Consider the following 56,445-nt stretch of genomic DNA (forward strand, 5'->3'; position numbering starts at 1 on the left):
GGCCCGCGACATCAACCACGTCGCGGCACACTGGAAGAAGGCGCTGAACCAGTTCTCACTCTTCTTCGAGGACCGGCTCAACACCAACTGAAGCCCAAGGACTTACACAAAGACACTGACACGTCCCGGGGGGCCGGTCACTGGCACTTTGTGCCGTTGACCGGGGGTTTTCCGTGCAGAAGGTAGGTGTTGACTGCTTTCTGGATGCAGGGGTTGCCGGTCATGTAGGAGCTGTGGCCTTCGCCGTTCAGGGTCAGGAGGACGCCGGAGCCCAGTTGTTCGGCCAGGGCGGGGGCCCAGGTATAGGGGGTGGCGGGGTCGCCCGTGTTGCCGATGACCACGATGGGCGGGGCGCCGGGGGCGTTGATGTGGTGGGCGGGAGTGCCCTTGACCGGCCAGCCGGTGCAGTCCATCGGGCGCCAGGCCAGGGTCGGGCCGAAGACCGGGGAGGCCTTGGTGAACGCGGGCAGTGCTTTCGCCACGTCCCGCTCGGTGTAGCGCTGGGGAGTGCTGGCGCAGTAGATGCTGCTCGAGGCGTCGAGGTAGTTGGTGTAGTGCCCGTCGGGACTGCGCTGGAAGAGGGCGTCGGACAGGGCCAGCAGGATGGTGCCGTCACCGGACTCCGCCTGCTGGATCGCCTGCCAAAGCGCCGGCCAGATGGCCTTGGAGTAGAGCCCTGTGAGGACCCCCGCTTCGCCGAGGCTCTGGGTGAGTTCGCGGCCGGTGTCGGTGGGGATGGGTTTGGTGTCCAGGCCGTGCAGCAAGGTGGCGACCCGGGTGACCACCGCGTCCTCGGCGGAGCCCTTGGCCTTCGCGTTCGCTTGCGGCTGCTGGGCCGCCCAGCTGCCGAAGTGGCCGAGCGCCCGCTGGAAGCCCGCCGCCTGCTCGCGGAAGAACCGTATGGGGTCCAGTTCGGTGTTCACGGCACCGTCAAGGATTGTGCGGCCGACCTTCTCGGGGAACCGGTGGGCGTATTCGGCGCCCAGCCAGGTGCCGTACGAGAAGCCGAAGTAGTTCAGCTTCCGCTCGCCCAGCGCGATCCGGATTATGTCCAGGTCCCGGGCGGCGGCGACCGTGCCGACGTGCGGCAGGGTCTCACCGGACCGGTTTGCGCACCCCTTGACGAGGGCCGTTCCTCTGGAGAGGAGGGCGGCCTTCTCACGGGCGTTGTCGGGGCTGGCGTCCATCGCCAGCCACTCGTCCTTCCGCTTGTCGCCCACGCAGTGCACCGGGCGGCTCCGGCCGACCCCGCGGGGGTCGAAGCTGACCAGGTCGTAGCGGGTGCCCAGCTTCTTGAACTGGGCCGCGGAGCCCCCGGCGAAGGCGTCGATCCCGGATCCGCCGGGGCCGCCGTAGTTGAACACGAGTGAGCCAATGCGGTGGGCCCGGTCGGTCGCCCTGAGGCGGATCAGGGCCACCTTCATGGTCTTCCCGCGAGGCTTGGAGTAGTCGAGCGGCACCGTCAGCTCGGCGCACTCGAGGCTTCGCGGGGCCGGTCCGCCGGGCGGGGCGGGCGGGAGGTCGTGGCACTCGCCCCAGGCGAGAGGCGCTGGGCGATAGGGCTCGCCCGCCCGGGCGCCCGGCGCGGCCGCGGCTTCGTCGGCCGGTCCGTACTGCCCGATCACACCGACCGCGAGGAGGGCCGCTCCGGCCACGAGAAGGGGCTTGCCGCCCCTCCCGCCGAGCACGGATGGTCCGCGGCCGCTGATCGATTTGCCGGTGAACAGCATGAGCTGTTCTCCTTTCCCATGGAGGCACGTACATGTAAGGACACGCCCGTGGGCGTGGTGGTGCGTGTTTCCGTCCGTGGGCTGCCGAGTGACCGCTCGGCAGCCCACTTCATGACGACGGTGAAGTGTGCGAGGCCCTATTCCTGGTCGGGTTCCTGGAGGGATTCCTCGGAGAAGTTCCTCAAGCGCTCCAGCTGGTCCCAGTGATGGGCGATGCGCTCTCTCCCGACTGCAGTCAGCGTGACGCTCGTCTTGGGCTTCTTGTGCACGAAGGTCTTCTCGATCTCGACCAGGCCCGCCTCCTCCAGCTTCGACAGGTGGCTGGAGAGATTCCCCTTGGTAAGCCGTGTCGCGCGCTGAAGGAAGACGAAGTCGGCGGCTTTCACGGAGGACAGCACCGTCAGGATCGCCAACCGGCCTGGTTCGTGGATCAGGCGGTCGAGGATCAGCTCCTCGTTTCCAGACTCCGGCATGACAGACCTGGAGGTTTCAGACTCCGAGATTCCGGACCCTGACGTTTCAGGCCCGGGCATTGCTGTTCCCGATGGTCGGTTCCTCGCAGGGCCTGAAGGCGCGATTGAGGGCGCGATGGTCGAAGATCCCCGTCGCGATGGTGGCCGCTCCCGCCAGGATCAGACCCAGATTGATCTTGCTGTCCGCTCCCGCACCACCCCAGCCGGGTACGAGGCCTGCTGCCAGGAGAGCGCCGCAGATGATCGCGTGGTGCGCCCTCAGTCCTACGCCGACGGCGTAGTAGACCACCATGATCAGGGCGAACGAGGCCGCGGTGAGGCTGAGCGGCAGATCGAGGGACCAGTCCGTCTGCACTCCTGCGGCGACCAGCACCGCGCTGACGGCGGTGGCGATGGCGCCTTTGGTCTGGGCCCTTGTGGACAGGGTGACCCGCCCGTAGTTCTCGTTGTAGTAGCGGGTGATGAGCAGGTATGCCGCCGCGGCCGCCAGCAGGCAGCCCATGAAGACCCAGGCGTGGCGCAGCGGGCCCCAGGCCAGGTTGCCGAGCCCCGCCAAGATGATCACGGCGCCTACCGGGATCGAGAGAAGGCCTCTCAGGTAGTAGTAGAGCGCCGCCGCTGACTCCAGACTTCTGCGTTCCATTGCCACCCCTCCCAAACTAGTCTGTGTCGCAAACCATATGTTCGAGGCAGTGTCTCGTCAACTGGTTTGCACGGCAAACTACTACGGCGAAACCAGCAGCGGCACCGCGCACAGCAACGTGCTCAACGTGAAGTGTCTGTAGCGACAGCCGTCGTGTGGGCGGGCGTCGGCGCCCGCCCCCACGCGTGCCCGGTCACGGAAGGCGGGACCCGCAAGGCCATGGACGATGTGATAGCAGCAAGTGCGCGACTCGCCCGACGGGTCATGGACGGTCGCTTGAGTGACGAGACGTTCGCGGTGTGGGTTGATGGGCGCTGCTCCGTTTGGGGAGTAGACCGCGACGACCTCGTCGCCCAGGTCGAAGCCGTAGTACTGATCGCACTCATCGCGACCGCACCCGAGGCCGCTGCCGGCGCGGGTGAGGCCGAGTGGCGTGCGAAGGCCCCGGCGAAGCTGCAGCGCCAACGATGTGGAGCTCTTCGCCGCACTTCCCCACCCTCTGTCGGCAGGGCTGGGGCCCCGGGTGGAGCAGCTGCGCCTGATGTCCACCGGTGTGACGTCCGGCTCGGCCGTGCGCTGGCTGCGCCTGGTCGACACCGCTGGCGAGTTCCTGGGCTTCGGGCCGCCGCCGCGACGATAGGCTCGTGCGCTTGCAGCAGGCGGCGCATCATCGGATGACGAACGCCGCGCCGCGCACTGAACGGAGCGCAGGTTCAGACACCGGCCTCCGGCTCGTGGCGGGGCCTACTCGCGTGGGCGAGGTACTCCGGCGTGGCCTGATGCTGGCATGGTCGGCTTCGGCGAGCCAGTCGGCGGCGCCCAGCAGTTGGGCGTGTTCTGCGATGGTCGGGTGGCAGGGCAGTGAACGCGGCGGCCTGGTCCAAGGTGGAGTCCGCCGCCCTCGGCGCGTCCGAGGCGTCCGTCGGGGCGGGTGTGGGCAGCGGTGTACAGGGCCAGGAGCCGGGTAGTTGCGCCCAGCTTCCTTTTGCGGATCTTCCGGTCACCCACGACTTTCTGGGCCCAGCCGGAGGTCCGCGCGCGGGTGATCTTGCCGAAGGTGAACGAGCGGGCTTGCTCGGGCAGCAGCGTGGGGACGGCGACCGCGACGGGATCCCCGGAGCGGGAGGCCATCACCTCGGCGACGGTGCCGGCGCGCGCGGCCCGCAGGGTGAGACACGCGTCCCGGAACGGTGCCCCACGTCCTATGGCACGGCTGCCTCGTTGGGCCGGGCATGACGACGGCCGGGCGAATCCCTTCAGATCGACCGGTGGATCCTGGATCTGAGGGCCCAGACCGGGATCCGCTGGGACAAGGCCGAGCTGATCCGTGAACTGCTGCGCATGGCGCGTACGCCCGACGGCATCACGCTTCGCGGCGCAGGCCGGACGGCTGCACGAGATGCGTGCAGTCGGCCAGACCATCCGGATGCCACAGCTGGCTTTGTACGCGAGAACAGGAGTCACTCACGGCCCGGAGGACGTCTGCGGGGCCACCCCTCGGCGAAGGCCCTGAGTTGCCTCCGTTGCCGTTCCTCCTCTGCGATGCGGCCGCCGAGTACGGCTTGGTCGATGTAGGGAGCGACGGCGGCGAGGATCAGGCCGGCCGCTGAGCCGGGGGCGCCCCCTTGATCCTGCGGGACGGGGTGCGACCGTTCCGCCACCGCTTGCCGGTCCGGTAGTTGATCCCAACGATCCGGCACGCTTGGTAGGTGGTCAGGCCCTGGTCCATGAGCCGGACGTATTCCTCCCGCTCACGGACCAGCTTCTTGCGGCCTTGGGCCACCGTCCGCACCCTGCGAATCTCGAACTCCATCGCAGCCCTTGAGCTGGGGTGTTGCGACGACTCCTAGAACTCAAGGCATCTTGGCTGGGGCCTCTTTTGTGTTCGGTGTTACAGGGGGCGGATGTTTTCCGCCTGCGGGCCCTTCTGGCCCTGCGTGATGTCGAACTCGACCTTCTGGCCTTCCTGAAGCTCGCGGAAGCCCTGGGTGGCGATGTTCGAGTAGTGGGCGAAGACGTCAGGGCCACCGCCGTCCTGCTCGATGAAGCCGAAGCCCTTTTCCGCGTTGAACCACTTCACAGTGCCCTTGGCCATGTGCCTGTCTCCTTCGAGGGGACTCGTATTGGGTCCCGCACCGTGCGGGATCCGGAGGTGATCGCCCTGGTCCGGAGAGGCGTTGAACAGCAAAAACGCCCATGATTGCGATCACGGGCGAACGGGACTTCGGAACCACGACTGCTGATCACGACGTTACACCGGCTGGTGACGCTCGGCCACGAAGAAGCACGAAGGCGACGCGACTCGTGGGGCGACCTGCTGCCACTGACAGCCGTCTCCCGAATGCGCCTCACCTGCCGCTGAGTGAGGCTGAAGCTATGGCTGAGCGTCGCGTGATCGTGCTCCCGCCCGGCGAGGGTGGTGGCCGCCGTGTCCAGGTCGACAGCGAGACGCTCGGCACCGCGTACAGCCTGCACGATCCGGCGGTGTTCCTGGAGCGTGCCGGCCTGGAGGGATTGGACGAGGTGGACGCGGCGAACTCGCCGCTGATCGAGTGGCACGGCGGCGGTCCGGAGGTGTGGGAGCACTGAGCTTGACTCTGAAGCTCCTATAGATCGTCAAGCGGTTGAAGCTGTCGATGGTGCGCCGCTGAACGCGCTGGTGAGGTGGTGGTAGACCTCGCGCGCGACGAAGCGCTTGAGGCATCTGAAGATGTCCTTCGTCTTGAGCCCTTCGAGGGTGCGTCGTGCGACGTAGTCGCGGGTGCGTGGGTCGTGACGCATGCGAACCAGGACGATGGTGTGCAGCGCGCGGTTGGCCTGGCGGTCGCCGCCGCGGTTGAGTCGATGGCGATCAGTGCGGCCTGAGGAGGCTGGCACGGGTGCAGCCGCGCACAGGTGGGCGAAGGACGCCTCCGAGGCGAGCCTGTTGGGGTTGTCCCCGGCGGTGACCAGCAACTGCCCGGCGGTTTCGGTCCCGACGCCTGGTAGCGCAAGAAGGCCGGGTGCGGTGTGGGTGATCAGGGCGCGCAGTTCGGCGTCAGCGTCTGCGATCTCCTCGCTCAGATGCTGGTAGCGCTTGGCCAGGCGCTTGAACGCGAGTTTGACGGCGGCGGCCGAGGTGGTCAGATCGGAGCCGGGTCGGCTGGCAGCCAGGCGCCGTATCAGCTCGGCGGTGGTCGGCGAGCGCAGTGCTTCGCGCGTTGCAGCAGGCGCGGTGATGATCAGTGATTTGATCTGGTTGATGGTCTGGGTGCGGGCCTTGATGGCGCTGGCACGTACTACGCGCAGCGCGCGAATTGCCTCGACCGTGCCGTCGCGGCCTTTCGGGGTGCCATTGGCGCGGCCGGAGAGCACCGCGGTGGCGGCGGCGTAGGCGTCGACAGGGTCGGATTTGCCCGCGGCGCGGCGAGCCCGACGATCGGGTCGGTCCACCTCCACCACGGTGATCTGGCTGGCACGCAAGTACCGGGCCAGTTCGGCGCCGAAGGATCCGGTGCCCTCCATGCCCACCGTCAGCACCCGGCCGTGCGAGCGCAGCCACGCCAGCAGGCGCCGATAGCCTTCAGGCGTGGTGGGGAACGCCTCGGTGGCCAGGTGCCGGCCGATGGTGTCGATGACAGCGGCCTGGTGGACGTCGGTGTGGGTGTCGATCCCGCCGATCACTTCGATGGGCTGTGGCATGACGGCCGGGTTGGTCCTTCCGTGCGCGGTGGTGTGGGCTCGCGCGCACCGGCTCGGCGGACGGACACGACTGTGATGGGACCGCCTCGGTCAAGCTCCTATGAGGTCACGATCGCCGAGCCGGTACACGCAATGGCACCGCTCGGCGGTCGACGATTCAGAGTGAGGACAGCCGGAGCGTCAATCGGGGATCGGGTCAGACCCTCGAGCGGTGCCTCCCACATCCTCACAGTCGGGGATCTTGGATTTGCCGAGGTCAGCTGCCCAGGGTTCGCCAGGACTTCAGCCGGGGTAGCTCGCGCTGGTCGAGGTAGTTCTGGAAGGCAGTTGGTCGGCGAGGCGTGGGTGTTTCCTCGGCCGGTGGCAGTCCGCTGAGGCGCTCGATGTTGACGGCGATGGCCGTCAGGACGTGCTGGATGTGGGCCTTTCCCTGTCCTCGGTAGCGGCAGCGCCGCATGCCGTGTCCGTGGGCGAACTCGTTGACCGTGCCCTCCACTCCGGAGCGGACCGCATAGCGGGTCTTCCATTCGGGCGTCTGTTGCTCGGTGCGGACGCGGAGTTGCAGGTCGCGGAGCTCTCGCGGGGGAAACCCCACGGTGCGGGCGCTGTCGGCGGTGGTGGTGCACTGGGTGCGGGCCAGGCAGGGGCGGCACTGGCTCTTGGTGAACCTGGCCACGATCAGCGGGGCCGCGGTGGGCGAGGATGTCGGGTAGGGGCCGTGCCAGCCCGCGCTGACCTGTCCCTGGGGGCAGGTGACCTGCTGACGGTCGTAGTCGATGTGGAAGTCGTCCCGGGCGAAGCCCTCGTTCCGGCGGTGTTGGCGGGTGGGGTTGCTGCGGAGCGGCCCGGAGAGGGTGACCTGGTATTCACGGCTGGCTTGTTCCAGGTGGGGCAGGGAGGTGTAGCCGGCGTCGGCCAGGTGCTCGGCGGGCAGCAGTCCGCGACGCGCCAGGCGGGTGTGGATGCCGGGCAGGACCTGGCTGTCGTGGGCAGCGGTCGTACGCGAGGTGGTCCGCGAAAAAAGTCGGACTCGTCCGCCGTAAGGTCGAAGCGGGAGCTCAGGGCACGTCCGAAGTCGGCGAAGTAGAGCTGACGCCCGTCGGTCAGGATGTTGGCGAAGTGAGAATCGAAGTGGACAAGTCCGCGAGAACTCATGAAGTCAGCTCCGTCCATCAGAGCTTCCTCCACCCAGCGGAAGGGCGAGCTGTCCTCGCCTTCCGGCATGGCAGTTTCGCGGTGGTCAGCCAGCCATCCGGCGAGCGTGTGCGGCACGTGCTCCAGGAAGACCACCAGGCTGCACGAGGACTGGCCGATGGCCTCCAGCCGGTCACGAACGGCGGGTGGTCCCTCCCAGTGGGCAACGGCCCCCTCCACGCGGGCCCCGGCCCCCTCCACGCGGGCCCCGGCCAGCACCGCGCAGGCCGCGGTCAGCAGCACCGACACCAGCGAGTGCCGGCGACCGCGACGGTCACGCGGATCGGACAGCGTCGCCAACCGGGCAGCAACACCGGACAGTTCACGCTGGCGCGGCGAGGGCGACTTGGTCAGGCAGACGGTGGCAGACTGGCGGCACATCGAGGCTCCGGTGGTGCAGGGCGACTTGGCAGGTCACCCCGTCAAACCGGAGCCTCGATGTCTCCGTGACGGTCCGCCGCCACCCCGTCACACTCCCGTGACCAGCGACGCTTCAAGATCACCAGCACTTTGAATCAGCCCTGGTCACGAACCGACCACGCACTCCAACTACTCGATCTTGAAATCTGAGAACGCATCAGCCCTGGCCAGTGACCCGCCCCCTGCCCCTTGAGTCAGACCATCCAATTGGAATTGACAATTGCTCGAGGGTCAACGGAGAACTTCTTAAAACGTAAGTACGAAATCATGTCTGTGCCAGCTTGCAAGTGTAGTGTCGGCGAGGCACCAATCCCAGAGATCAATAGTCAAATGGAGGGTATAATTCCATGACGCATGGAAGCAAGGCGGATCTTCTGCGGCGGGCAAGTCTCACGGCCGCTGTGACCGTCGCGGCACTCTCTCTCGGGGTAGGCGCAGCGAGCGCCAGTTCTCCGGATTCTTCGACGGCAAAGGAATCGAAGCCCGCGGCCAAGATATCCGAGAAGAGTGCATTGGGACACGCCGTCCTGCGTGTACTTAGCGAAGACGGGACCATGACTCCGCAGGGCAGCTTCTGTAACTAGTCGGGAACCCTGCTGGATCGTGTTGAGTACCACCGCGCGGCGCGTAGTAAGGCCGCCGCGCGGCATCATCCGTTGACAGGGGAGTAGGTATTCATGCGCAAACTTCCGCTCGTAAGTCGCACTAGCGCCAGCGCTGAATGGCCCACGACTGCGGTAACGAACGAAGCACTTTCCGACGCACAGTGGCACCCGCTGCCGTTTACTGAGTTTGTCGTAAAGGTTCACAGCAGATGTAACCTTGCATGCGACTACTGCTACGTATACGAAATGAGCGACTCCACCTGGAAAACGCAGGAAAAAACCATGTCCCGCGCCACGGTGGATCAGGCGGCTACTCGAATAGCGGAGCACGTCAGGGCTCACCGGGGAGAAATACCGGAGGTCAAAGTTGTACTGCATGGGGGCGAACCACTCCTGGCCGGCACAGAGCTAATAGAATATATGGTGACTAAATTCCGCAATGAAGTCCCGGCCGACGTCGGAATTGACTTCCGTATTACCACCAACGGAACGCTGCTCGATCGAGCCAACCTGGAAATGCTCCGGTTATCCGACATCAAAGTATATGTCAGCTTGGATGGCAGCCAGCAAGATAACGACCGGCATAGAAAATATGCTGACGGAAGGGGCAGCTTTAGTGCCGTGGTGCGTGGAATCAATGCGCTACGCGAACCGTCCTACGCTGAACTCTTCGCCGGCATGCTGTGCACGGTGAACGTCGAGAATGACCCAGTGGAGACATACGAAACACTCGTCTCGTTCGGATCTCCCATGATCGATTTTCTGCTTCCCCACGGCAACTGGACCCAGCCTCCTCCGCACTGGGGAGGCAGCAGCCGAGGCGAGACTCCCTACGCTGACTGGCTAATCCCAATCTTCGACCGCTGGTATGGGGCAAGTTCTAAACCAACTTCGGTACGCTTCTTTGATGAGATCCTGGCCCTCATACTTGGTGGGCACAGCAGACTGGAGACTGTGGGACTCGCCCCAAATCGCACTGTCATCATCGACACCAGCGGATCCATCGATCTCGATCACCAACTCAAGTCGGTTCACTCTGGCGCTCATCTCACAGGGTCGCATATCGAACGGGACCCGTTCGATTCGCTCATCCTGCACCCAGGAGTAGTAGCCCGCCAGCGCGGTGTCGCAGCGCTTTGCGAGGCGTGCTTGCGCTGCCCTATCCGCGACGTGTGCGGAGGTGGTCAGTACGTCCATCGTTATAAGAAGGGAACGGGCTACCTCAATCCATCCGCCTACTGTGCGGATCTGACGCGTCTTATAACGCACGTACACGAAAGGGTACTCGCAGATCTAAGCTCGGCGCTTCGTCAAGAGGCCGGCAGCGTATGACCCAACCGGTCCCGGTGGCTAGGGCGTCGCGGTTAACCCGAGAGAAGAGGAGAGTGCATCGCTCCGGATAGATGATGTCGAATCGGCCAGATACCAGCCTCTCCGTAGCAATCGAAATTATCTGCTCCTTTGGATCGGTTCAGGTATTTCGATTATGGGAGGCAGGGCCTCAAGCCTCGCCTACCCCTTACTAGTCGTTTCCCTTACCGGCTCAGCATCAGAAACCGGGCTGGTGGTATTTTGTAGCACACTGCCCGAACTGGCTCTCTATATTCCGCTAGCCCCCCTGGTCGACCGCTGGGACTGGCGCCGCACAATGCTCTTTGCCGAGCTAGGGAGGGGAGTTGCGATTGCCGCTCTTTTCGCCTTCTTGGTTTTCGGGGATCCTTCCTTCTTTCAAGTGGCCTCGCTGGCGTTTCTGGAGAGTTCACTCGGAGTCCTTTACCAACTTTCCGAACAGCGGGCTATTCAGAGCGCGGTGCCACCGCAGCAAGTAGCAAAAGCTCTCGCCGCAAATGAAACCCGTACACATTCTGCTGTTCTCCTGGGACGCTCCCTTAGTGGAACTCTGTTCAGCTTATGGAGTGCCGCACCGTTTCTGTTCGATGCGATTTCACGCGCAGTATCTATTATTGCAATTTTGTTGACAAGAGGGAGCTATCGAAGTCACAAGAACCAGAAGTTTCAAAACTTTTTCCGTGAACTCACAGAGGGCTTCAAGTGGGTTTGGGGAGACGGTCTGATGCGCAGAGACCTAGCACTGACTGCGGGAATCTGTTTCTGCGCCCAGATGTTCATTGTCACCTTTGTTGCATGGTCGGACCATGTGGATATTTCGTCGCTCTTTGTCGGCCTAGTGATCGCGATGTCTGGGATAGGAGGCGTGGCAGGCGGACTAGTTGCAAATTTTACACTCAAACGTGTCGGCTATCGCGTGCTGCTAATTCAACCGTGGCTTTGGGTTGCAAATTTCTTGAGCCCTTCATTGTCTTTCAATTTGAATGCTGCGGCAATCTGTATATTTCTCACATCAGTTATTGGGGCGATCGGGAACGTCGCCATGAGTTCGTACGTCTTCGAGCGTGCGCCATCAACGATGCTGGCACGGGTGTCGAGTGTTCGCCTTTTCTCGACGCTTATGGGCGCTGTGTTTGGCCCCCTGTTCGGCGGGTTTCTCACTGCCCGGTTCGGGTTTGAATTTACAGCCGGCGTGATTTTCGCGACAATGTTCGCTATTGCCGTTTGGGCTACTTCGAGTCGTACGCTATGGCGAACCCTGGGAAGCACCAAGCCTTAACCTCGGTGTGCCACTCGGCATACGCCAGGGTCGCCAGTCGGCATCGCCGACGGGGAGGACGTCAAAGAGGGCGACGTAGACGGTGAAGTCGGCGCCGCGGGCCGCGACGGAACCGGCCCGGCCCCTGCTCTCTCTTTGGCTGTCACCGGCCTGTGCTGTGTTGTCCGTCGGGCTGGGCGCCGGGTGGCGGTGTCCTGGGCTCGAAGGAGGCGTGGACGTCTGCCACGGCCTTGGTCCAGGCGGCCTGGGCGGCTGGGCCGTTGCCGGGCTGTTGGTAGTGCGGGTGCGGTGTCTTGCTGCCGGTGGTGATCAGGACGGTGAGTGGCTGCCGGCTGTGTGAGCGGGCGGAGGCGACGTCGAGGGCTCGGCGCTGCTGCTCCTGGCTGAGTTCTCGGAGTCCTTTGACCTGCGTGCACAACAGGGTGAAGGAGATGGTTTTGCCGAGCCGGGCGGCGTGTTCGAGGACGTCGCGCGCGGCGTCCGCGATCAGATCGAGTTCTCGGGGCCAGGTGGGTAGTGCGTCCTCGTGGTGGGCCCGCTTCGGCTTGCGTTTCACCTTGGGCACGGGTGCCGGGAAGGCAGCGGACGGTGGCCGCGACGGCGTCGGTGCTGTCCCCTTTCTGGGCGCGGGTGGCGTCGGTGTCCTGTTCTTCCAGTCGGTGATCTTCTTGCGCTGGCGGCCGGTCAGCCAGGGCTCGGCCCGGCGTGCAGTGTCTTCGAGCTGGGTGACCAGCCGTTGCTGCTCGCCGGGCAAGAAGCGGCCGCGGCGCCGGTCGAGGACGTTGAGGAGATCGGAGACTGCCTCGGCCGCCTTCCGCCCCTCGCCAGCCGGCCGGGGCTGGGGCTGGGACCGTGCCGGGCGGCCCTTTTGTCGGGCGGGTGCGGGTGGCGCGCTGATACCCACACCGCGCTCCTTGCGCAGCAGCAAGTCGGTGGCGCGGCGCAGCAGCTCGTTCTCCGGGGCGCTCGCGCCGCCGCGCACGGCAGCCTCTGCGCGGTTGAGGCAGTGGCGCAGTTCGCTCACTGTCCGGTCTGCGTCGACGGCCCACTGCAGGGCCGCGAAGACCTCCGCGTGGTCATCGCGCCTGAACGGCGGCCACCGGCCGGGCCGCAGCTGCGGGTTTTGCCGGTGCGGCGCGGGGCGGCGTGGTGCCGAGGGGGTGCACGGTGCCGCGCAGTCGGCGCACTTCTTCGACGGCTGGGGTGGAAAGCCCCCACGGCGTGAGGCGGCACTCCTCCAGGCCGAACCACTGGGTGCCGTCGTGGGTCTGGGTGCCGATCATGACGCGGCGGCCGGTGGCGTCGGTGTCGCAGCGGATGCGCAGCACATAGCCGTCGACGGTCAGCCGGTACGGGTCGTGCGCGACGTGCGGGCCGAGCACCAACTGCGTGCCCTGCGCCGCCGCGGGCAGGGGGGCCTGCGTATCGAGGAGCACCCGCAGGCAGCCGTGCCCGCCCGGTTCGAAGAGCACCTCGGTGCCGAGCCGTTCGGCGCCCTCGGGGATGCTGGCGTGCGCGGCGACAGACTGCCCGGCCAGCCAGGCGAGGATCTGCTGCTTGATGTAGAGGTGGTCGGCACTGGCCACCCCCACCGAAGCCCGGCGGCACGGACCCCGCCCGGGATCAGGCACATGGGCGAATTGACAGACCCGGTCCTGATACCTCTTGACCGTCAGACGGCCCCCGCACCCGCCCAGCCACCGCCCGCACCAGAACGTGTCCGCCGCGTGCGCGCGCCGGAACACCGTCACCTCGCCGGCCTGCATGGGCAGGACGACCGGTATCTCCGACTCCGTATGGCCGATCACGGCCGTCTGCACCAGGCGCTGGTCTTGCGGCACGCCACCTCCCGACACTGCACGGCCTTGCTGCCCTCAAGTGTCCTACGCCGGGCAGCGGTTCGAGAGGGAGTGCCGCGCCCGCCCCATTACGTGCCACATGGTTTCACTATCGGCAGCGTGGTCCGCAGCTTCAGCAGCCGCGTCGGTGGCCGTGCGGTGAAGCAGCGGTTCGTGCGCGGCCGGGTTGCGATACTTGCTGGACAACCCCTGGACCAGGTTCGCCAGCCCCGTCTGCTCATGCGGCTCGGGCCCGCTGACGTTCGTGTTCACGGCCGCCCGGGCCTGCCCTGCCCGGGCGGTGCACTCGGTGGTCTTCCGGCCGCCCGGCCAGAACCTGACCATCGCACCCGGGTTGCTACTGGCCGCCGAACCGGTAGAGGGTGCCGCCGTGCCGAGGGGGAGTCGGCGGGCGGCTGCATGCGAGCCACTTGGCGTTGCCGTCACCGGGTGGCTGAAGCTCCTGGAGGATGTACTGGCCAGATCCGCGTGGCCGCCGCGGTGTGCACCCGTCGTGGTAGCTGCGGGGTCCGGCACGACAGCGGGCACTGCTCGTGCACGGAAGATTGATCGGTACGGAGGGCCGCGCAGAAGGCGGAGCGAGCAGCGACCGGCCCGGTGGAGATGCGCCTGGGTCGGTCAGTGCTTCCTCTTGGGAGGGCGTGGCCTGGCTTCCGTGGGCTGGTTTTTCTCTGGGGCTGTGTTCAGTAACTGGCGATGAAGTACGGTCCGTCGTCGCGCACCGTCAGGTCCTCGGGGATCCACAGCGGTCTTCCGTCTGTCTCGGACTTGGTCAGATAGGTGCACCGGTAGCCGGTCTTCTTGCCCAGGGGCACGGTCTTGAGTGCGGGCATGTCGTCGCACCGTAAGTGTGAGCCGTAGTCGTGCTCCTCGTTCCAGAAGTGGGCCTGGGCGCCCTTCTTGGTCAGGATGCCGGTGCTCGGCTTTGCCTGGTACTTGACCTCCAGTCCGCCCATCGCCGGGCCCTCGATCGTCACCGGCCAGGTCACCTTGATGCCCTCGTACGTGACAGTACAGGTGATCTTGGAGCCCTTGGCCGCGGCCACCGAGTCCCGGTCGCACCTGGCGCTGGTCCGTCCCGGCGCCCCGGCCATCTTGACCGTCCGCTTGCGCAGCTCGTACTTCAGCGCGCCGATGAGCGGGGCGCCGTCGGAGGGAGATGGCGTGATGGTGGGGTCGGCGGTTGTGGCAGCAGCGGGTGACGAGACGGGACGGCCGAAGGGCGTGCCCTTCACTGACGGCTCGTCCTTCCCCTGCGCGGTCGTGGTGCTGCCGCCGCATCCGGCTGCTAGAGCGCTCACGGCAACCGCCACTGCGCAGGCCTTGATTCCCCGTATGAATGTCATGATCCATACCCTAGTGCCGCAACAGGCCGACGCCCGTGGGGTTGGGGGCTGCCCGAGCAGGGCGGCGGGCGCGGGCAGGCGTTGAGCACTGCCGTTTGCCGGGGCCCCTACAGCCGCTGAATGCGCGCCGTTTCGTATGATTTGCCCCGGCCCAAAGTGTCAGACGCTGCGTTGCCGGGCTCCACCACCACCGGCCGGACGCCCATTGAGGCCTGCTGCCCTCTGATCGTCCCGCACCGGCCGGACCCCGAAGTGGCTTTCCGCGGCAGGTCTCCGTCGGTCTGGAGCGGGGCGATCCAGGCACCTCCAGCGGGAGTTGGGTGCCGCATCCGTTGGGGGCAGCTTCCGGTCGTTGGCTTTGCCCACCGCATCGGCGCTGTGCTGTCCCCATCCTGACATGAGGTCCAACCGGCTCACTCTCGCCTGACCGGGCCCGCCTCGCTGTCCCGGCCCCGTGCGACGGGGCGGGACAGCGCTCGCCGGTCTGGTCGGCGCGAGCACCCTCGCATAGCCTCGGCGGGTGAGCGAGAGCGAGAGCAGGCCCGGGTCTTCGTGCGCACGTAGGCCGAGGCGGTGCTGCGGCAGGCGGCACGGGCGCGGACCATCCGGCATACGGCAGAGCAGGACAGCCGGAACTACGACCGGATGGAGGACTGGAGTCCTCCGCTGTATGTGCTTGAGGTGAACTTCCGGACCCAGTGGGCCGAAGAGCATCAACTGATCTGGGCTGCACACCAGTTGGAACGCTGGAACGCCCGGCTGCGCCGGGAACTAGGACAACAGCCCCGCCCGGAAGATCCGTTCCTGAAGACCCTTCGGGATGCCCTGGAACATCTGGACGACGCCGACTTCGCGAATGGGCAGGCTGTCGCACCACCCATCCTGACCAAGAAAGACAAGAACAAGGGCCGCGCCCTGCGGGACCTGCCGGGGGGGCGTCCTCGACCTTGTGCTCGGGGGCGGGACCCTGGTTGGCGGCGCCCTTCCGCAGGCGATCGAGGAACGCGCACTTCAGGCCGTGCGGGCCGTTGAGGAGGAACTGGCCGAGCAGCTGGAGGAGTACGCCGCGCTCCTGCATGCCGCTGAAGAGGACCCGGAGCTGCGGGAGCTGCTCGGGCGGATCAGCGACTACTACGAGCATCCGGAACGTCTTGCATCCCCGGTGGACCAGGACGGGACCACCGACGCGGACTGAGCCAGCCGTGTCGCGCCCCCCGCCACCTCCGTCCAGCGCCAGATGGCCTGTGCGGCGTGCCTTACCCCAGCCCTGCCGCTGGCCTCGACGATCAGGCACCTGTACGGGCGACGGGATCTGTGCCTAGTACACGGAGGTGTTCGAGCTGGACATTGACGGGCTGGCCTACGTCCGGGCTCGAGTGCGTGGCGCCGGGGGCCATCGGATGGCCTGGCCGGGGAGCGCCGGTGGCCTGTCGGGCTCGTGGGTGGGTCAGGGCAGGTTGGCGAGTTGGGTGTTGATCACGTGCATGGGCAGTGCCACCGTCTCACCGGGGAGGGCTTGTACTTCGAACCAGGCGATGACGGAGCCCTTGCGGACCAGCAGGTAGTGGAAGGGGGCGCGCACCGTGCCCTGCTCGTCGCTGATCTTCTCCATGATCCCGTATTCGAGGGCCTCGTCGCCCAGGTGCGGGTCCGGCAGCAGCTGGGGGTGTTCAAAACCCTGGGTCATGTCGACCGGTCCGGCGTACGACGTGCATCCGGGCAGCGCCGCCCGCAGGTCGGCGAGTACTTTGTGGGCGTCTGCCGGGCGGTATGCGATCAGGGCCACATGGAGGGCGGTGCCGTGCCCGCTGATGATGTTGTCGGTGCGGGCGTACTGGCGGTAGGCGCCGGCCTGCTGGCTGTTCTCGTAGACGTGCTGGCAGCTCGACGGCGAGATCCGCGGCAGGTTGCCCGTGAACAAGCGGACCGGCATCTCCGTCCCGGCAGTCGTGCGGCCCGCGTTGGTGGCGATCTCGCTGCCCGGCACGTCCTTGAGTCCGAGCACGTACGAGTCGATCTCCCGCTGGTTCACCAGGCGGGAGCTGTTTCGGCTCTCCGGTCCGCTGCGGGCCGCGGGCGTGCCGGTGGGCAGCACGTACGGCGACGTGCTGGGCTTCCCTGTCGTCTCCGGGGCGGCAGTCCCCACGGTCGCTGAATGTCCGCGGGATCCGCTCGCCGCCGGCTTCCCTGCGGCACGGGTGTCACTCGCGCCCCCGCACCCCACCGCCGTACTCATCACCACGGCCGCGCAGACCGCCACTGCACCACGCGCCATCCGACCGTTCGGCATTCCCCACCCCTGAGTTTCATCCGATGCACTGCGGCAGCCTCGTCGAGGCGCCCAACTGGGGTATTCAACCCGGCGCCGGGCGCGGCCCCGCCACCGGGTTCGTGAGTGGTCCAGGGCGCTACCAGGAGGAACCTGGCGTGAACGGCAGCTGCCGGGCGGCGCGCAGGTTCGCTGAGCGCTGCGCAGTTTCATTTGTGTGGTGGGGTTGTGCAGTTTGGCTGAGCGGTACGTCGCTGGCGTTGTGGCGTGAGGGTGGTTTCCCCTGGGGCTGTCGGCGGCTTGGAGTCGGCTTTCAAGGGTTTGACTTGGGGTTTTCGTCCCCTGCTCAGTTGGGTTGGGTGGAGTGGTCGTTGGTGTGCAGTTGTTTTGGCGCGTCTTGATGCACTTGGTGTGTTGATCACGTGTAGTAGGCAGGCGCTGAACCTCGGAGCGCGCTGTCCGGGCCTTGGAGCGGTCGATGTTCTGAGTCAGGGGTGCATGGTGCGGCGGCTACGCCGCTACTGGAGGGGGTGGTCGGCGATCCAGCGCGGGCCTATCTCGCGGATGAGTGCGGCGAGGGGGCTGCCGGGGCGTGTGTAGGCGTATCGGCGGGCGGCTTTGAGCTGCAGCACGTTCATGTGGTCGACCAGGTGTTTGGGGATGCGGCCGTGGACGTCGGCCGGCCCGAGGGCGAGTATGTGGCGGGGGCCGATGGGGAGCACGGTGGTGTGGGAGTCCCCGAGTGCCATGCTGTACAGGAGGTTCGTGCCCTCGTAGCGCACAGTCAGGGAGGGGTTGTCACCGATCAGGAACTCGCCGTCCTCGGGCTCGAGGATTTCCAGGGACCACTGGGCCATGAGCTCGCGGGCCTTGTTGAATGAGTCCTCGATGCGTACGCGGAGCAGGGCTCCGCTGCGATAGGCCGCGAGCATGGGGCTGAGAACCTGGTCGGCGCGCAGAGCGATGCCTTGCGGTCCGGTGGTGTGCAGGCCGGTGCGGTGCAGCGAGGCGGTCCGCAGCAGTTCCTGTCCTTCGGTCAGCAGCCAGCCGCGCCGTTGCTGGTAGGCCTCGGCGAAGACGCGGTGGAAGAGGTCGCGGTAGTGCTGGGAGCGGACGTAGTGGAGTGCGACCAGATCACGTAGAACTGTGCGGACGTGCGGATCACCGAGTGCGTTGCCCCGTTTCACAGCGGTGAAGACCTCGGGGAGTTCCTGTTCGACCGCGCCCCACTGTGCTTCCATCGATGCGGAGGCGTACGGAACGAAGTTCTCAATCTGGCCCACGCCTCGCGGGGCCCGGCTTTTGAGTCGCCGCTGAGGGTGCTGCAGGTCGTAGGGCTGTACGTGCAGGCCGCAGCCCCGCTTGGCCGGCGTGGCGAACTCCCGTAGCAGGACCTGGGAGATGACGTGCTGGCGGACCACGCGATCGTCGGCCTGGGGGGCGAGCTCGGCGATCCGGACCAAGTCCTGGCTGGCTGCCGTGGTGTTCCTGGCGTTCACAGAGCCATGGTCCCGGGCACCCGCATGCCGTGCACCAGGTTTCCTGCGGCTGGTGTGCTTGCCGGAGCGGCGGGTGCGGCCTGTTTCAGCAGGAGTTGAGGCGCGTGAGGAGGGGATCGTGGGTGGCGGGTGTGAGGTGGGGGAGTTCGAGCTGCTGGGCCAGGTCGTGGAGGAAGCGGGCCTGTTGAGTGCGGGTCAGGGTGCGGTGGGGGAGGCCGCGAGGGCTTGGGCGAGGGTGAGGGTTTCGGGGTAGGTGACCAGGCTGCGGCAGGTCAGGGTGGGAGAGGCGGGGCCGTCGCAGGTGTGGGGGTTGGCGGCGGTGAGGGCGGCCAGGCGTGTCTGCCAGCGGGTGGCCAGGTGTTGCTGGTGGTCGTACCAGCGGGTGGTGATCGTGGCAGCCCAGGTGAGGGCTGGTGCGGCTGAGACGGCGCGGGCGAGGCGGCGGTGGGTGTGGGCGACTTCGGGCAGGGTCCGGATGCCGAGTGGGGTGGTGTGGCGAGGGTCGGATGAGGCCTGCTGGTGCCGGATGCACAGCAGCACGTGGGGCGGTTGCGGGTAGATCCACGCGGTTGTGGCGATGGCGTCAGGGGTTCGGTGCTTGACGCACACGGTGCAGGCGCGGACGGGCTGGAGGGCAGGCGGCGTGTGCTGCCAGAGTGCGGTTGCTGTTTCGCCGGTGGGATCGCTCGTGTGGGGGCGGTCGGTCGGGGACAAGCAGGGCAGCGCACGGCGCAGGTGGGGGTGGGGGATGCGGGTGAACGCGGCCAGGTACTGCTGGGCGGTGGCCGTGAGCGTGAGTTCGCTGCCGGGCGGTCTTGTGTCGGGGCCGGGGGAAAGGCGGATGCCGAGGCCGTCGAGCAGGTGGGTGAGTGGCATCCGGTAGGCGCTGGCGAGGCGGGCGAGGTAGGAGGCGGTCACTTCGCCGGGCAGTGGCCGCAGGCGCAGAGCGCCGGGAGCGGGCCGTGGCGCGTAGGCGGGGGCTGAGGCCGGCGGCGGGACGGGGGCTGCGGTGTAGGGGGCGGTCACGTGCTGCGCCGGGTGCGGCGGGTGGGGGTGCGGGGGCGGTAGTGCTCTTCGGCGAGGGGGGGGCGAGCTGGATCGCGTCGAGTGATGCCTTGGTGATGCGTTCGCTTCCGTCCAGGAGGGCTTCGATGGCGGCTTGGCGGATCAGGCGGGAGAGGCTGCCGATGTGTCCGGCGGTGCGTTGGTGGAGGTAGGGCGCGAGGTTGGCCATGCTGCCGGTGCGGTGGGCGTGCAGGTCGAGGGCTTGTTCCAGGGCGGTGATCAGGTCGCGGAACGGTTCGGTGTCACCGAGATGGACGGGCAGCGGTGCGCAGTCGATGAGGGAGGCGCGTGCGGCGAGCTGTGCTCTGCGTACTCCGCTGAACAGGGCGGTCTGGGTGACGTCGATGCCGGCGTAGACGAATGTTGCGGGGATGCGTTATCGGCGTGCTGTGACGATTGTCTGAGTGAGTGGATGGCTGCTGCCCAGCGCCTGGCGGCAGTCTTCCTCCAGCGCAGCCAGCAGTGCGGCAGCTGCCTGCGAGCCCTGGGTGTGGCGCAGGACCAGGGCGTGGTCGTAGCGGGTGGCCAGGGTGCGGGGATGTGACGAGCCGTGGAAACGCTCTTGATCTATGAGCACCGCGGACAGAACCTCTTGCGCCTGGTTCAGCTCACCGGTCTGTGCCAGGAGTCTGCCGAGCTGGTGGCGAGTGCTCAAAGTGCGTGAGTGCAGGCCAAGTATGCGCTCCTGGTCGCCAAGGACCCCCTCTAGCTGCCGGATTGCCTCCTGGAGGTCGCCGGACTGGCCCATGAGGAGCGCCAGATCGAAACGGGTGCTGAGCGTGTGGGGGTGCGCTGTGCCCAGGATGCGTTCCTGGTCCTCAAGAACTGCGGTCATGGAGGCGAGAGCATCGCGGGTCTGGCCGGCACGGCCGAGAGTCCGGGCCAGTTCTTGGCGTGCGAGTAGGACGTCTACGTGCTCCGGACCCAAGGCAGCCGTCAGGTCGGGAAGCACCTCGCGTAACTGGTGCAGTGCCCCCGGAGCGTCTCCGCCGTCGCGCAGGAACCGGGCTTTGCTGGTGCGTGTGACCAGGGTCGCTGCGTGACGGGCGCCCAGGACACGCTCCCGGTCGGGGGCGAGGCGGTCCAGAAGAGCGACGGCTTCCGGCAGCCGACCGGCCTCGGCGAGGTAGCGGGCTATGTCGTGACGCGCCGCGAGGGTATCGGGGTGGTCCGGGCCGAGCAGCGTGTCACGTTGCTGGTGCAGCTGACGCAGCCGGCGTACAGCGGGCAGGGGCTGCCCTGCGTTGCCCAGGGCGATGGCGTGCGCGTAGTCGGCATCTGGCACCCCGTGCCGTCGGGCGAGGTCGAAAGCCTTGAGCGCGATGGTCGGCCGCATCAGGTCGACGGCCGCCCAGCCGATGTCGAAGGCGTTTTCCGCCGAGACCGCAGGAAGCAGCATCTCCCAGCTGCGTTCGGGGACGGCCGGCAGCCCGGGGAAATCAATCAAGTAGTCGAATGCCAGATAGCTGTCCTGATCAGGCAGCAGAAGGCTGCTGGCCCCCTGCACCGGAGCCGTCGCCCACGCCAGCGCATCGGCCAGCAGCTCCGGCCGGAGGACAGCCCCGCCGCGGGCCGACAGGTAAATCTTGTGCAATGCCACCAGCAGTGACGCATGTACGGGCTGGTGCAATCCCATGCGCCGGCAGTCGACGGCGGCGGCCACCAAGGCGGCGCCGCGTGGATGCTCACCCGTCTGCCACGCGTGCATCCAGTCGTTGAGCAGCTCCGGTCCCGCAGCGAGCACCTCTGCGACCCCGAAGCGGTCGGATGCCTGTGCCGCCGCCCTCAGACGCGGATCCCGACCTGCCCCTTGCGCCCGCTCGATCTCCCGCGGCGACCACAGACGATCAAGCTCCACCGGTTCTGCGGCATACAGCAGAACCTCCCGGCCTGCTCTCCAGGTAGCCGCGTCCGTGACATCACGCTGCCGCGCACTGTACCGGTCGTACTCCTTGCTGCGCATCGACGCCAAGAGCACCACCTGCCGTTCCTGGCCAGCGACCATGTCTTTGACCATCTGCAGGGTGATGCCGCCCGCGCGCAGGAATTGGTCGAACTCGTCGAACCACACCACACAGCGCCGAAGCGCGCACACAGCAGAGGCAAGCGCCTGCAGGTCCTCTGACGGCCGCGCCTGCAGCAGCAGGAAATCGGGGGCAGCCACACGCATGGCCTCGTAGGCCAAGCGGGACTTCCCGGCCGTTGAATCACCCACGATCAGTACGAAGCCGCCTTGCACGATCCGCCGCACCACCTCGTCGAACTGGTCACGCTCAACGAAAGCAGGCACCCGATCCGACTCAAGACGACTCGTACGACGCACCGCAGAGGGATGGACACCCAGGACGATCGGGTCCGTCACATCCCGCACCCGCTGCGCCCGCTCGGCCAACGCTCTATTGCGTACCTGAGCAGCGCTCCGTTGCTGCCGGTGCGACTGGAGAGCAGTCCTCGCCTCGTCAGCGAAAATACCGGTCACAGCAGCTGCAGCCGCAGCCGCCACAGCAGTCCAGCCAACCGGCAGCCAGGCCGATGCCGCCAGCGCCGCCGCCGCTGCTCCGCTCGAAACACCGAGCAGAATCACCCATAAGCGAAGTGACCGCCACACCGTACCCCCACGATCATGGTTCGAGCACAGCGTCTGCCGTGCCTGACGAAGAACACGTACGGCTACTCCAGTTATTGAAGCGCAGCAGCCCCGATTTGACCCTGACCTGCAGCAGATGCCCCCGGCGGACGGACTTCTGCCATGTGCACCGGCCCTCCCTTATGGGCGGCCGAAGAGTCACCGTGCACAGCCACGGCCGGGACGAGGTACTCGGAGGACCTCCACAACGCGCGCACCACCCGCCTGATCCGAAGAACCGGAAGCAAGTCATCCGTTCCGTCGCGAAGGCGGCCTCTTGACAGGTGGCTCCTTGGGGTCTTCAGTCGAAAGCGTGGACGATCTTCTCGAAGATGGCGTGCACGCCGCTCCAGTCGCCGGTGCTGTGCTGCCCTGCTCGAGCCGCCTCCACCTTCTTCTTGAACGCCTTCAGCACCAGGACCTTGTGCGCAGGTGACAGCGCCCCTTGATGGCGCTGCACGGCGGGGATGAAGCGTCCCATGTGGACCGGAGCCAGTGCGCCGTCGATCGTCAGGACGTCCTCGCCGAGGTACATCTCCAGGGAGCCAGCGGCACCGTTCACATCGGTCAGCGCTACGGCGGAGGATGTCGGCTCGAAGGTGGGGTAGCGGGCCAGCAGGGGCAGGTCTGGGTAGTGCAGTACCCGACAGCCCGCCGGCAGCTTCTGTTTCTTCAGCTTGGCGAACGCCTCGTGCCCGCCAGCGTCGTTGTCGGCGATGGCTACGAAGCGGTTGGCCACGCCGGCCGCGATGAACGCGTTCACCATGTTCGCGAGCGCCCCGACGCTGCCCTGAGGCTTGGTGTCCGTGCCCGTGTAGTCGATGAAGCGGACGAAGTCGACGAGGTGCGGGTGGGTGACGTGCATCGCCTCAGTGAGAACCTTGGAGTCGGTGCTTCCTTCCGTGAGCACGATCAGCGGGGCGTTGTCGGGCAGGGCCGCGAGCTGCCTCTCACGTGTCGGGCCGGCGATGGGCTGGTCCGTGTCCAGGCCTACGCAGCAGCCGGTCAGCCCGCTCACGTCCAGCCCGACCCGCGTGTGGTCGGCGGCCTGGTCGAGGATCAGCCGCACGAGGCTGCGGCCCTCGACGAACCAGCGCAGCTCTTCAACGTCTTCGGCGGTCGCGGTCAATTCGATCAGGTACGAGACGTACTTCTGCCCGGTGGCAAACGACGTCTGCGGCCGGTGCGGTCCGATCGCCTCGCCCATGGCCGCGAGGAGTTCGGCGGGTTCGCGCGGGGGCCGGGCGAGGGTCTGGTACAGCTGCTCGCCCCGGGCTTCCCGTTCGCGGAGGTCGCTCTGGTCGGCGTAGGTCTTTCGCCATCGCTCGACGCCCTCTGCCAGGTCGGCGAGAGCGCGATGCGAGGTGAAGCCCTGCACGTTCAGGCGCTGCCGTAGAGCATTGGCGGTGGTGTAGTAACCGAACGTGAGCTCCTTCCCGTCCCACTCGTCGTCACGCGTGTCGTCGCCGGCGTCGGCGACGACCAGCTCGCGATCGCTCTCGTTGAAGAGCGCTGCCAGTTCCTCGTTGTAGTGATCGCGGGTGTAGAAGAACTGGTATTCGCCGACGACCAGGTAGGAGTGATGCCCCATCCCCGCAGGATCCCATCGCCTGGGGTGCGGCGCGGCCTGTTTTTCCGGCAGCAGCTTGGGCGGACTCCGGCCCGGTTCTCGAAGCTGCGTGCCGTAGGCCGAGATGCAACGGCGTACGCCGAACCCGCCGACCAGGCCCATGACCAATCACACCTGGGTGCCCGGTACCTCGACTACTCACACCGGCGGAGACCCGCCCGCCTCCCCGGCGGCTTGCGGAAGAGAAATCCGTACGTCGGCATCGCTTGCCCCGGTTAGGCTCCGTGGCCGGACCTACGCGCGAGGTGATGACGGATGTGGCAGCAGGACATCGGTGTCTTCCCGGCGCGCTTCCGGGACCAGGGCGATGAGTTCGCCCATCACGTCAGTGCAGAGTTCGGTGACCCGAGGTTCATGACCGCTCAGGGATCGAACGGAAACAGCCCGGTCGAGCTCGGCCCACCGCTGTCCGGGATGGTCAGCAGCAGGTTGGTCATCCGCTCTCACGAGGGTGGCGTCGCCTGCACGGTGGTGGGTGACAGCGACTCGGCGTCCGCGCAGGAGGTGGAGCCGTGGCGGCGTGCGGTGCACGCCGCCGCCGAGGCACTCGGCCGCCGTGACCGGGTGTTCGTGTGGGAAGCCGTCGTCAGCACCTACCCCCGCCAGTTCGGGCTCGACCGCACGGGCATCCTCGCAGGACCTCGCAGCCTCGGCCCGGTCGCCCTGGCCCCCGGCGGGGTCATGATGCGCGAGTACGTGCCGACGCCCGACCGAGTCGATCAGGGCCCGGGCGTCCGGCACACGTTTCCGCTGCTCGCGTCGGGTGCGGTGACCTGCTACGCCTGGGAGCCCGTGGAGTCTGCCGCCCACCGGTGCCTGCGCCGCGCGTGCGCGCTCCTCTCGCTGGCCACCGGCTCGCTGTGGATTCCCCGCACCTACCCCACGCGCCGTACCGAGGACTCCGAAGGGCTGCGTGTTCCGGCCGTGGTCGGCGCCTCCCGCAACTCCCACCTGGACGACGCCGGTGGGGACGGAGAGGTGCCGGCCGACGCCGAGACCTTCGAACTGCCGGGCTGGACGGCGGGCGCCTGGCAGCTTCTCGACACGGACCGGGAACTCGACACGGCTGTCGGCGCCCACTATGAGGCGCTGAGTCTGGAGGCACACAGGCATCCCTCACTCGCCCATCTGGCCTTCGTGGCCGCCATCGAGGGGTTCGGTATGCGCCTTGTCCCGGACGCGCCGTGCCGCTGCCACTCCGAGTGCACCCACCCGAAGGGGGTCGCGCAAGCGAGATTCCGTAAGGCGCTGAAGACCGTCATGACCCAGAAGGAGATCAAGCAGCTCGCGAGCGACGCCTACCCCTTGCGCTCCTTCACCGGACACCGGGGCACCCTGTTCGGCTCGGAGCACACCTTCGGCTACTGGCCCACGAGCCTGTTCAAACCGGGCGACGACTCCGTCTTCGACCTGCACGTGGTCGGCGAACTCAGGCACGCCAGCCGCCGGGTCCTGACCAAAGCGCTGAGCACAGGGCTGCCCTCGGCCGACGCACAGTGACGCACCACTCCCGTCCATCAAGGTCCTTTGGCGCATGACCAGGGTTCGATGACAACGGACCCACCCCACGCCTCCCCGAGAGAGGTCAGAGGCAAGCGCGTCAACGCGAAACGTCACCGCCAAGGCCCGGCAGAAGGCGGCGACCACCGGCGGCATCGTCATCGACACCCGCGCCCGGATCGGCTACACCGCGCCGATCGGCTCCACTGACGAGGACCGGCTCCGGCACCTGACCGTCGCCCTGCCGCCCCGCTACGCCGCCCGCCTCTTCGAGGCCCAGGAGCAGGGCGCCACCGAGCAGCGTCTGCGGGAGATCGCCGGCGAGGGGCTCAAGGAGGTCTACTTCCAGGACAGCGGCCGCCGCGCCGGGCAGCTGGAGGAGGTCCGCTTCACGGACATCGAGGACCTGGAGTTCGACCTGTAGCAGCCGCGCCCCAGCCTGCGAGCCCGTACCAGTGAGCCGAAGCGCGATAGCTGTCACATAGGCAGCGGTGTTGTCACTGCCTGCCGGGCGGGCGATTGGTTGGAGAATCCCAAGGCCAGCCTCGCCGCGTGTTGGAAGGCTTGCTGGGCCTCAGTCCGGTAGCCCAGCGCCCCCGCATACGTGGCTGTGCGGCTCTCCCCGGGGCCAAACTCACGAGCAGGCCGCGCCGCTTCCAACAACTCGCCCAGAGCAACGTGCAGCTCGCTTGCAGCCACCTCCACGTCTGGAGGGCCAGTGAGACGAATGCGGGTCAGCGCCAGATCCAGCTCTGATCCGGCTTCGTCCGCGCGTCTCCACAACTCACTGGCGTCCTCGTCCGTTCCCAAGGCTAGGGGGCCGGTCAGCTCCCAGACCTTGTGATCAACGCTTAGCCTGCGCGTTTCACTTGCCGCAGCGTCCGGATCTTGAACGGAAAAGCGAAAGTGCCTTCTGAGCTGGGAAGATGAGGCTTGTCTAGGGCTTCTATCACCACAGCAGGAAGGCACTTTCTGCGTGCACACTACCCGGTCGCGTCCCAAGCTCGTGGTGTCGGCCGACGGTCACGGGGTGGTCAGCCACGCCGGATCCCGCCTGCTGGCCGACCTCGCCGATGTCACTGGCCTGACCAGCGCCTTCGCGGACGCGCTGCGTCGACTGCGACCGCGGGGTACCGGGCACGACCCCGGCCGGATCGCGGTCGATCTCGCGGTCATGCTCGCCGACGGCGGCAAGGCGATAGCGGACCTGGCCGTGCTGCGGGACCACACGGAGGTGTTCGGCCCGGTCGCCTCCACTGCGACGGCCTGGCGCTTACTGGCTGGCATCGACTCGGCCGCACTCGCCGGCCTGCGCTTTGCCAGGGCCACCGCCCGGGAGGTCGCCTGGCTGCAGGCCGCCGAGACCGGGACAGGGATACCAGCGGCCCGCGCCGGCGGACGCGACCTGCCAGGCCTGGTCCTGGACCTCGACGCCACCCTGGTCACCTGCCACTCGGAAAAAGAGCAGGCAGCCGCCACCTACAAACGAGGCTTCGGCTACCACCCGCTGCTGTGCTTCCTGGACAACACCGGCGAAGCCCTGGCCGGAATGCTGCGGCCGGGCAACGCCGGAGCGAACACCGCCACCGACCACATCACCGTCCTCGACCAGGCGCTCGCCCAGATCCCTGATGCCCATCGCCACGGCATCGACATCCTCATCCGTACCGACAGCGCTGGAGGCGCGAAGGCATTCCTGCACCACATACGTGCCCTGCACGACCGGGGCATCCGCGCCGCCTTCTCCGTCGGACATCCCGTCACCGAACCAGCCCGCCAGGCAATCCGAGCCCTGCCCGACCACCTCTGGCATCCCGCGCTGGAACAGGACGGCTCCCTGCGCGAGGGGGCCGAAGTCGCTGAGCTGACCGGGGCGATCGACCTTGACGGCTACCCCGAGGACACCCGCATCCTCGTGCGGCGCGAGCGCCCACACCCCGGCGCCCAGCTCTCCCTGTTCGACCTCGGCGAAGGCATGCGCCACCAGGTCTTCCTCACCGACCCCGCCTACGGCGAAGGATCCCTGCAGCAGCTGGAGGTTCGTCATCGAGCGCACGCCCGCGTCGAGGACCGCATCCGCTGCGGCAAATCCACCGGCTTCGGCCGCTTTCCCTCCCGCCACTTTCCCATCAACGCTGCCTGGCTCGAACTGGCTCTGGCCGGCGTCGACCTGATCGCCTGGACCCAAACACTGCTGCTGGAAGGCGAGTTGGCCACCGTCGAGCCGAAGAATCTGCGCTATCGGCTGCTGCACACCGCCGCTCGTATCACCCGCGGAGGCCGCCGCCTCCGCCTGCGGATCTCCGCGACCTGGCCCTGGCGTCACGAGCTGGCCAGCGCGTTCACCCGCCTCGGGGCCTGCCCAGACCAGCCACCTAAACCACGACAGACCCTGCCCACCCACGACCCGAGGAACCCCTGGAGCACCCGACCCGAGCGTCGGGCCACAGCCCTGCCCGCACGGCGACCAACAACCGACATCACGGAAACACCAGCTCAGCCACCCCAAGCGAAGCAGGGAGGTTAGTAGTTGGCCTCCCCTGCGACCTGCCAGGATGCGCGGCGAGCCCTGCCCCAAGAACAGGGCTTCGGTTCCGGCATGACCTCCCGCCGGTGCGCGGCCGACGCGGACGGCCTCGCCGAATTCTCGACAGCCTCTACGCCGACCGGGGCTACGACCACGACAAGTACCTACGTGGTGAGGGCGACGGGTTGGTTGTTGCTGAGGGATTGGTAGGCGGCGAGGACGACTTTGAGGGTTCGCAGGCCGCTCTGCCCGTCGGGGTGGGCGCGTTGTCCGGTGCGTGCGGCTGTGAGGAATGCTTCGAGCATGGCGGCGTCGACGTCGGTGGTGCTGGGTGTCCAGCGGGTCTGGGCTCGTTGGGCGTCGTAGCCGCGCAGCAAGGGGGGGAAGGCGTCGAAGGCGGCGACACCTTTCTCGCCGATGCAGGTCAAGGTAAGGCCGCCCCACGTGGGGTGGGTGGGGGGATGGCTCCAGCTGCAGTCGATGGTGGTCACCAGCCCGCTGGCATAGGTCAGGGTGATCAGCGCTGCCGATTCCACGTCGGCCGGCCCGGCGCCCTGGGTGAGGAGCTGGTTGGCCTGGGCGTAGACATTCGTGGGTTGTTCTCCGCCGAGTAGAACGTCCACGAGGTCAGCGATGTGGACGGTGTGGTCCATGACGGCGCCGCCTCCGGACAGGGCCCGGTCGGCGAACCAGCTTTGTTGGAGGGCCGGGTTGGATGAGTTGTTCACGCCGTGGACGGTGAGGAGCCTGCCGATGGTGCCGCTTGTCACAGTGTGCCGCAGGGTGGTGAAGGCGGGGTGGAAGCGGACCGGGTAGGCGGTCATGAGGTTGGTGCCTGCGGTTTCACAGGCGTCGATCATGGCCTGGGCATCTTCTGCGGTGGTGGCCAGGGGCTTCTCGCAAAGGATGTGTGCGCCGGCGGCTGCGGCGCGTTCGACCAGGGGACGGTGTCTGGTGTTCTCGCTGGTGATGATGACGGCCTGGGGGGCCTGGGCGAGGGCTTCGTCGTAGGTGTCGGCGTAGGGCACGTCGAGGGCCTGGGCGAGGTTCTTGCCGCGGGAGGGGGCGGCGGGATCGCCGTCCGGGTCGGTGGTGATCAGGTCGATGTCGGTTCGGTCACGCAGCAGCCGGATGTAGGTGGCGGCGTGGACGTGCGCGAAGGACAGGAGGGCGATCTTCATCGGTTGGCTTCCTCTGAGAGCGGGGCCGTCGCGGCGGGCAGGTCGATGGCTCTGCCTGTTGCGGCGGAGCGACGTGCGGCCTCGGCCAGTTGAACGGCGGCGACTCCGTCGCCGGCGCTGACTCTGGGGGCTGGTCCGCCGCTGAAGGCGGTGGCGGCCTCGCGGATTTGTGCGAAGAAGGGGTCCTCTCCGTAGTCGCCGGTGGGCACGCCGTCCGTCTCGGCCGGGGAGGTTGTGGTGAGGCGAAGGGCCGGATGGGCGAGAGAGTCGTGGGTGAGTGTGCCGTTGGAGCCGGCGATGTGGAAGGTGTACCGGAACTCGGTTGCGGGCGGTCCCCACAGGCCCTGGACCTGTGTGATCACTCCGGAGGCGTGGGTGAGTGTGACGCAGCCTGCTGCCACGGGTTCTTTGTGGGCAAGCGCGGTGTGGTGGCCGCGCTGTGCCGCGTGGACGCGTACGACGTCTCCGAATATCCAGCGGGCGACATCCATGTCGTGCAGCATCTGGTCGGTCAGAATGCCCCCGGACAGAGTGGTATCGGCGAACCACGGGCTCCACGTCGGGTAGCGGCCGGCGCGAGTAAAGCGGGCTACGGCAACGCGGCCGAGCTCGCCGTCGAGAATGGACCGGCGGGCGGTGGCGTAGGCAGGGAAATACCGCACGACGTGAGCCGGGAAGAGAAGCCGCCCCGCGCGCGCGGCAGCGTCAGCCATCGCCCGCGCGTCCTCGGAGGTGAGAGCGAGCGGCTTTTCGCACATGACATGCGCGCCGGCGCGGAAGGCAGCCAGTGCGATGTTCCGGTGGGTGGCTGTGGGGGTACAGATGTCGGCGACCATGGCGCCGTCGAGTGCCTGGGAGAGGGAGGTGGCGGCGACGGCACCGAAGTCGTCGGCCAGGCGAGCCGCCTGGTCGTCCGTGGAGTAGATGCGTACCCGTGCTCCCAGGGCCGTCCACGCGGGCAGATGGGTGCGGGCGATGAACCCGGCACCGATTAGTGCAACGTCGAGTGTGGTCATGGGCCTGTTCCTTCTTGGTCGTTACGAAACAGTGCCGAAGGCCCGTCATATGCGGCCGCGGCCGTGCGGATGGATTCGTAGGCGAGGTCCGGGCTCGTCCAGCGGGCACCCGCGCGTACGAGGCTGGCCGCGGTCCCGGTGGTGGTCACGCCGATGATGTCGCGGACACCTGCCGCAGTCAGTGCGCGGAGGCCCGCGAGGGAGTCCTCGAAGGCCATGCACTGCTGGGGGCTGACACCGAGCGCGCGGCAGGCGGCAAGGTAGCCCTCCGGCGACGGTTTGCCGTGCGTGACCTGTTCGGACGTCACGACGACATCCACGAGGGAACGGACCTTCAGGACGTCCTCGAGAAGGCGCTGCGCCCATACGGTCCCGGCGCTGGTCACCACGGCCACCGGCACGCCCTGGCCATGAAGGCGTCGGATGAGGTCCGCCGCTCCGGAGACGGCCGGGATGGTGTCGGCCCGGTCGAGGAGGAAGCCGGTCATCGCGGCGATGATGTGCTCGATGTCGGCCGCTGCCCAGGGGCCCGGCATACTGCCGAGGGCGTCTGCGGGGCGTCGGCCCATGTAGTACTGCTCGTACTCGCTGTCCGCGACCGACATGCCCCACGCGTCGAAGACGGCATGCCAGCTTTGGCGGTGGGCGTCCTCGCTGAGGACCAGAGTGCCGTCCAGGTCCAGCAGCACACCTTTGGTCTTGTGCAAAGCCGCGATGGCGCTGGGCTGGATGTGCCGTGGACCGGTCATGACGCGGCCCAGCTGATCAGCAGTGGCCCGGTGACGGTGCCGGTGGTAGCGGGCGGCTGCGCGGAGTCCGGGACCCAGCGCGGGAGGGCGAGAGGGCATCCCGCGGACGCGCCCTGGCCGCGGATCGGGTCCAGGCCGAACGTGATCGCTGTCTGGCCGGCTCGGATCTCCGCTTCGGTCTCGTGGTCCGCGAAGCCGCTGCCGCCCTGTCGCCTGGTGCCGATGCCCAGAAGCCCCGGCACGTCGGTGCCGCCGTCTTCGATCAGGAGGGCGTGCGGGTGCCCTTCGTCGACCGTTTCGCGGACAGACGCCACAACGTCGACAGGCCATGCTGCGCGAGCGGGGTCGATGGCTCGTGCAGGCCCCGCGGGCTGGGTGGGCAACGCGCGGCCGGGTACCCGGTCTCTGCCGGTCCGCTCGGGGGCCCGGGGGGCGTCCACGACTGCCGGGGCGTGCACCTTGGTGCGGGGCCCGGTGACGCAGGCCTCCGGCTCGGCGATGTGTCCGGCATGGCCGGGCCCGTCGATGGTGCGCTGGGCTCTTGATGACATCGGGCTCCTTCGGACCGCGTAGTGCCGCGGAGAACAGGAAGATTGGTCATTACCAGTTATAACCACTGACGTTAGCGTCGGTGATGGGTAAGCGCAAATATGTCCTGCATGAGCATGACAAAAGCCTAGGTCCCTCCATCGCCCGGTCGGCGACTGTGAATTCTGGAGGCCTCGGCGCGCCCGGTGTGCTCCCGGCGGTCCGGGAGCGGTGCGGTGCCTACGAGTGGGCGAGTGTCATGTGCAGCTTGTAGCGGTCGGCGCGGAACCACGTGTAGGCGTGCTCGATCGGCTGCTTGTCGCTGTAGGCGATCCGGTCGAACGCCATCACCGGTGTTCCCTTCGGTACTCCGAGCACGGTGGCGATGTCGGGGGAGGCGGGGCCGGCGCCGACTGTCTGCTCTGCGCGGTCCACCGGGCGGCCGTAGCGCGTGGCCAGGGTCTCGTAGACGGAGGCGGTGAAGTCGACATCGTCGAGGTCCGGAAGCAGTTCCGCGTCGTACCAGGCGTCGTCGACAGCGATCGGGGTTCCATTTGCGAGCCTCAGGCGGCGCACATGCCAGGTCTGCCGCCCCTCCGGCAGGCGCAGGGCGGCAGTGGTGGCGGGCGAGGGGGTATCGCGGCCGACAGACAGCACCACTGTTCCCGGTTCCAGTCCGAGTCGGCGCATGTCTTCGTGGAAGGAAGCAAGACGCAGCTCTGAGCGGTAGGCCCGTTCGGCTACGAAAGTGCCGCGCCCGTGCACCCGGACCGCCAGCCCCTCGGCGACCAGCTGGCCGATGGCCTCGCGTACGGTCACGCGGCTGACCCCGTGGTCGGCGCACAGCTGGCGTTCGCTGGGCAGCGCATCGCCGGGGGAGAGCTGCTTGGTGCACATGTCGACCAGGATGGCGCGTAGCTGGGCGTGCTTGGGAAGCATGCCCTTGGTCGAGATCTGCTGCGTTTTCGCCACGGGTGTCACCCTTAACTTGGGGCGGCGGACTGCCACCATGTACTGGTCATAACCAGTATGCGCCTTCGATCGGCGTGACGGACCCTGTGGCGGGAGTCGACTCAAGATCGAGCGGAGGATGTGCCGGCCGTTGACACTTCCCTGCGGGCGAGGTATCTCTGGCGCACTACTGGTAATAACCAGACAAGACCTGTACGGTCCACTGTCGTCCCGGTTCGCTCACAGCCGGATCTCGGCCCGCCTGTCTGCCACGGCCGTTACCTCCAGCACGCACACCCATGAGGTCGTTATGAGTGCAAGCACACCCGCTCCCGCATCCCGCCGGTCAGGGTTGGGAGGCCTGCAGAAACTCGGCCGCAGCCTGATGCTGCCGATCGCGACACTGCCTGCCGCCGGGCTTCTGCTGCGGCTGGGACAGGACGACGTCCTGGGCCGCTTCTCCGGCCTGAAGGACGCGGCCGCGGTGATCTCGGCAGCCGGGGGCGCGCTCTTCACGCACCTGCCTCTCATCTTCGCCGTCGGCATTGCGATCGGCTTCGCGAAGAAAGCCGACGGCTCCACGGCACTGGCCGCGGTCGTGGGCTATCTGGTCCTGGACGGTGTGTTCGCTGCCATGTCCCCGGTCGTCCTCAAGGGCGTGAAGGATCCCTCAGGGGCCCAGGCCACGATCAACTTCGGGGTGCTGGGTGGCATCGTCATCGGCCTGCTGGCGGCCGTGCTGTGGCAGCGCTTCTACCGCACCACGCTTCCGCCCTTCCTGGGATTCTTCAGCGGCCGCAGACTCGTACCCATCATCATGGCGTTCACGGCTCTGGTCGTCGGCGTCGTCATGAGCCTGGTCTACCCGCTGTTCAACAGCGGCCTGACCGCCGTTGGCAAGGCCGTCGACCAGAACAGCATCGTCGGCGGCGGCATCTACGGCATGGCCAACAAGCTGCTGATCCCCTTCGGCCTGCACCACATCCTCAACTCCGTGGTGTGGTTCATCCTGGGCGACTACAACGGCGCCCACGGCGACCTCAACCGCTTCTTCGCCGGAGACCCCCACGCAGGCATCTTCATGACCGGCTTCTTCCCGATCATGATGTTCGCCCTGCCCGCCGCCGCCCTCGCCATCTGGCGCGAAGCCAGGCCCGAGCAGCGCAAGGCGGTCGGCGGCATCATGTTCTCCGCCGCACTGACCAGCATGGTCACCGGCATTACCGAACCGATCGAGTTCTCCTTCCTCTTCGTCGCCTGGCCCCTGTACCTCGTCCACGCCTTCCTGACCGGCACCTCGCTCGCCCTGGTCAACGCGCTGGGCATTCACGACGGATTCACGTTCTCCGCCGGCCTCATCGACTACGTCGTCAACTGGGGCAAGGCCACCCATCCCCTGCTGCTCATCCCCATCGGCCTGGGCTACGCCGCCCTCTACTACGTGCTGTTCCGCTTCGTCATCCGCCGCTGGAACCTGCGCACGCCCGGCCGCGAAGAAGTCACCGAGCAGGACCAGGCTGACGCCGTCTCCTCCTGACGTCTCCGCCTGCCCCAGGAAAGGCCCCGCCTCATGGCACAGCACCCTGTAGCGATCGGCTTACGCAGCGACCTTGACACCCGGGCTCCGCGATCACCTTCACCAGGCCGCCAGCCATGCCCCCGTGTGCGTCAGCACCGTCCGCGGAGAAACGGAACCGGTTGCTGCCAGCAGCCTGCCCGGAGCGATGACACTCGGTGGCCGGTACGGCGATCAGGTGCGCCGAGCAGCGATGGCGACCAGGCTGAAGCGGCGGAGCAGCTGGCCCACGTCGCGGCCCCTGCAACCATGTCCGGTTACCGCGTTGGCCCAGGTCTCGCCTGTGCGCCGCTGGTCAGGCTAGCACCCCCGGTCACCAGCGATCCCGATCAGACCCCCGGTGACGGATCCCGACCATCGCACCTACGTACTCGTCGGCCTGCTCGACCGTTGGCAGCCACCAGGGCTCTGCCTCGTCAACCAGGTGGGCTGCGCCCCCATCGACCATGACCGGCCCGTGGCAGGCGTCTGCCGAGAAGCGGCCGCCGATCCGCTCCTGGCGTCGGCACTGGTCGGCCCGCACAGGACCAGTCTGTCCATGGCGGCCCCAGCCGTTGCCGCCGTCCGTGACCGACTCGCCTGCTCGACCTTGGGGCAATGCCGGGAGCTGGGTCGGCGGCCCTGAACACCGCCGAACCGAAAAAGGCCACGCCGTTGCGCAGAAAGTGATCAGTCAGTCCTTGTGAACAAGTCTTCTCATCTCATCACCGGGCCCATCGATCCCCGACCGGTCTTGCCGGGATGCGGGCACCTCACGACGGGAGTACCGGCATGGAGGTCGTGATCCGCACCGATGCCGCCGAGGCAGGACAGACCGTGGCCGGCATCGTGCATCGTGCTCTGCTCAACGGTGCCAAGACCCTCGGCCTGGCCACGGGCTTGTCCCCCCTGAGCGCCTACCGCGACCTGGGCCGCCGGCACAGGGAAGAAGGGTTGACCCTCGCCGACGTCGATGTCTTCCTCCTCGACGAGTACGTTGGGCTGCCACCGGAGCACCCTCAGTCCTACGTGCACGTCATCCGTCGCGAACTCGCCGACCGCACCGACCTCAACCCCGATCGCGTTCACGCCCCCTCAGGCACGACAGCCGACCCGCTCGCCGAGGCCCGCCGCTACGAAGCGGCCCTGGCCGCAGGCGGCCCCGTCGACGTCCAGCTTCTTGGTATCGGCGTCAACGGTCACATCGGCTTCAACGAGCCAGGATCCTCACTGGCCTCACGCACGCGCCTGAAGACACTCACGGACGCCACCCGTCGCGCCAATGCGCTCTTCTTCGAAAACCCGGAGGACGTACCCCGGCACGTGATCACCCAGGGGCTGGCCACCATCGGGGAAGCCCGCCACCTCATCCTGATCGCCACCGGCCCCCACAAGGCCCAGGCCGTTGCGGCCGCCGTTGAGGGGCCCGTCAGCGCCCACTGCCCGGCGTCGATCCTCCAGCTGCATCCCCACGTCACCGTCGTGCTGGATGAACTGGCGGCCTCGCAGCTCCGGGATCAGCCCTATTACCGGTACGTGGCTCGCCACAAGCCGGCCGGCCAGGGGTACTGATGGGTGACTCTTCTACCGTGGTTGCCGTCGATCTGGGCGGCACCACTATCAAGGCGGCCCGCATCAACGCTCAGGGAGGAGCAGAGGAAAGGCTGCGTGTCCCCACTCCCGCCGGTGACGGCTCGGAGGCAGTTCTTGCCGCAGTCGCCGAAACTGCCGCCGCGCTCACCCGGCCCGGGACGGTGGCCGTGGGCCTGTGCGCCCCGGGACTGATCGACCGCGCCACGGGAGTGGTCCGCTTCGCGGCGAACCTCAGGCTGTACGACGCACCGCTGGCCCGCACGGTGGCAGACCGTACGCGCCTGCCGGTCACCCTTGAACACGACGTCCGGGCTGCCACCCTGGCCGAGCAGCGGCTCGGTTCCGGCAACGGCTGCCGGGATCTTCTGGTCGTTGTCCTCGGCACCGGGGTGGCAGCCGGGATCGTCAGTGGCGGCGTCCTCATCGGCGGCGCGCAGGCCATGGCCGGCGAGTTCGGCCATATCTGCGTCCACGCGGACGGTGAACTCTGCCAGTGCGGACAACGCGGCTGCGTCGAGGCCTACGCCGCGGCCCGGGCCGTCGTTGACCGCTACCGCCGTCACGGCAAGCACGCCGATTCCGCAGCCGACGTGACCGCCCGGTTGAAGTGCGACCCCGCCGCGGCGGGCGTCTGGGCCGAGGCGACCGATGCCCTGGGCCGCGCGCTCGCCATGACTACTGTCCTGCTCGATCCCGAGAAGATCGTCCTGGCTGGGGGCATGAGCGTCGCGGGACCTCTCCTGTCCGAGCCGGTTCGCACGGCGCTGCAACGCCGTCTGGCCTGGCGGTCAGCACCCCCCGTGGAGATCTCGCCGCTCGGCGCGGATGCCGGTTTGTTCGGTGCAGCCCTCCATGCCCTTGAGACGACGGAAGCCTTCACTTTCACCGAGCTCACGCCCGAACCCGCCCTTGGCGGCAGATGACGCGCCTCAAGCGCACTACCTCCTTCTCCCGCGGAGGCAGCATCCATCTTCGGCTGCCGCACTGTCCACCACGAAAGAGTGATCCCCGTGTTCCGTCAAGGAAGCAGGAAACCGCCACGCCGCCTGGTGCCAGAGTTGGACGACAGCGACCTGGCGCGAGTCCTCTCCCACCTCGAAGCCCAGATCGCTGCTCAGGGCGACAACCTGGCCGAAGCCAACGACCGTGGCGCCCTGACCTATCCGATCGAACAGGCGCTACGCGACCCCGGCCAGGATTGGGACAGGCGCATGCACCGCCTACTCGTTCTCGCCGCCCTCCCCGACGCTCCTGTCCTGGCCCGCCAATGGCGTGCACGACGCCCGGATTCCCCCGATGCCCTGCTGTTCCAGGCCTATGCCGCGCTGGCACAGTCAGCCGCCGACCGCACCGACCAGGACGTCATTGCTCTGTGCCGACAAGCAGCCGCGCTCCTGCCCCCCGATCCGGCTCCCTGGGTGGGCATGCTCACCTGCTATCGGCACATCCACTCCACGACTGCCCCCCTGCGCCCGCTCTGGGACGAGATCAAAGCCCGCGATCCGTGGAACCGAGAAGCCCACCTGCAAATACTCCGCTACCTGTCCCCTGACGAGTGCGGCTCTCATGCACAGGTTCTGTCCTTCAGTGATGCTGTCAGGGCCCAGGCGCCCCCGCGCGCGCCGGTTGCGGCCCTGGCCCTGACCGCCAGCCTTGCCCTGTACTGCGCCCTCCAGAAAGCCGGCGGAATCACGGCGCTGACGGCGCACCGTCACTGGAGCCAGCCTCAGGAACGTGGGCTGATCGACCAAGCTCTCGCCGACTGGCTTCAGCCGGGTTACCTGACACACGCAGCCGCGCTCGCCGACCTGAACCTCCTCGCCTACGTGCTGGTCACAGCCACACGCCCTGACGAGGCATGGCCGGTGTTCCAGATGATCGGCCCTTTCGCCACCGCCTGGCCCTGGCTGGAGAACGGCCAACCGCTGGCAACATTTCAGCAATGGCATCACCGAGCTCGGCGACGGGCGCAACAGCGCCACAAACGCTGACGACGCAAACGCCGCTGGGTGGAAACCTCCGTGGTCGCCGAGCCGAATTACACGACTTCGAGGCTCCCGGCCCCGGTGGCGGCCACCAGCCGAGGGCGGAGCAGTCGGGCATCTTCGGGTATTTTCCGCTAACCGTTGACAGGTACCCATGAGGGCTCTAAAACTGGATATAGCTGGTAATTACCAGTAGGTCTGCATCGATGGGAAGCCGGGACCGCCATGGCACTTCAAGCACCCTCGCAGACGGGAACGGCGCCCAGTTACGGTGCGTCCTCGACGGTCACCGACCTCTCCCGCGGGGAAACGCGAAACCCCAGCCGTGCAGCCATCGAAACCGCAGCCTGCCTGGTGCTGTCGGTGAACGGCTCTGATCTCGCAGAGGTACCGCTGATACGGCGCCATGTGCGCGCTTTCCTGGCACCCCGCTGCACGATTGGCATCACCCTCGACAATGCGCTGCTCGTCGCCTCCGAACTGCTTACCAATGCGGTTGTCCATGCACTGCCCCCAGTGATCTTGCATGTCCACTGCGACAACGAGACCGACGGCCTGCGCATCGAGGTCTCGGACAGCGGCGCCCGACATGCTTCCGGAACGTCGGAGGCGGATGACGAACACGGCCGCGGACTCGAGATCGTCGCCGCCCTCTGCGTTCGACATGGCACGTATACCCACACGCAAGGCGCCACCTACTGGGCGGAAGTTCGGCCCTGAAACCGCGGCACGCAAGCCAGGTGCCTTCTCGCGCCTGAGCTGTCCGGCCACCCGTGGGGCGCCTGGGAACAAGCAAGAGCGTTCTGATGCCGCGGTGCGGACAGAGGCGGGGACGGGGATGAGACGGCGTACATCTCGCACCTGGTGGATCAACCGACGCTTCAGGCACTTCGACCGGCCCATGACACTGACCTGGGCCAAGGCAGAGAAAAGCCTGGCGTGTCTGACCGCCACGCTCGGCCCCTGGCACCCGGACACCGTCAGCGCCCGCCGGACGATGCAGACCTGGCTGATGAACGACGGCCACACCGCCGGCGCCGTACGGATGGCGCAGTCGGAGGTCGCCGCCCGCACGGCTGAGTTCGGACCGGATCACACCGACACCCTGGCCGCGCGCCGCACCCTGGCCTGGCGCCGCAGCGTCGTCGGTGACATGGACGGCGCCGTCGCCGAGGCGCGGCTCCTCGTCGAGGACCTGACCCAGATGTACAGCCCCGACCACGAGGACCCACACGACGCGCGGCGGACCCTCGCCGAGTACCTGTGCGAGAACGGCGACGCGCCCGAGGGGATCCGCCGGCTGACCGCCCTGTGTGCCGAGTCGCAGGCTCTCGGCCCGAGGCGGCACGAAGCAACCCGCCACGTCCGCACCTCCCTGATCAGGGCGCTGGAGCGCAACGGTGACTACCAGGAGGCCCTCGATCTCCTCGACGAGGAGATCGCCGTCGAGCGGAACACCATCTACGGCGTCGACGAGAACCTCAACGACCTGCTCCTGCAGGAGTGGCGCGCCCGGCTGGCCACCAACGTGGGCCGGAGCCCCCCGACAATGATGCCGACCAGTCGGGACGGACAGGCAGGCGGGGAGCAGGACTACGCCTGACGTCGGTTCTCAGCGGGCTCGCAGTTCACCACCACGCTGTGAATCGGGCCCGCCACCCACAGCATGCCGTTCGGGCCGTAACGTCTACTCTCCCGGCGGCAGTTGATGTCATATGCGAACACAACCAGCCCCACCGGGGCCGCCGAAACGGTTGTCTACCAGTCCAGCCTGCAGCTGTCCACGGCCACTCTGACGTGCGCGGCCATCTGAAGAAGATCCGCTCGCGGTGGCGGAAGCTGCCGCCCGGGCAGATCGCCACAATCGTCCTCGCTGTTCTCCGCCATGACCAGCGGCTTTCCGATATGGCGGGGGGCAACCGTATCTCCGCCACTACGGTGCGCCGCTGGGTGATTGAGGTGATTGGTCTGCTCGCCGCGCGGGCCGAGCGCCTGGACGCCGCGCTGAAGAAAGTCACCCGAGAGGGTGGCCACGTCGTCCTGCTGGACGGCACCCTCATCCGCACTGGAGCGGACAACCGGCGAAACTACAGCGATAAACATAAGGCCCACAGCCTGCTCTTCCTCGCGCTCACCGATGACAAGGGCAAGCTGTCGTGGCTCTCCGCGGCCCGCCTGGGACCACGTTCCTCGGAGATCACCACGGCCCGCTGCAACAACTCGTCGAGCGCCTGCGGGCCGCCGAGCTGGGTGCCATCGGCGACCTCGGCTTCACTGGCCTGGACAACGGCCCCGACAACCCAGCGATCATCACGGCTTCAAGGCCGCCCGCACCAAGCCCCTCACCGCGGCGAAGCCGGCCTGCTGTCCGCAGGGGGCCTCGACCCACGGTCGACGCTGGTCAAGGTCGCGTTTGTCGGATATGCCACTGCCTATCTCGCTGCCGGCATCACATTCGCTGCAAGGGTTCAAGGGGCGTGGTGGGCGGTGCTCCTCCTTGCAGTACTCGGCCTGTGGGACGTGCCTTTTGGCGCCGTGGCCAACCGCGTGGTCATCGCCCTTCTGCCCGCGTCAGCGCTGCGAACAAGGGCATAGGAAAATAGAGCCGGGCCCTCAAGGTCCACGCCTGTCAGGGACGTAGGCCAGCAGGACCCGAGGCTCTCAAGCTGCCTCGCTTGCCGATCCGTTGCCCGTCCACACCCCGGCTGGAGCAACGTGGCTCCCATTCTCGTTGGCCGCACTGGCTCTCATTCACCCTGTCGGAAACACGGTCGTCCTACTCGGCTCGGGCGCTGCTGAACGCTCTGAATGCGCCGAGCGAGTGCGACGCGTTTGAAGACTTTGCAGCCGTGCAGCGGGAATTCGCCCAGCAGGCCACGGACGGCAGTTCATCGACGACGACGTGAGAGCGGTTTCACCGGGGCGCCGTCTGCCCCACTCGTGGGTGCCCGTCGTGTCCTCGCCCCGGGGCGGCGCAACTCGCCCCACTCCCGAGTTTCCTGCAGGCGACAGTCCGGCTTGCCAGTCTTTGCGCTCTTGTGGTCAGGCGGGTTGACACGCCCCGCCCCTTGGCCCATGCTCTCCCCAACTGGTCATGACCAGACACTACCAGTTAGCCGCAGGGCAGGCCTGGCGATGTTGCTCGGCCCGCTGCGGTGGGTCTGCGCCCCGCAGGGGCTCGCTGCTTGTAGCCGCAGGGAAGGCCCCAACGATCTGAGAAAGACACGAGGTTGGAGATGCAAGTAGGTCTCATCGGCGCGGGCGCCCTTGGCGCCGTACACGCGGTGAACCTTGCGGCAGTGCCGGATCGCCGACCGGGCGCTGTGGCTTTGAAGCAGGTCTCGCCCGCTGCCTTGAACGTCATCCGCTCCGCAGGGGTCGCTCAACGCCGCACGGTCGTCGACATCACGGAGCAGGAGAACACGCCGGTATGAGGAACAGCGCAATCACGAGCGGCCTACTGCGCCGCTTCGGTCTCTGGCTGGTGTTCGCCCTCGTGACCGCCGTGCTGATGGTCGTATCCCCGACGTTCCGCTCGACGGTGAACCTGGAGAACATCCTCGAGCAGAACGCCATCATCGGCATCGTGGCCTGCGGCATGGCCGTCATGATGATCTCCGGTGGCTTCGACCTGTCCGTCGGCACCGTCGGAGCCGCCGCATCGGTCGTCGGCGCCGTCGTGTCCAGCAGTCACGGCACCGTCCTGATGGTCGCCGCCGGACTCCTCGTCGGCATCACGGTCGGCATCGCCAACGGCATCCTGATCGCCAAGGTCCGCATCAACGCCTTCGTCGCCACGTTCGCCATGGCCAGCATCGTCTCCGGCCTGCTGTTCGTCGCCACCGGCGCGGAGTCCAAGCAAGGCGTGACCCCCCTGCTGGAGAGCGCGGCCAACTCCCGGGTCGCCGGCATCCCGGTCATCTTCGCCGTGTTCATGTGCTGCCTGCTCGCCGTGTGGTTCCTGCTGACCCGCACCAAGTACGGGCACTACATCTACAGCGTGGGCGGCAACGCCGAAGCCAGCCACCTGTCGGGTGTCCCGGTGCAGCGCGTGCAGATCTTCGCCTTCGCCGTCGGAGGACTACTCGCCGGCGGCGCGGGCCTGTTGCTGCTCGGCCAGACCGACGTCGGGCAGCCCTCGGCCGCAGCCGACTGGCCGCTGGAGGCCATCGCCATCTGCGTGGTCGGCGGCATCGCCCTGACCGGCGGAGTCGGCCGCATCGAGGACGTCCTCGCCGCCACCCTCCTGCTCGGCGTCATCTCCAACGGACTCAACCAGCTCAACGTCTCGCCCTTCTGGAAGCCCGCCGTCACCGGTCTGGTGATCATGATGGCGGTCGTCATCGACCGCTACAGCCGGCTCCATGACGGCGCGGGGCGCGGCAGGAAAACTTCCCCGCCGCCTGCCGCGCCCGGCGCACCCCCCACCACCCCACTGACCGAGTCGGCATCAGCCTGAGCGCCGACCAGCACGTCCAGGCCTGCCCCCAACGCGCCGCGGACACGCATTCCGTACCCACAGCCCTCATTCCTGCGACCTCGCACAACGCCCAAGGGAGAACCATGTCCGCATCCACCCGCACCTTCCGCACTTTCAGACGCGGTCTGGCAGCTGTGACCGCCGCCGTCTTCCTCGCCGGACTCACCGTCGGCTGCGGCGGAAAGGACAACAGCGGCTCTGCCGCCGCAGGCAAGGACAAGACCTTCACCATCGGTCTCGCCAACGCCGACAGCGAGATCCCCTTCCTCGCCTCGATGCAGTCCGCCTTCGAAGCAGAGGCGAAGCGGCACGGCATGAAGACCGTCGTCCTCAACGGCAGCCTCGACAACGCCAAGCAGGCCGCCAACGTCCAGAGCCTGGTGGCACGCGGCGTGGACCTGATCCTGGTGTGCTCCTCCAGCCCCACCGCGGTCATCCCCGCCATCAAGCAGGCCAACCGCGCCGGCATCCCCGTGATGGCACTCAACGCCCAACTGCACTCCGGCGCAGACCTCGTGACCTACATCGGCGCCTCGGACCGCCAGTACGGCCAGGGCGAGGGCAAGCTCATCGTGAAGACCCTCCCGAACGGCGGCAAGATCGCGATCGAACTCGGACCGCTCGGCGACACCCCGCAGGTCGAACGGCTCAAGGGCATCAAGGACGTCCTGAAGAGCCACCCCAACATCAAGATCGTCGCGACCCCCGTCGACAACTTCAAGAACAACGAGAACCTGTCCGTCACCCAGGACCTGCTGTCCAAGTACCCCAAGGGCAAGCTGGACGCCATCGTCGCCGAAGGACCCGAGATGTACGTCGGCGCCCAGTACGCACGCAAGATCGGGCGCAAGGACATCCGCTTCATCGCCGGCGACTACTCCAAGCAGGTCGAGGCGGCCATCAAGTCCGGCGCCCTGTACGGCACCGTCAACCAGAGCCCCATCCTGGAGGGGAAGCTCGGCGCCCAGTATGCGCACTACTGGCTGTCCGGCCAGAAGGACAAGGTCAAGCGGCCCATTTACTACATCCCGCTGCCCCTGATCACCAACGACAACGTCGACGCTAACCCCGCCGAGTGGAGCGGCTGACCTGACAGCCCTGCGCGCCTGCCCCCACACCGCAGGCGCGCAGGGCCGACCCGGTGCCGCTTCGTTCACACGATCTGCGCCCCCCACGAACACGCCACCCCGCACACAGAGGAATTGAGTGTCCATGCCCAGCGACGTCAGGCTTCAGCTTTCGGGCGTAACCAAGCAGTTCGGACCGGCCGTTGTCCTTGACCACGTAGATCTCCAGGTTCGGGCCGGCCAGGTTCACGGGCTCATCGGCCAGAACGGCGCAGGGAAGTCGACCTTGGTGAAGACGCTGGCCGGCCTGTACCCCGACTACAGTGGCCTGGTCACCCTGGATGGAAGGCGCGCGGCGCTGGGCAGCCCCCGGCAGTCCAGGGCCGAGGGCATCGCCGTCATCCACCAGGAATTCAGCCTCGTGTCCGAAATGACGGTCGCCGAGAACCTCCTGCTCGGACAGGAACCCGGACGGTGGCGCTACAGTACTCGCGCCGTCCGCAGCCGCGCCGAGGCCCTGGTTGAACAGGTCGGCATCGAGATCGGCGAAGGCGTCGACGCCACCGTCGGCACACTCAGCCCTGCGATCCGGCAGCGCATCGAGATCGTCAAGGCCCTGGCCGACGACGTGAAGGTACTCATCTTGGACGAGCCCACCGCCCGCCTGTCCGAGGCCGAACGCCAGTCCCTGTTCCGGGTCGTGCGGGAACTGGCCGACCGCGGGGTGGGGCTCCTGTTCATCTCTCACTTCCTCGAGGAGGTGAGGGAGGTGACCGACTGGCTGACCGTGATGCGCAACGGCAGAGCCATCACCTCCGAGCCCACGAAAACGCTATCGGTAAGCCAGATGGGCGCACTGATGCTGGGGGAGAAGTTCAAGCAGACCCTGGATCAGGAGGTCGCTGCTCACCGCGCTGACGATGAGCAGCCTGTGGTGCTGGAAGCGGACGGGGTGAGCGCTGGACCTCGTCTCAACCAGGTCAGCATCAGTCTGCGCGTGGGCGAGATCATGGGAGTGGCTGGCCTCGTCGGATCCGGCCGGACCAGGCTCTGCAGGGTCCTCTCTGGTGCTGAAAGGCCCACAGACGGACACCTTCGGCTGCACGGACAGAAGGTGGCCTTTGCGAACCCGCGCATGGCCATCGCCCGCGGGGTGGCGCTCATCCCCGAGGACCGCAAGCACCAGGGACTGAGTCTGTCCGCCCCGCTGACGCGGAACCTCAGTCTCATGGCCATGCACGAGCGACTCGGCCGCTGGGGCGTCGTGCCACAGCGTGCGGTCCGACGCCTGGGCAAGCGGCTCGTCGAAGACCTGGAGATCCACCCCGGCGACATCGACGCCCACGCCGCGACGCTCAGCGGCGGCAACCAGCAGAAAGTCGTACTCGGCAAGACGTTCGCCGCCGAACCCGACGTGCTCATCATCGATCAGCCCACGGCCGGCGTCGACATCGGGACCAAAGCCCAGATCCACCGCCTGCTGCGTGAGCGTGCTGCGGCCGGCGCCGCCATCCTCGTCGTCTCGGACGACCTGGAGGAGCTGTACGCCCTCGGCGACCGCTTCCACGTCCTGCGGCAAGGGCGAACCATCTGGCAGGGCACCTCGGCCGACGTCACACACGAGCAGCTGGTGCACCTCGTCGCCGCAGGAAGCCCGCAGCCGCCCCGCCCGACGGCTACCGAGGACACCACTGAGCCGGAGGATCCTGCCCCTGACCCCGGTTCCTCAAAGAGCAGGTAGCGGACACCCGGACAATCTTCGCGACAAGAACGAACGTTCTGCATCGTCTATCGAGAACCCCCGCCTTACGAGAGGACCTTCATGCCCGTGCCCGAAATCGGAGCTCCTGCACCCGACTTCACTCTCTCCGGGGTACTGCAGCCAAGGTCAGCATCAGGCCTGCGGCGGAGGGCATCCGGAACTCACAGGGCCCCGGGCCCGGCTCCCCGAAGGCCAGCCGCAGGGCCGCCACGGTGACCGGGAAGCCGACTGGTCGCCATTTCTTTCATCAAGGCGTCCGGAAGTGTCCGACGAGCGACGCTGAAAAATCAGGGCGATCCCTCTGGCGGGCAACGGTCTTCCATGGCCTCGCGCAATCATTGAACTGCAGATATAATGGACCTGGGTCTGTAGGAGTTCGATCGAAGTGTGTCCGAACTGACTCCGGAACGGCGGCACTTGCTGCCGGACACCGCGAGAAAACCCAACATCGGTTACGAGCTGACAAGCAGGCCCTGGGGCCTGCTTGCTGATCCTTGGCTAGGACAGGCTCATAACAGCGCGGGCACTGTTGCAGCGGTGACTCGGCGCTTCCGGCGAAACCCCCCTGTGGTTCACCCAGGGGGGTGAAGTCCGTATCTCTCGGCTTTCTTCAGGGAACTTGTGGCGCGCTCTGCCCGTAGTACACGATGCTCGGAGATGCCTCGCGATGCTGCTGCAACAACATTGCGGACAAAGGCGCCTGACGTTCCATCACCTAGCCAAAGGATCTTTCCATGGACAACACCGGATCCTGTCCAGGGCGTCGCAGGTGGCGACGCTGGTGGCCATCGACGACCGTCATCGTCATCGTTCTTGTCTCTGTAGGCGCCGGCCTGCTCACCTTTGGTGGCGTGCCTGCAGAGGTGAGCGTTCAGGTGGCTGCGGCCGTTCTCGGAGCCACCGAGGCGGCCCGCCGGTTGAACGCCGCACCGGCCATGGTGCGACGGGCCTGGCGGCCTGGCCCCGGCCGGTAACTCCACATACATGAGGGAGGAAGGACCCGCGGCGGTGCGGCTGGCTTCTGAGCTGCGCCGCCTTCGGGCCGAAGCCGGTGACCCCACGCTGAAGCGTATTCGAAATCGCACAGGCGCATCCGAGGCCACACTGTCCCGGATCTTTTCCGGCCAGCTCATCCCCAGCGAAGATATCTTGATCACGCTGGTTGATGTGCTGAGACGACTGGCGTCGGGGCAAAACGTGACCAGCGATTTCGACGAGTGGGTGACCCTCCGGATGGCCGCCCGCAGGGAACGCGAGACAAAATTCACCCTCGCTCAGCACCAGGCGCGGCCAGAACAGCCCTTCACAACTCCGGATCAAATAACGTCACTGCCCGAGGCGCAGCAGGCGATGCGCAGCCTGCTGACCATGCGCGGTTTGACCATCAGAGCGGCGGCCAAGCAGGCTGGCCTGGCCCGAAGCACACTCTTCGACGCATTGACCCGCGACCGGCTCCCCTCACCCTCCACGGTGACAGCGCTCCTCCTGGCCTGCTCCGTAAAGGACACCGGACCATGGCTGAGGGCAATTCAGCGGATACAATCCGATCAAGCCAAGGAAATCACAGATCAGCCCAACGATCGGACATCCACCGGCAGGCACTCCGCAGTGAAGCGCTCGCCAACAGAAACTGCCGTTCTGGCAGTTCACTTCCAACGGGAGGGAGACTTCCAACGTGCCCGGCATATCCTCCGCGAAGCGGCCCATTTGCTGCCGCCGGAGGCAATGGCCGAAGTCGCCTACTCCCTACTCGAGTTGACCGCGCTGCGCCCCTTGCCAGACGTACCAGGACCCGTGTGATGTTGTGATCAGCCCGGAGGCTGGCGACCTAGCTTTCGGGACCTCATGTCGCATCGAGCCGCGATGCCCCGCCAGGCCTACACCTTGATGACCAGCTGCTCGACAGTGTTCCGCTCCACGCAGAGCCCAGCCGTGGCTGACGGATCAGCCGCCCCGCCTGCCTTTTTCTTCCGGTTGGCGGGCTTGGTGACGACGATCCGGATCGAGAGCGTGCCGTCCTGGCCGATCCGGTCGATTCCGGTGTAGGGGCGGCCGTGACGGATGCCGTCGATTGCCGCCCGCGTGTAGACGACGGTCGGCTCCGGAGCGCGTCGGCCGGCCACCGGGCTCTCTGGGGCTGTTCGCATTGTTCGCTTGCTACTCAGCCGGATCTTCCCTGTTCAGGCCGTTTGGCACAGTACTTGTGTTCTGCAAAAGGTGTGGTGGACGTGGTCATGCCCGGTCCGGAGGGCTGGTCCATCCGTCGAGGGAGAACGGACGGCCGTTGACGATCTGTGCGAGGGCGGCGGTGTAGGGCACTGTGTTGCTCGGCGGATCGGCCGGATCTGCCCACTGAAGTCGTGCGCACTTGTGAGGCTCCCGGTTGCTTGGCGTGCCGTCCCAGTTCTCTGCCAGGAAGAAGAAGCCGATGCGCCCGTGTCTTTCGGGACTGCGGTGGTGGACCACGTGGACGAATTCGAGGTCGTGCCCGTTGAGGTTCACGCCGACCTCCTCGCGGGCTTCCCGGATCGCGCCGTCGATCACGGATTCGCCGTCTTCGAGGTGCCCGCTGGGCGGGCAGAGCTGTCCGTCGGCGTAGCCGGTGTTGGCGCGTTCCATGAGCAGGATGCGCCCGTCGGGCTGGCGTAGGAGTACGTAGACGTCGACGACGCGCTGGTAGCGGTTCTTCATATTCCCCTACTCTGATCGTGGTTGAGGTTTTTGGTCAGTTCTCGATGGACAGCGAGGGCAGCGCTCAACTCCTCTTCTTACTCTTCGAGTTGTAGGCGCAGGTCGAGGTTTTGCTGTTGGCGTTCCGTGATCTGGGCCTGGAGCTTGTCGATGCGGTGGGAGGGCCGACGTCGCTGCTGCGCCTGTCCTGCTCGCCGAGGTCTTGGAGAGACGTTGTTCGAGCTGCCGGGATTGCGCCGTGAAGCGGGCCATCTCGGGTTAACGGCGAGCACGTCGGCCTGGAGCGGCGCCCGGCTGATCGCCGTGGGTTTGCCTCCATCTGGTGGGGCCGGGTGTCACCACTGCGCGGACGTGAGCGAGCAGATCTGGGTGCCGGTGAACGAACGCCCGGTGCACGCCGGCCCTTCGTGCGACTGCGGAGATGACACTGCCGTTGTTGGCCAGCTTGTCGATGACATTGAGGACGCGCTGCTCTCGGCGGGCACAGTCGTCACGCCGCCCTTGAATCGAGCGTTGACCCGCACTGCGCTTGTCGGCGGCGGAGGTGGTCTCGGGCCGCGGCGACTGGTGCCGTGGCGCACGGGTGTTCGGTCGGCATTGACGGTCACGCGCAGCTGCTCGCCTCGCCGCCGGTGCGCCGCTGTAGTTCCCACACGGACCGGAACAGCCCTGGTTCGCGAGTGAGTTGTGCGTACGTCCCTTCTTGCATGATCTGTCCTTGGTCGAGGACGATGATCCTCTCCGCCACGGCGACATTAGCAAGTCGGTGTGTGATCAGCAGGACCGATCGGTCCTTGGCCAGTTCGCGCAGTCCGGTGAAGATGCGGTGCTCTGCGCGCGCGTAAGACCGCGCCGCCTCCGGCCGCCAGATCCACGCGGCCAGAGGCCAAGAGCCACAGCAGCGCGGCCCACACCGCGGCCGACGCCGCACCGCCGGCGGCCGCACCGGCCAGCCCCATCCACGCACCAGCGTCTGCGGCTTTGCGCTCCGCAGCATTGACGGACGCGGAGGCGCACGCCCCGCACTGCCGGGTCATCTTCACCGTGTACGAGATAAAGCGGCTCGGCCGCGATGCCGCCGAACTGACCGCGCTCGCCGACCACCTCACCGCCCACGGCCTGGTCCTGGAGATGCTCGCCGGGCCCCTGCCCGGCATCTACGACCCCACCGGCCCCGGCAAGCTGCTGTTCGCGTTCTTCGCGGCGATGGCGGGCTGGACACCGCGGCCCGCAAGGGCAAGCACAGAGGCCGGCCCCCGGTCATCACCGACGACATGCTCCACACCGTGCTCCGGCGCCGCGCGGGCGGCGAGTCCGTCGAGCAGATCCAGCCCGACCTCATCATCCCCACCGGCAAGCGCAAGGGCCAGAACCCATCCGTCGCGAGCATCTACCGGGCGCTCGCCGAGCATGCCAAGCGCGAGGCATACCCCGAAGCCGTCGAACAGGCCCACGCCGACTTCGCCGCCCTCCAGGTCGGCGAAGTCCCCGGACCCCGCCCGGCTATTCATGACCGAACGTCACTCTGATTACAGAGGGCTACTCGTCACTTCGCCGTAGCTTCGGGAGAACAGGGCCTTGTACCGGGTGTCCTGTCGCACTGAGACTGTCGGATTCTCAGCGCTTCTCGTTCGCGCTGTCGGATTCTCACTGCGCCGCGCGGTGAGCGACGACGTTCGCCCCGTACGTGGGATTTGACCTCATTTTCTCAGGTCCGGTTCTCGCTGTGCCTGTCACTCAGAGCAGGGCTCGGATGGCGTCGCGCTGCTCCGGCAGGCCGGCTTCCCTGAGCCAGCGGATTTTGTTGCCAATGTTGCCCCAGCATTTGTCATTGGCGGTGACGGCTTGCAGAAGCTCCCGTTGCGCGGCCGACAGTGGCAGGCCGGGGCTGTAGCCGGTGGGGAAGGCTTTGACGAGCAGCGGACCCCAGTCGCTGTCGACGGTGTAGTCGCTGGCGAGCGGTATCAGGGCCATGGCCGCCGGGGCTAGGTCCTCAAAGGCGTCGACGCGGTCAAGGATGGCCTTCAGGAGGGTAAAGCGGAGCCAGCCGTCGAACTGAGGCAGGGGGTCGGGGAACCAGTGGTCTGCCTCGACCGGGTTCTGCAGGGCTTCGAGCAGGACGGCGGTGGCGCGGGGCATGTGCGCGCATCCGATGGCCAGAGCGGCGCAGGTTCGCACGGCTGGATCAGGATCGTTGAGGAGACCGGTGGTGTCCTGGCCCCAGGCGCCCATTGCCAGAGCGGCGGAGGAGCGTTCTCGGCGGCTGCCGTCTGCTGCAAGAACGCTACGCAGGCGGTGGGCGGCGCGGGGAACGAGTTCGGCGAGGTCGGGTGCTTTCAGGAGTACGGTGACCGTTCCGAGGGCTGCCTCTCGGGTGTCCGGATGCGGATCGTCGAGGAACGGTTCGACCGCGTCGTAGAGCTCGGGTCGGATACTCCGGCATGCGCGGATCGCTTCGAGCTCGTCTTTGTCCTCGCCGTCGTACTCATCCCCGTACACGCCCTCGCTGCCAGGGTCCTCGCCGTAGGAGGCCGAGTCGGCGATCTGGCCGAGCCAGTCGAGTAGTGCGGCCCGCAGGGGCCTGGTCCGGTCGTCCCAGGGGAAGAAGCTCTCGTGCTCGGCCAAAGTCTGAGGGTGGGCCAGGATCGCTGCAACAAACAGTGCGGCCGGCGGGGTGGAGCTGTACAGGGATCCTTGGTGCAGCACGGACATTTCGAGCATTCCTAGTGCCTCGGCCTGCACCTCGGGATCCTCGTTCAGAAGTTGGCACAGGTACGGCGGGGTGTCCTCTGCACTTCCATATGCATGCTGCAGGGCGTCCCATTCGGTTGCCATGAGCAGCTCTCTGGCCGTCGGAGGCAGTCCAGACCAGATGGCGGCGCCACGTTCCTCGTCTCGATTCGTCACATGCACACCCTGCCGAACAGCACTGACAACCGGTTGCGCCGGGGTGCCGGGGGATTCCGCTCGTACGCCTCACCTGCTGCCGCCTTGAGTGGTTCTGTGAACCACTCCTCCGTGAAAGCCAGGTCGTTTGAGAAACCTGAGCCTCCGTCTCCTCAATCGGCCTGGCATCCCAGCAGGTCAACAGCTCGCTATCTGACAGATGCACTTCGACAGGACAGGAGGGTCTGGACGGTGACGAACGCGACCCCGTTCCGGTGGACTTCCTGCCGGTGATCCGCCGGACCCTGACCTCAAGCTGACACAGGGAGGCCTCATTCGTCGACCTCGCGGAGGTCGGCAGCGCGGGTCTGGGCGTCGATGGCCTCCTCAAACCGTCCTACCTCATGCAAGGCGTTGCCGAGATTGTTTAGCGCGACCGCCTGCCCATGCCGGTCGCAGAGCTCGCGGAGGAGGTCGACAGCGCCGGTAAGGGCATCGATGGCCTCCTCAAACCGTCCCATCTCCCCCAGGGCGTTGCCGAGATTGTTCAGCGCGACCGCCTGCCCATGCCAGTCGCAGAGCTCGCGGTAGGTCGCGGTGGCCCAGGTGTGAGCGTCGATTGCCTCCTCAAACCGTCCCACCTCATGCAAGGCATTGCCGAGACTGTCCAGAGCCTTCGCCTCGCGGTGACGGTCGCGGAACTCACGGTAGGTCGCGGCGGCCCAGGCGTGAGCGTCGATGGCCTTCTCAAACCGTCCCATCTCGCGCAGGGCGTTGCCGAGATTGTTCCGCGCGGTCGCCTCGCGGTGACGGTCGCCCAGCCTGCGGAAGAGGTCGGCTGCGCGGGTCTGGGCGTCGATTGCCTCCTCAATCCGCCGCACCTGCAGTAGGGCGGCGCCGAGATTGGTCAGCGCCTGAGCCTCGCCGTGCTGGTCGCGGAGTTCACGGTAGGTGGCGGCGGCGCGGGTGAGGGCGTCGATTGCCTCCTCAATCCGCCGCACCTGCAGTAGGGCGGCGCCGAGATTGTTCAGCGCGACCGCTTCGCTGTGTCGGTCGCCCAGCCTGCGGAAGAGGTCGGCTGCGCGGGTCTGGGCGTCGATGGCCTTCTCAAACCGCCGCACCTCCCGCAAGGCGATGCCGAGATTGTTCAGCGCCTGACCTTCGCCGTGCGGGTTGCGGAGTTCACGGTGGGTGGCGGCGGCGCGGGTGAGGGCGTCGATTGCCTCCTCAAACCGCCGCACCTCCAGCAGGGCAGTGCCGCAATTGGTCAGCGCGACCGCTTCGCGGTGTTGGTCGCCCAGCCTGCGGAAGAGGTCGCCGGCGCCGGTGTGGGCGTCGATGGCCTCCTCAAACCGCCGCACCTCCCGCAAGGCGATGCCGATATTGGTCAGTGCCTCCGCTTCGCCGCGCCGGTCACGGAGCTCGCGGCACAGAGCCAGGGCAGTCGTGTTGAGGGTGATCGCGTCGTCGAACGACCGGCGATAGACGAGGTAGCGAACAAGAGAAAAGGCGAGAGCGATGGCGGTACGGGGGTGGCCGAGGGCCGCAGCGGTCATAACGGTGGCGGTGAGGTTGGCGTGTTCGGCGTCCAGCCATTCCAGGGCGTGGTTGCGGTTGTTGAAGCGGGGGGCGCGGGGGCTGGGCCGGGTGTCGAGGTGGGTGTCGGCGGCGGCGGTGGTGGTGTCCTGGTAGTGGGTGAAGAGGCGGGTGCGGGCCACCTCACGTTGGTCGGGGTTGGAGTGGGTGCGGCCGTGTTCGTCGGCGTAGAGGCGGACCAGGTCGTGCATCCGCCATCGGCCCCAGATCTGCCCTTGTTCGACCAGGTGCGCGTCGGACAGGTGCTGGAGGAGTTTCCTGGTTGCCTTCTCGGTGGTGCCGGCAAGATGTGCGGCGGCCTCGGTCGACACGTCCGGGCCGGGGTTCAGTGGCAACAGTCGGAACAGCCGGGCGTGGTCGTCGTCGAGCAGCTGATAGGACAGGTTGAAGGAGGCGCGTACCGCCCGGTCGGAGGGCTTCCGGCTCGCGCCGTCGATGCGTTGCAGCTCGTCAAGGCGGGTGTGCTCGTCGCGCAGGTCGTCGGCCAGAGAGGCCGCAGGTCTGTGGGGGGCGGCGGCAAGGATCGCGGCGCCGATGCGCAGGGCCAGCGGCAGGCCGTCGCACAGGGCGGCGATGGTCTCGGCCGCTTGGGGGTCGTCGGTGATGCGGGTATCCGCGTCGCCTCGGGCGGCGCGCAGTGCAGCGTCCAACAAGCCGCGTGAGGCGGGCCACTGGCAAGAGGGGTCGGAGCCGCCCGCAGGGCGGGCATGCTCGTCCTTGTCCCGGGAGTCGAGCTTGACGAGGTCGTGCAGGCGCGCGTTCAGGCCGTCGAGGGTGTGGCGGGAGGTGACCAGCGCGGCGGTGGCGCCGTCGGTGGGCAGCAGCGGGCGGGCGTGGGCGGCGCTGGAGACGTTGTCGACGACGACCAGGATCCGCCGCTGCTCCTTCGCGTAGGTGGCGAGGACGCTGCGGTACAGCCGCTGCCGGTCCTCCAGACCGTTGGGGATGTGCTCGCCGGGGATGCTCAGGGCGCGCAGCAGGCCCTCCAGAGCCCGCTCGGGCGTCACGCGGCGGTGGGGGTCTTCGTGGTAACCGGCCATCTCCACGAACAGCACTCCACCGGGGAACCAGCCCGGCTCGGCCAAGGCGCGGGCGGCGGCCTGCACGGCCAGTTCGGTCTTGCCGATCCCGGCCAGCCCCGCCACGGCGCTGACCAGCACCGTCGGACACCCGCCCGAGCCAGGGGCGAGGTCGGCCAGCAACTGCTTGAGGTCCTTGTCGCGGCCGGTGAAACCGACTGTGGGGGTGGGCAATCCGGACAGCGCCGGGGTGATCTTCGGGGGCAGTTGGAGGGTGACGTCCCGGGCCTGGAACACGACACCGGAGATGTTGCCGCCGGAGATCGTGTTGTTGACCTGGTCGCCCCCGCCGTCCTCGCCGGGCGGCGGGTCCGCGTACCCCATGCCGGTCAGCCCCGCGCGGGTGGCAGGCCCGTCGCGCCGTCACCGTCCCCAGGCTGTGTTGCCGCCGGGGGCGTCGTGAAGGACAAGCCCGAGTAATCGCGGCCCATGAAGTGGAGCCCGTTGAACGTGCCGCCACTGATCGTGTTGGTCACTGTGCCGTCGCCGGTACGCACCAGCCGCGCCTGCGCGTGCCAGCCCTCAAGGGTGCTGTGGAAGTCCGCGTCCAGAGCAGCCCGCACCGCCAACGCGGTACTGAGAGCCTGCGCCCGCGCCTGGTCGGCCGGGGCCTCCTCCAGCCGCGCCAGCTCCGCCTCCCCAGAACTCACCACAGGGGCGTCCGCGTCGCCGCGTTGGAACGGGCGCCGCACCAGGGCCGCCAGCCCCACCCACGCCTGTCGCCCGGCCTCCCCGCCTGCGCCGCCAGCCAACGCCGCCAGCAACGCCACCGACACCGGGTCCACCCGCGCCACCCCCAAGCCACAACGATCTGGACATCCGGACGCTACCCGCCGCGCTGCCGTGCGAACCGCGGATCGACCATCACGCCCGCCTCAAACAGGAGTGCGTCAGGCACACTCACCACCCCCCCCGTGCACCCTGGAGTTCGGCGCCCCGAGGTACGCGATCACCGTCTCATTTGGGGTGTCCGGTGATCTGTACGGTCAGGGCGGCCTCCGTACATTCCTGGTGGGGACTCCTCACCGAATGCGCTCGCTGCTCCACCGATGCTCACCTGACCGCCCAGCGGGAGATTCTGCTGGCTCGGCGTCCCGGAGGAGCGGTCTTCCTTGACCTCGGGCTGACCGGCACCCGCTGCAACCAGCCCGGCCTGGACCAGTCCCTCGCCTACGTCCGCGCCGGCGACACCTCGTGGTGCCCAAGTCCGACCGCCTCGCCTGCTCCGTGCCGACTCCCTCGTCGCGCGTGCCGTAAAGCTCGTCCAGCTCCACCAGGTCGGCGAGCACACCATCGCCGACCTTGCCGAGTTGTTCTCCGTCAGCTGCGCAACCGTCTACCGAGTCCTCGAACGAGCTCGCGACACCGCATAAGCCCATCACGCAGAGCTACTTGTCGGGCGACGGCAGTTATACGAGAACAGGGCCATCTACTGGAACCTGAAGGATCTCCCCACTCCGACCCTCGACGGAGCAGGGTCTGAGACTGGTGAGGTCGCATGTTCAAGTGTCGCGTATTCCGCCGACGACTTCCCATCTCCTCGCATTGAGTGGTCGCTCGGCGAAGGACTGAACAGGGCCGGGGGAGGCTGGCGCTATGTCCGGCCCCGGCCTTACCCCCTTGACGCCCTTGCGGAGAAGGTCGCCTGGGCGTTGGGCTGCGAGTACCCGCCCATGGCCACCAAGTAGCGCACTGGTGTGAACCTCTGGACGCTCGCTCCCTCAACGTGCTCTGCTGACCTCCAGGGGTGACCGATGTCGGGTAACACGGCACAAGAGGCGGGGACTTGGTACATCGAGCGAAGGGTGGGTGAGCTCCAACCAGAGCCCATCCTCGTTCCGGGGCCCATCAGGGCCCGCAACTTCGCACGGCGGTGGCTTTTGCAACTGGGTTGCAAGGTCATCGATATCGTCATTCCGGGGAACTTCCGGCCGGACCATTGGGTTGTTGTGATCACTGCCACATGGGTAGCCGCCCCATTCGTGCAGAACATCGCGTCCCAGGCGGCAACTTCGACTTACCGAGCCTTCTCCAGAGTCATTGAGTCCATCTCCTCAGGCCGCCACGACATCGAGGGAAAGTGGGATGTCCTGATCTTGCGTACCGAGGACGGCCAACTGAGTGTTGAGATTCCTGGAAATCTCCCGGAAGGCGCCCACAGCGCCCTGGTTCGTGACTTCGATAATCTCGTTGCCGGTGGCCGTGATGGGAAAGTCATCCGCATCTGGTGGGACGAGGAGAGCGAAAAGTGGGTGACTGCCTGTAGGTGACGCGATCAGCCCGCCCACCTGGGCGACAGCGCTGGGCTCGCATGTCGAGGTGTCGCCGCGTTCCTCGGTGAGACCGGTGGCCGCATCACCGAGAGTGGTTGCCGGTGGCGTATCGCGTCTACTGGTGGGCTCTCGTATTCAACTGTCGCGGGTTCCCTTGGGAGCCCAGCCTGCTGGTGAACGGCTGTGATCGCCAGCGGCGTATCGGCTCCAGGTCCCACCGCTTTCTCTGAGGAGGCGGCTGGTGGCCTTGTCGTGGTAGCCGAGGGCGTCCGCGACGACGGGGGCGGGCAGTTCGAGGAGTTGTTGTCGGATGGCGGCGCCGCGGGCGGCTGCGACCGGGATGCCGATCTCGCGCAGTCGTGAGGACATGTGGTCGGGCCGGGTCGGCCGTCCGGCCCGGAAGCCAGGGAAGAGCCAGCGGGTCTTCTCGGCAGTGAAGACGGCCCGTCAGGCCGGTGCGAGCTGGCACGAGATCGGCACCGCGGCCCAGGTCACCAGGCAGACGGCCCACAGGCGGTACGCCGCCCTGATCCCGGGCGACGGCCGGGGCTGACTCCGCCTGCGGCTGCCCCACCCGACATCACTGCCGGGCCGAAGTGCGTGGGCGAGCGTGTCCGGCCGGAGAGCGATGGTGAACGTGCTCCCCAGTCCTCCAGGTGCGTTCCAACGCCCCGTTCCACCTCCGATCCTGGGGTGCGGCCCGGGGATACCATCACCACCGATCAAGGTGTTGTGAAAAGGGTGCTCGCCACGTGGACGTCCCGTCGATCGACTGGAGAGCAGTACTGACCAAGCAGGGTGTGAAGATCCCGCAGACCCTGGACATCGACAACCTCATGCAGGTGCGGATCCTCGCTGAGGAGGAACTCCCAGAACTTCATTCCCGGTTCAGTTATAGCCGCGTCGCAGTCCCGACGAGGGGTCTTGAACTGCCGCCGCCGGACGACATGTGGGCGTGGGCCCGGGGAAGGGTTGGCAAGAACCCCGCACCCTCCAGAAACCGCACCGTCGGTTGAGTCCGAGGTGGAACGCCTGAACCCCCGGCGGGTGCCGGGGGTCGACTGTTACAGGGGGTGGGTCACCACAGGCCGTCCTGCCACGCCCCGCCGGGCTGGCCCGCGATGATGGCCCGCTCGATCGCGGCCTCGACGTCTTCGTCGGCGGCGAGGGTGGCCTTGATGGCGTCCCGGATCGCAACGGCCCGGCCGGCGGCGCCGCGGGTGTCGGCGAGCGCGTGCCCGGCGAACGGCCGTTTTGGCCGCCGCCCCACACGCGGTCAGGCCAGATGGACCAGGTGCAGCAGGGCGCGGGCCAGACCCGCGACCAACGTGGTGGTACCCGTGTAGATCACTGCCTG

At 67.3% G+C, this 56,445-nt stretch carries 49 protein-coding genes and 8 pseudogenes (1 of these 57 only partly in view); 25 read left to right on the forward strand and 32 right to left on the reverse strand.

The window, feature by feature from the left end:
- Positions 1–137: 137 nt before the first annotated feature.
- The 3 genes from Q8A52_RS42405 to Q8A52_RS42415 form a co-directional block, all read right to left on the reverse strand.
- Positions 138–1,730 (reverse strand): alpha/beta hydrolase, encoded by a 1,593-nt coding sequence (locus tag Q8A52_RS42405; protein WP_316762394.1) that lies wholly within the window; start codon positions 1,728–1,730, stop codon positions 138–140.
- Positions 1,731–1,867: 137 nt separating this feature from the next.
- On the reverse strand, positions 1,868–2,203 hold the full coding sequence (locus Q8A52_RS42410) for a winged helix-turn-helix domain-containing protein (protein WP_316762397.1): 336 nt from the start codon (positions 2,201–2,203) through the stop codon (positions 1,868–1,870).
- Between the two features lie 46 nt (positions 2,204–2,249).
- Entirely contained in the window at positions 2,250–2,846 is a 597-nt protein-coding gene (locus Q8A52_RS42415) for a hypothetical protein (protein ID WP_316762400.1), read from the reverse strand.
- 469 nt (positions 2,847–3,315) lie between these two features.
- On the opposite strand from Q8A52_RS42415, the gene Q8A52_RS42420 reads away from it, so the two are divergent.
- Complete coding sequence (locus Q8A52_RS42420; protein WP_316762402.1) at positions 3,316–3,486, forward strand: hypothetical protein; 171 nt, start codon at positions 3,316–3,318, stop codon at positions 3,484–3,486.
- Positions 3,487–4,446: 960 nt separating this feature from the next.
- On the opposite strand, the pseudogene Q8A52_RS42425 reads toward Q8A52_RS42420, so the two are convergent.
- Positions 4,447–4,659, reverse strand: a pseudogene (locus Q8A52_RS42425) (helix-turn-helix domain-containing protein); the annotation flags it as partial.
- Between the two features lie 78 nt (positions 4,660–4,737).
- On the reverse strand, positions 4,738–4,941 hold the full coding sequence (locus tag Q8A52_RS42430; RefSeq protein WP_316762407.1) for a cold-shock protein: 204 nt from the start codon (positions 4,939–4,941) through the stop codon (positions 4,738–4,740).
- A 281-nt stretch (positions 4,942–5,222) separates the two neighbouring features.
- Here Q8A52_RS42430 and Q8A52_RS42435 point away from each other — a divergent pair, with 281 nt between their 5' ends.
- Positions 5,223–5,435 (forward strand): hypothetical protein, encoded by a 213-nt coding sequence (locus tag Q8A52_RS42435; RefSeq protein ID WP_316762410.1) that lies wholly within the window; start codon positions 5,223–5,225, stop codon positions 5,433–5,435.
- A gap of 27 nt (positions 5,436–5,462) precedes the next feature.
- Here the strand turns inward: Q8A52_RS42435 and Q8A52_RS42440 are convergent, their stop codons facing one another.
- The 3 genes and pseudogenes from Q8A52_RS42440 to Q8A52_RS42450 all read right to left on the reverse strand — a co-directional run.
- On the reverse strand, positions 5,463–6,527 hold the full coding sequence (locus tag Q8A52_RS42440; protein WP_316762412.1) for an IS110 family RNA-guided transposase: 1,065 nt from the start codon (positions 6,525–6,527) through the stop codon (positions 5,463–5,465).
- A 256-nt stretch (positions 6,528–6,783) separates the two neighbouring features.
- Positions 6,784–7,500: a transposase gene (locus tag Q8A52_RS42445; protein ID WP_316762572.1), complete on the reverse strand. Its 717-nt coding sequence runs from the start codon at positions 7,498–7,500 to the stop codon at positions 6,784–6,786.
- Positions 7,490–7,901: pseudogene (locus Q8A52_RS42450) on the reverse strand (protein kinase family protein); the annotation flags it as partial. The pseudogene Q8A52_RS42450 and the gene Q8A52_RS42445, both read right to left, overlap by 11 nt.
- A gap of 917 nt (positions 7,902–8,818) precedes the next feature.
- Between Q8A52_RS42450 and Q8A52_RS42455 the strand changes: the two are divergent.
- Positions 8,819–10,078 (forward strand): FxsB family cyclophane-forming radical SAM/SPASM peptide maturase, encoded by a 1,260-nt coding sequence (locus Q8A52_RS42455; RefSeq protein ID WP_316762416.1) that lies wholly within the window; start codon positions 8,819–8,821, stop codon positions 10,076–10,078.
- Positions 10,079–10,145: 67 nt separating this feature from the next.
- Positions 10,146–11,375 carry an MFS transporter gene (locus Q8A52_RS42460; RefSeq protein ID WP_316762574.1) on the forward strand — a complete coding sequence of 410 codons (1,230 nt, stop codon included), beginning with the start codon at positions 10,146–10,148 and terminating at the stop codon, positions 11,373–11,375.
- 142 nt (positions 11,376–11,517) lie between these two features.
- Here Q8A52_RS42460 and Q8A52_RS42465 read toward each other — a convergent pair whose 3' ends face one another.
- From Q8A52_RS42465 to Q8A52_RS42475, 4 genes are all read right to left on the reverse strand, one after another.
- A complete protein-coding gene (locus Q8A52_RS42465) occupies positions 11,518–12,399 on the reverse strand; it encodes a hypothetical protein (RefSeq protein ID WP_316762420.1) in 882 nt (293 codons plus the stop codon).
- 52 nt (positions 12,400–12,451) lie between these two features.
- Entirely contained in the window at positions 12,452–13,216 is a 765-nt protein-coding gene (locus Q8A52_RS42470) for a hypothetical protein (protein WP_316762423.1), read from the reverse strand.
- Between the two features lie 42 nt (positions 13,217–13,258).
- Positions 13,259–13,558 (reverse strand): TIGR02391 family protein, encoded by a 300-nt coding sequence (locus Q8A52_RS49330; protein WP_361620267.1) that lies wholly within the window; start codon positions 13,556–13,558, stop codon positions 13,259–13,261.
- 359 nt (positions 13,559–13,917) lie between these two features.
- Positions 13,918–14,535, reverse strand: coding sequence for a hypothetical protein (locus Q8A52_RS42475; protein ID WP_316762426.1), 618 nt, complete (start codon positions 14,533–14,535; stop codon positions 13,918–13,920).
- Positions 14,536–15,598: 1,063 nt separating this feature from the next.
- Between Q8A52_RS42475 and Q8A52_RS42480 the strand changes: the two genes are divergently transcribed.
- Entirely contained in the window at positions 15,599–15,775 is a 177-nt protein-coding gene (locus tag Q8A52_RS42480) for a hypothetical protein (protein ID WP_316762428.1), read from the forward strand.
- A 252-nt stretch (positions 15,776–16,027) separates the two neighbouring features.
- Here Q8A52_RS42480 and Q8A52_RS42485 read toward each other — a convergent pair whose 3' ends face one another.
- The 6 genes and pseudogenes from Q8A52_RS42485 to Q8A52_RS42510 all read right to left on the reverse strand — a co-directional run bounded on the left by Q8A52_RS42485 (position 16,028) and on the right by Q8A52_RS42510 (position 23,630).
- The gene (locus Q8A52_RS42485; RefSeq protein WP_316762431.1) at positions 16,028–16,726 is read right to left on the reverse strand and encodes a hypothetical protein; all 699 of its coding nucleotides are present in this window, start codon (positions 16,724–16,726) and stop codon (positions 16,028–16,030) included.
- Between the two features lie 641 nt (positions 16,727–17,367).
- The gene (locus Q8A52_RS42490) at positions 17,368–18,348 is read right to left on the reverse strand and encodes a DUF4238 domain-containing protein (RefSeq protein WP_316762433.1); all 981 of its coding nucleotides are present in this window, start codon (positions 18,346–18,348) and stop codon (positions 17,368–17,370) included.
- Positions 18,349–18,543: 195 nt separating this feature from the next.
- On the reverse strand, positions 18,544–19,374 hold the full coding sequence (locus Q8A52_RS42495) for a TniQ family protein (protein ID WP_316762436.1): 831 nt from the start codon (positions 19,372–19,374) through the stop codon (positions 18,544–18,546).
- A pseudogene (locus Q8A52_RS42500) lies at positions 19,371–19,789 on the reverse strand (ATP/GTP-binding protein); the annotation flags it as partial. The gene Q8A52_RS42495 and the pseudogene Q8A52_RS42500, both read right to left, overlap by 4 nt.
- A complete protein-coding gene (locus tag Q8A52_RS42505) occupies positions 19,790–21,997 on the reverse strand; it encodes a tetratricopeptide repeat protein (RefSeq protein WP_316762438.1) in 2,208 nt (735 codons plus the stop codon). It abuts the pseudogene before it with no gap.
- A gap of 343 nt (positions 21,998–22,340) precedes the next feature.
- On the reverse strand, positions 22,341–23,630 hold the full coding sequence (locus Q8A52_RS42510; RefSeq protein WP_316762441.1) for a HEPN/Toprim-associated domain-containing protein: 1,290 nt from the start codon (positions 23,628–23,630) through the stop codon (positions 22,341–22,343).
- A gap of 294 nt (positions 23,631–23,924) precedes the next feature.
- Here Q8A52_RS42510 and Q8A52_RS42515 point away from each other — a divergent pair, with 294 nt between their 5' ends.
- From Q8A52_RS42515 to Q8A52_RS42530, 4 genes and pseudogenes are all read left to right on the forward strand, one after another.
- Positions 23,925–25,169, forward strand: a complete 1,245-nt coding sequence (locus Q8A52_RS42515) for a hypothetical protein (RefSeq protein ID WP_316762443.1) — start codon at positions 23,925–23,927, stop codon at positions 25,167–25,169.
- Between the two features lie 112 nt (positions 25,170–25,281).
- Positions 25,282–25,593: pseudogene (gene tpg, locus Q8A52_RS42520) on the forward strand (telomere-protecting terminal protein Tpg); the annotation flags it as partial.
- Positions 25,594–26,145: 552 nt separating this feature from the next.
- Positions 26,146–27,534 (forward strand): annotated as a pseudogene (locus tag Q8A52_RS42525) (IS1380 family transposase); the annotation flags it as partial.
- Positions 27,535–27,773: 239 nt separating this feature from the next.
- Positions 27,774–27,866 (forward strand): annotated as a pseudogene (locus tag Q8A52_RS42530) (IS5/IS1182 family transposase); the annotation flags it as partial.
- Here the strand turns inward: Q8A52_RS42530 and Q8A52_RS42535 are convergent.
- The 5 genes from Q8A52_RS42535 to Q8A52_RS42555 all read right to left on the reverse strand — a co-directional run bounded on the left by Q8A52_RS42535 (position 27,861) and on the right by Q8A52_RS42555 (position 32,142).
- Entirely contained in the window at positions 27,861–28,877 is a 1,017-nt protein-coding gene (locus tag Q8A52_RS42535; RefSeq protein WP_316762445.1) for a Gfo/Idh/MocA family protein, read from the reverse strand. The pseudogene Q8A52_RS42530 and the gene Q8A52_RS42535 sit on opposite strands and share 6 nt — an antisense overlap.
- The gene (locus tag Q8A52_RS42540; protein WP_316762448.1) at positions 28,874–29,893 is read right to left on the reverse strand and encodes a Gfo/Idh/MocA family protein; all 1,020 of its coding nucleotides are present in this window, start codon (positions 29,891–29,893) and stop codon (positions 28,874–28,876) included. Before Q8A52_RS42540 ends, Q8A52_RS42535 begins: the two co-directional genes overlap by 4 nt.
- A complete protein-coding gene (locus Q8A52_RS42545; protein WP_316762451.1) occupies positions 29,890–30,642 on the reverse strand; it encodes an HAD family hydrolase in 753 nt (250 codons plus the stop codon). Before Q8A52_RS42545 ends, Q8A52_RS42540 begins: the two co-directional genes overlap by 4 nt.
- Entirely contained in the window at positions 30,639–31,193 is a 555-nt protein-coding gene (locus Q8A52_RS42550) for a hypothetical protein (protein WP_316762454.1), read from the reverse strand. Before Q8A52_RS42550 ends, Q8A52_RS42545 begins: the two co-directional genes overlap by 4 nt.
- Positions 31,194–31,410: 217 nt before the next feature.
- Positions 31,411–32,142: a GntR family transcriptional regulator gene (locus Q8A52_RS42555; protein WP_316762457.1), complete on the reverse strand. Its 732-nt coding sequence runs from the start codon at positions 32,140–32,142 to the stop codon at positions 31,411–31,413.
- A 289-nt stretch (positions 32,143–32,431) separates the two neighbouring features.
- Here Q8A52_RS42555 and Q8A52_RS42560 point away from each other — a divergent pair, with 289 nt between their 5' ends.
- From Q8A52_RS42560 to Q8A52_RS42615, 11 genes are all read left to right on the forward strand, one after another.
- Positions 32,432–33,658: a PTS transporter subunit EIIC gene (locus Q8A52_RS42560; RefSeq protein WP_316762459.1), complete on the forward strand. Its 1,227-nt coding sequence runs from the start codon at positions 32,432–32,434 to the stop codon at positions 33,656–33,658.
- 810 nt (positions 33,659–34,468) lie between these two features.
- Positions 34,469–35,248 carry a glucosamine-6-phosphate deaminase gene (locus Q8A52_RS42570; protein WP_316762461.1) on the forward strand — a complete coding sequence of 260 codons (780 nt, stop codon included), beginning with the start codon at positions 34,469–34,471 and terminating at the stop codon, positions 35,246–35,248.
- On the forward strand, positions 35,248–36,192 hold the full coding sequence (locus Q8A52_RS42575; protein WP_316762463.1) for an ROK family protein: 945 nt from the start codon (positions 35,248–35,250) through the stop codon (positions 36,190–36,192). The genes Q8A52_RS42570 and Q8A52_RS42575 overlap by 1 nt, the downstream gene beginning before the upstream one ends.
- Positions 36,193–36,318: 126 nt before the next feature.
- Positions 36,319–37,260: a hypothetical protein gene (locus Q8A52_RS42580; protein ID WP_316762577.1), complete on the forward strand. Its 942-nt coding sequence runs from the start codon at positions 36,319–36,321 to the stop codon at positions 37,258–37,260.
- A 219-nt stretch (positions 37,261–37,479) separates the two neighbouring features.
- Complete coding sequence (locus Q8A52_RS42585; RefSeq protein ID WP_316762465.1) at positions 37,480–37,974, forward strand: ATP-binding protein; 495 nt, start codon at positions 37,480–37,482, stop codon at positions 37,972–37,974.
- A gap of 181 nt (positions 37,975–38,155) precedes the next feature.
- Complete coding sequence (locus Q8A52_RS42590) at positions 38,156–38,857, forward strand: hypothetical protein (protein ID WP_316762467.1); 702 nt, start codon at positions 38,156–38,158, stop codon at positions 38,855–38,857.
- Between the two features lie 194 nt (positions 38,858–39,051).
- Positions 39,052–39,849 (forward strand): hypothetical protein, encoded by a 798-nt coding sequence (locus Q8A52_RS42595; protein WP_316762469.1) that lies wholly within the window; start codon positions 39,052–39,054, stop codon positions 39,847–39,849.
- 835 nt (positions 39,850–40,684) lie between these two features.
- Complete coding sequence (locus tag Q8A52_RS42600; RefSeq protein ID WP_316762473.1) at positions 40,685–41,713, forward strand: ABC transporter permease; 1,029 nt, start codon at positions 40,685–40,687, stop codon at positions 41,711–41,713.
- 104 nt (positions 41,714–41,817) lie between these two features.
- A complete protein-coding gene (locus Q8A52_RS42605; protein WP_316762475.1) occupies positions 41,818–42,822 on the forward strand; it encodes a sugar ABC transporter substrate-binding protein in 1,005 nt (334 codons plus the stop codon).
- Between the two features lie 124 nt (positions 42,823–42,946).
- A complete protein-coding gene (locus Q8A52_RS42610; RefSeq protein WP_316762478.1) occupies positions 42,947–44,542 on the forward strand; it encodes a sugar ABC transporter ATP-binding protein in 1,596 nt (531 codons plus the stop codon).
- A gap of 1,005 nt (positions 44,543–45,547) precedes the next feature.
- Positions 45,548–46,363, forward strand: coding sequence for a helix-turn-helix domain-containing protein (locus tag Q8A52_RS42615; RefSeq protein ID WP_316762480.1), 816 nt, complete (start codon positions 45,548–45,550; stop codon positions 46,361–46,363).
- 77 nt (positions 46,364–46,440) lie between these two features.
- Here the strand turns inward: Q8A52_RS42615 and Q8A52_RS42620 are convergent, their stop codons facing one another.
- The 3 genes and pseudogenes from Q8A52_RS42620 to Q8A52_RS42630 all read right to left on the reverse strand — a co-directional run.
- Positions 46,441–46,710 (reverse strand): hypothetical protein, encoded by a 270-nt coding sequence (locus tag Q8A52_RS42620; protein ID WP_316762482.1) that lies wholly within the window; start codon positions 46,708–46,710, stop codon positions 46,441–46,443.
- 85 nt (positions 46,711–46,795) lie between these two features.
- Complete coding sequence (locus Q8A52_RS42625; protein ID WP_316762486.1) at positions 46,796–47,254, reverse strand: NUDIX hydrolase; 459 nt, start codon at positions 47,252–47,254, stop codon at positions 46,796–46,798.
- A 604-nt stretch (positions 47,255–47,858) separates the two neighbouring features.
- A pseudogene (locus Q8A52_RS42630) lies at positions 47,859–48,095 on the reverse strand (ABC transporter); the annotation flags it as partial.
- 203 nt (positions 48,096–48,298) lie between these two features.
- Here Q8A52_RS42630 and Q8A52_RS42635 point away from each other — a divergent pair.
- Together Q8A52_RS42635 and Q8A52_RS42640 are read left to right on the forward strand one after the other, a co-directional pair.
- Positions 48,299–48,448: pseudogene (locus Q8A52_RS42635) on the forward strand (recombinase family protein); the annotation flags it as partial.
- An 80-nt stretch (positions 48,449–48,528) separates the two neighbouring features.
- Positions 48,529–48,783 carry a hypothetical protein gene (locus tag Q8A52_RS42640; protein WP_316762589.1) on the forward strand — a complete coding sequence of 85 codons (255 nt, stop codon included), beginning with the start codon at positions 48,529–48,531 and terminating at the stop codon, positions 48,781–48,783.
- A gap of 208 nt (positions 48,784–48,991) precedes the next feature.
- Here Q8A52_RS42640 and Q8A52_RS42645 read toward each other — a convergent pair whose 3' ends face one another.
- The 3 genes from Q8A52_RS42645 to Q8A52_RS42655 all read right to left on the reverse strand — a co-directional run bounded on the left by Q8A52_RS42645 (position 48,992) and on the right by Q8A52_RS42655 (position 53,600).
- The gene (locus tag Q8A52_RS42645) at positions 48,992–50,089 is read right to left on the reverse strand and encodes a HEAT repeat domain-containing protein (RefSeq protein WP_316762488.1); all 1,098 of its coding nucleotides are present in this window, start codon (positions 50,087–50,089) and stop codon (positions 48,992–48,994) included.
- Positions 50,090–50,472: 383 nt separating this feature from the next.
- On the reverse strand, positions 50,473–53,139 hold the full coding sequence (locus Q8A52_RS42650; RefSeq protein WP_316762490.1) for a tetratricopeptide repeat protein: 2,667 nt from the start codon (positions 53,137–53,139) through the stop codon (positions 50,473–50,475).
- Between the two features lie 5 nt (positions 53,140–53,144).
- Positions 53,145–53,600 (reverse strand): hypothetical protein, encoded by a 456-nt coding sequence (locus Q8A52_RS42655; protein WP_316762492.1) that lies wholly within the window; start codon positions 53,598–53,600, stop codon positions 53,145–53,147.
- A gap of 435 nt (positions 53,601–54,035) precedes the next feature.
- On the opposite strand from Q8A52_RS42655, the gene Q8A52_RS42660 reads away from it, so the two are divergent.
- Both Q8A52_RS42660 and Q8A52_RS42665 read left to right on the forward strand, forming a co-directional pair.
- On the forward strand, positions 54,036–54,188 hold the full coding sequence (locus Q8A52_RS42660) for a helix-turn-helix domain-containing protein (protein WP_316762582.1): 153 nt from the start codon (positions 54,036–54,038) through the stop codon (positions 54,186–54,188).
- Positions 54,189–54,620: 432 nt separating this feature from the next.
- Complete coding sequence (locus tag Q8A52_RS42665) at positions 54,621–55,085, forward strand: hypothetical protein (protein WP_316762494.1); 465 nt, start codon at positions 54,621–54,623, stop codon at positions 55,083–55,085.
- 138 nt (positions 55,086–55,223) lie between these two features.
- Here Q8A52_RS42665 and Q8A52_RS42670 read toward each other — a convergent pair whose 3' ends face one another.
- Positions 55,224–55,457: a hypothetical protein gene (locus tag Q8A52_RS42670; RefSeq protein WP_316762495.1), complete on the reverse strand. Its 234-nt coding sequence runs from the start codon at positions 55,455–55,457 to the stop codon at positions 55,224–55,226.
- Positions 55,458–55,840: 383 nt separating this feature from the next.
- On the opposite strand from Q8A52_RS42670, the gene Q8A52_RS42675 reads away from it, so the two are divergent.
- The gene (locus Q8A52_RS42675) at positions 55,841–56,104 is read left to right on the forward strand and encodes a hypothetical protein (RefSeq protein ID WP_316762496.1); all 264 of its coding nucleotides are present in this window, start codon (positions 55,841–55,843) and stop codon (positions 56,102–56,104) included.
- A gap of 62 nt (positions 56,105–56,166) precedes the next feature.
- Here the strand turns inward: Q8A52_RS42675 and Q8A52_RS42680 are convergent, their stop codons facing one another.
- Together Q8A52_RS42680 and Q8A52_RS42685 are read right to left on the reverse strand one after the other, a co-directional pair.
- The gene (locus Q8A52_RS42680; RefSeq protein ID WP_316762498.1) at positions 56,167–56,358 is read right to left on the reverse strand and encodes a hypothetical protein; all 192 of its coding nucleotides are present in this window, start codon (positions 56,356–56,358) and stop codon (positions 56,167–56,169) included.
- A 6-nt stretch (positions 56,359–56,364) separates the two neighbouring features.
- Positions 56,365–56,445, reverse strand: partial view of a hypothetical protein gene (locus Q8A52_RS42685; protein ID WP_316762500.1) — the 3' portion only. It continues 72 nt past the right edge of the window; 81 of the gene's 153 nt are visible here — the last part of the coding sequence; its start codon lies off the right edge, out of view — the gene reads right to left on this strand; the stop codon is at positions 56,365–56,367.

The sequence above is a fragment of the Streptomyces herbicida genome (assembly GCF_032656585.1).
In the GTDB taxonomy this organism is placed as follows: domain Bacteria; phylum Actinomycetota; class Actinomycetes; order Streptomycetales; family Streptomycetaceae; genus Streptomyces; species Streptomyces herbicida.

Excerpts from the sequence above, each read along its gene's own strand:
- Q8A52_RS42435 (WP_316762410.1), top strand. The coding sequence starts at position 5,223 with ATGGCTGAGCGTCGCGTGATCGTGCTCCCGCCCGGCGAGGGTGGTGGC.
- Q8A52_RS42570 (WP_316762461.1), top strand. The coding sequence starts at position 34,469 with ATGGAGGTCGTGATCCGCACCGATGCCGCCGAGGCAGGACAGACCGTG.
- Q8A52_RS42455 (WP_316762416.1), top strand. The coding sequence starts at position 8,819 with ATGCGCAAACTTCCGCTCGTAAGTCGCACTAGCGCCAGCGCTGAATGG.
- Q8A52_RS42550 (WP_316762454.1), bottom strand. The coding sequence starts at position 31,193 with ATGTCATCAAGAGCCCAGCGCACCATCGACGGGCCCGGCCATGCCGGA.
- Q8A52_RS42545 (WP_316762451.1), bottom strand. The coding sequence starts at position 30,642 with ATGACCGGTCCACGGCACATCCAGCCCAGCGCCATCGCGGCTTTGCAC.
- Q8A52_RS42610 (WP_316762478.1), top strand. The coding sequence starts at position 42,947 with ATGCCCAGCGACGTCAGGCTTCAGCTTTCGGGCGTAACCAAGCAGTTC.
- Q8A52_RS42625 (WP_316762486.1), bottom strand. The coding sequence starts at position 47,254 with ATGAAGAACCGCTACCAGCGCGTCGTCGACGTCTACGTACTCCTACGC.
- Q8A52_RS42600 (WP_316762473.1), top strand. The coding sequence starts at position 40,685 with ATGAGGAACAGCGCAATCACGAGCGGCCTACTGCGCCGCTTCGGTCTC.
- Q8A52_RS42540 (WP_316762448.1), bottom strand. The coding sequence starts at position 29,893 with ATGACCACACTCGACGTTGCACTAATCGGTGCCGGGTTCATCGCCCGC.
- Q8A52_RS42415 (WP_316762400.1), bottom strand. The coding sequence starts at position 2,846 with ATGGAACGCAGAAGTCTGGAGTCAGCGGCGGCGCTCTACTACTACCTG.
- Q8A52_RS42605 (WP_316762475.1), top strand. The coding sequence starts at position 41,818 with ATGTCCGCATCCACCCGCACCTTCCGCACTTTCAGACGCGGTCTGGCA.
- Q8A52_RS42670 (WP_316762495.1), bottom strand. The coding sequence starts at position 55,457 with ATGTCCTCACGACTGCGCGAGATCGGCATCCCGGTCGCAGCCGCCCGC.
- Q8A52_RS49330 (WP_361620267.1), bottom strand. The coding sequence starts at position 13,558 with ATGGTCAGGTTCTGGCCGGGCGGCCGGAAGACCACCGAGTGCACCGCC.
- Q8A52_RS42535 (WP_316762445.1), bottom strand. The coding sequence starts at position 28,877 with ATGAAGATCGCCCTCCTGTCCTTCGCGCACGTCCACGCCGCCACCTAC.
- Q8A52_RS42590 (WP_316762467.1), top strand. The coding sequence starts at position 38,156 with ATGACACTGACCTGGGCCAAGGCAGAGAAAAGCCTGGCGTGTCTGACC.
- Q8A52_RS42645 (WP_316762488.1), bottom strand. The coding sequence starts at position 50,089 with ATGGCAACCGAATGGGACGCCCTGCAGCATGCATATGGAAGTGCAGAG.
- Q8A52_RS42640 (WP_316762589.1), top strand. The coding sequence starts at position 48,529 with ATGCTCCACACCGTGCTCCGGCGCCGCGCGGGCGGCGAGTCCGTCGAG.
- Q8A52_RS42650 (WP_316762490.1), bottom strand. The coding sequence starts at position 53,139 with ATGGGGTACGCGGACCCGCCGCCCGGCGAGGACGGCGGGGGCGACCAG.
- Q8A52_RS42430 (WP_316762407.1), bottom strand. The coding sequence starts at position 4,941 with ATGGCCAAGGGCACTGTGAAGTGGTTCAACGCGGAAAAGGGCTTCGGC.
- Q8A52_RS42585 (WP_316762465.1), top strand. The coding sequence starts at position 37,480 with ATGGCACTTCAAGCACCCTCGCAGACGGGAACGGCGCCCAGTTACGGT.
- Q8A52_RS42410 (WP_316762397.1), bottom strand. The coding sequence starts at position 2,203 with ATGCCGGAGTCTGGAAACGAGGAGCTGATCCTCGACCGCCTGATCCAC.
- Q8A52_RS42405 (WP_316762394.1), bottom strand. The coding sequence starts at position 1,730 with ATGCTGTTCACCGGCAAATCGATCAGCGGCCGCGGACCATCCGTGCTC.
- Q8A52_RS42615 (WP_316762480.1), top strand. The coding sequence starts at position 45,548 with ATGAGGGAGGAAGGACCCGCGGCGGTGCGGCTGGCTTCTGAGCTGCGC.
- Q8A52_RS42515 (WP_316762443.1), top strand. The coding sequence starts at position 23,925 with ATGTGGCAGCAGGACATCGGTGTCTTCCCGGCGCGCTTCCGGGACCAG.
- Q8A52_RS42620 (WP_316762482.1), bottom strand. The coding sequence starts at position 46,710 with ATGCGAACAGCCCCAGAGAGCCCGGTGGCCGGCCGACGCGCTCCGGAG.
- Q8A52_RS42575 (WP_316762463.1), top strand. The coding sequence starts at position 35,248 with ATGGGTGACTCTTCTACCGTGGTTGCCGTCGATCTGGGCGGCACCACT.
- Q8A52_RS42440 (WP_316762412.1), bottom strand. The coding sequence starts at position 6,527 with ATGCCACAGCCCATCGAAGTGATCGGCGGGATCGACACCCACACCGAC.
- Q8A52_RS42560 (WP_316762459.1), top strand. The coding sequence starts at position 32,432 with ATGAGTGCAAGCACACCCGCTCCCGCATCCCGCCGGTCAGGGTTGGGA.
- Q8A52_RS42510 (WP_316762441.1), bottom strand. The coding sequence starts at position 23,630 with ATGGGGCATCACTCCTACCTGGTCGTCGGCGAATACCAGTTCTTCTAC.